Here is a 57,671-nt window from a genome sequence, read left to right as displayed (position 1 = left end):
GAGTACCGTGTTCACGAAACCAGATTCATAGTTAAACATGTTGTAAGCGATTACACTTAATAGTACAAACGAGATGAAATAAGGTAAAAACATGACCGACTGCGTAATTTTCTTAAACACTTTCCCCCGAATTTCACTGAGCAAAATTGCACAGAAGATCGCTAGCCCGTTTCCCAATATAATGAAGGCCAGATTGTACCCCACTGTGTTGGTTGTCAGCTTCAGCAGCATTCCTGATTGCCAAAGAAACTTGAAGTTCTCCAGTCCCACAAATGGGCTGCCGAACAAACCACCTTCAAAATCATAGCGGGTAAACGCATAATAGATGCCGACCATCGGAAAATACGAGTTAATCAGAAAAAAGATCAGTGTAGGCAGCAGCATCAGGAACATAATTTTATTTTTGTTCAATTCTTTGAGCATGGCTCGATCCCTCCCGAATTTCTTACGGCTCGGCGCGCAGTGGAGCTCTGTTTTTATTGTAGTTGCCCTAAGCGCTACCGGATACTGAATCATCCGGCCGGATCATGAACGATTCTGCGAAACGGAATATGAACAATATGAACGAACACTGAAATGAATGCCTGAGCGTTCACAAAAGTTGATATCGTGCATAGGTTGAACCTAGTGAACAATACAGCGAAAGTTGAACTTTAGCTAAGGAAATCGGGCATAGCAGCCGTTCTTCGTTGATGTAAACGCATACATAATATATAATTCAAGATACATCCGTGATTCACCACGCCCATATATGAAGTCTTATCCTTCGCTATGAAGTCTAACTTTGTTCATCCAAAACAGGAGGCCCACGGGAGGAAAGGTCATGCGTAAACGTTCAGAGGACAGTCAGAAGGTGTTTGCACGGATTCTCATCGGCATAATTGTTAGCACCGTTGCCACCTTGCTTGTGGCTTCTACCATTTTGTACGTCAACTATAATCGTATTGCCCTTCGCCAGGTCTACCGAACAGATATGAATAGTCTTACCCAGACCAGTCGGGAAGTCTCCAAGATGACCGAGACCGCCAAATCACTGTCTTATCAGATTTATCAGGATTACACCATCTCTGCCCTGCTGCTCTATTCGAATCCGAGTATCTATGAAATTACGTCAGCGATGGAACAACTCGACAACTATCGCATGTCCCTCCCTTTTATCGAATCCATCTATGTATATAACTCCAAAAATGATGAGTTCTTTATCAGCTCCAATGAAGTTCGCAATGGACAACAGTCCATTTCTGAAATTGACGATCAAGGGATTACAAGTATCCTCGACAGGTTCCATGACTACAAGCCTTTTGTCCCCATTCCGCGTACATACCAAGTTGGCTCGACCGAGGAAACTCAGGTCAGCAGCTATACGTACCTCTGTTATGACACGATCAATGACAATGCCACACTGAATTATGCGGTTGTCGTAAATATTAAGGACGACTGGCTCAGCCCCAATATGAACTCAGTCGATCAGCCAGGGAAAACGTTTATTATCAATGAACAGGGACAGTTATTGTCCGATTTCAGCAATCGTGCGCTGATGAAAGATTTGTCCAATGAAACGTTTATGCAGCCAATCCTGGAAAACAAGGAGCAGTCCGCCTACTTTACCGCAGAGGTTGATGGAAAAAGGTCACTTATTACCTACACCGCTCCTGACAATCTCGGGTGGCGCTATGTACGAATCACGCCTTATGACCTGATTACAGCAGATATTCGTAATATGCGAACACACACTGTTCTGTTTTGTCTTGGGCTATTAATTGCGGGAGTGCTCTTATCCTACCTCGTGTCCCGGAAGCTATATCATCCCATTGATAAAGTGCTTGTCCGTATGCGTGTGATGGAAGCGGAGCGTCGTGGCAGTCTGCATCTTTTGCGACAGGACTTTCTGCGCGGGGCTTTGCAAGGACGGGAAACGGTAACGGGAGGCATGCTGGAGGAACGAATGAAGTTCTATGGCTCTTCTGTTGATGTTCATCGTCTAACCAGACTGGTACTGCTTCGTATTGATCATTTTACCGATTTCAGCGATACCTACCGGGATGAAGTCCAACTTATAAAATATGCAATGATGAACATTTGCACGGAAACGGCTGACCTCTACTACTACACCGAAGCTGTGGATATGGGCGGCGATCTGATCACACTTATCTTTAATGATAAAATTCAAGAAGAAGCTGATTATGAGTATAGCTCCATTGAGGAGCTGTTGCGCATGATGCAGGCTGCCGTGATGACACATCTAAGATGTTCCATTTCATTTACTATCGGGCCAGCGGAAGATTCACTGGAAAACAGTATTGCTTCTTATACCCGATCAGCAGAAGCATCGCTTCATCGTTTGTTCATGGGTCCGGGCTGCCTGATTTATACCTCGGACATCATGGCGTACCATGCCAAAGAGTATGCTTTCCCTGTTGGAAAAGAGAGACAGTTGATTGATTGCCTGATGACAGGCAAGACAGGCGAAGCCAAACAGGTCTATGCAGACATCGTGAGCGAAACGGCAACATATCCATTTACCGTATTTCAACTGGCTCTATCCCATCTGACCATGACTCTAAATCATGTGAGAAACACACTCAAAAAGAACAACCAGCTTACACTTGAATCCATCTCCGACCGTTCAATGCTGCCGATCCATGATGCTGAGGATCTCAGTGAAGTTCACGCACACTTCTACCGCATGTTCGATGAGCTTGGATCCAAAGTAGAGGAAAAACGAACGCTCAAACATGAAGAACTCATTCGCAAAATTAACTGCATTATTGAACGAGATTACGCAAACACCAATCTTTGTCTGACCTCAATTGCGGATGAACTAGCCATGTCACCCATCTATGTCAGTAGACTCTATAAACAACTAACGTTAAAAGGACTAACCGATGTCATTAACGAGACCCGCATAGCCAAAGCGCAATATCTGCTCATTGAGACAGAAAACTCCGTAGCTGATATTGCCGAGCAAACCGGATTCACCAACAGTTCTTATTTCTATCGGATGTTTAAAAAATTCAACGGGGTCACTCCCAACGATTATCGGCGTAAGGAGCTTCATTCGGAGCTTTAGCAGAAATAAAACGAACGTCCACAAGTGACGTCATGAGGTTTAGTTCATCGAAAATAGCAAAAAAAGCGTGATATGAGAGTCTGGTAGCCAGATGCATATCACGCTTTTTTATAATATTACTCTTGATCTTCGCCAGACTCGTCCGCAGCTTCCCGAACTTTATACTTGTCCAAGCGGATTTGTTGATACTCGCGCAAGGCCTCTTCACCAACGATGACTTCAACCCGGTGAATGTTCATGCCTTTGCCCATGAATTTCTGCTCATACTCTGTCATAACATGCTCTTCATTCAATCCATCGCGGTGCAAGTTCAGAGACAAATTGGTCATTTGCAGACCAAAGTCGGCAATCGCATTGAGAGAGAAATCAAACAATGTCTCCGAATCTGTTTTGAAATGAATCTGTCCTTTTGTGTTAAGCAGTTCCGTATATTTCTTCAGGAAACGTGGATGTGTCAAACGACGACGTGCATGCTTGGCTTTCGGCCAAGGATCGCTGAAGTTCAGATAAATCCGTTCCAGTTCTTCCGGTTCAAATACATCTTCAATCTGTTCGATATTGGCCAGCGCCAGCTTCAGGTTGGGCGGTGTTTCCACTTCTGCCTGACTCCATGCATTGCGGGCCTTCTCACTGGCACGACGCACCAGCTCGTCGTACATATCAATACCGATAAAATTAAATTCCGGATATTTATAACTCATTTGGCTGATAAATTGACCTTTACCCATGCCAAATTCCACAAAGATCGGATGGTCATTGCCAAACAGTTCAGACCATTTTCCTTTGTACTGTTTGGGATCAAGAACAACGAGATCAACTTGTTGCTCCAGATTTTCCCGAATCCCTTTTCTGCCACGTAAACGCATCTTATTCCTCCGTTTATCCATACTTGTCTCAGAATCATTTTGCCGAAGAACTGGCTAATTGTAAAGAGCAATGAAAAAGGAATCTTCGGATCTGCCACTTTGGGGCAAATCTCAAAGATTCCCTCTTCGATTTATTTGGAATTGGGGTCCAACTACTTTAATAGTTCATAGTCTACCTTATCTTGGTGTGAAAAATCAAATGTCTTTTCGAAAGCATCGCGAACTTTTTGTCTTGCAGCCGCTTTCACTTTCGGATTGCCATTGAAACGAACACCTGTCAAAGCCAGAGCTTCTTCTGCCGTCAGTTCTACAGAAACATGATGAAGATCATTATTTTTAACTTGGGAATTCATTCATATCACCTCACGGTATAGTATGGTCCATGACGTCAACATTGATTCAAATGCTATGATGAATAGTACCCATTAGATGGTGTCTGACGCTGGTTTAAATATAACATAATGTGTAAACTATAGCAAGGATAAAACCTCGTTTCTACGGCCTATTTTTGCGACTAGATTCCCCTTTTTTTGAGTTTTTTGATACAATGGTAAAAGTTCAAAAAGAGTCGAATTCGGTAATATAATAAGCAAGCCATTAGGTAAGCCAAAGGAGTACCCTGAAGATGAATGCACCTTCATTACAACCTCCTCTTCTGTGGGGAGATAAACGATTCCATACCTGGAATTACGAAATGAGAGACGAATTTAACAATAAGGTTTTCAAAGTGATGCTGGATGCGGGTTTCACTTGCCCCAACCGAGATGGGTCTATCGCTAAAGGGGGTTGTACATTTTGCAGCGCTCGTGGATCGGGTGATTTCGCCGGTAGCAGACGGGATGATTTGGTCACCCAATTTAATACCATTCGGGATAAACAGCATCTGAAATGGCCTACAGCTCACTACATTGGCTATTTCCAAGCCTATACGAACACATACGCACCCGTTGAAGAACTGCGTGAATACTTTGAAGAAATTTTGAAGCAGCCCGGTGTCGTGGGACTGTCCATCGCCACTCGCCCTGACTGTTTACCGGATGACGTCGTTGATTACTTGGCTGAATTGAATGAACGCACCTACCTATGGGTTGAGATGGGTCTGCAAACCATTCACGAGTCCACGTCAACCCTAATTAACCGTGCGCATGATACTCATTGTTATGAGGAAGCCGTTGCGAAGCTACGCAAACGGAATATTCGGGTGTGTACACATATTATTTACGGACTGCCGCAGGAAACCCATGAAATGATGCTGGATACCGGACGGGCTGTTGCCAACATGGATGTACAGGGGATCAAAATTCATCTACTTCATCTGATGCGCAAAACGCCAATGGTGAAGCAGTATGAAGCCGGGCTTCTTCGTTTCCTGGAACAAGGCGAGTACATTAAACTGATCGTCGATACGCTGGAGATGCTGCCACCCGAAATGATTGTACACCGCCTTACAGGAGACGCCCCGCGTGATTTGCTGATTGGGCCGATGTGGTCCATGAACAAATGGAAAGTGTTGAATTCCATTGATCGTGAGCTGCGTGAACGGGATTCCTGGCAGGGAAAATACTGGAGGGGTGCTTAAGATGGGCTTTCTTTCGGTTTTAAGTTGTGCCCATCAATGGATTTCTTCCCGTCTACAGCCTGGAGATTTAGCTATTGATGCAACGGTAGGAACGGGAGCCGACACTCTGTTTCTGGCACAAAAAGTTGGTAAACGTGGTCAAGTCATTGGTTTCGATATTCAGAGCGAGGCACTTACCTTGGCACAAGCCCGTATTCGCAAACAAGAGGACAGCGCCAAATTGGGCTCCATCTCCATGCTTCAATTAAGCCATGATCGAATGGCTGAGGCCGTTCCTGAAACATGGCAGGGTAATGTCGGTGCTGTAATGTTCAACCTGGGGTACCTGCCTTCAGAAGGTGCGGACTCCACCATAATTACGGAAACAGACAGTACTATTGCTGCCCTCCAGGCTGCACTGGCATTGCTCAAGCCACGAGGCATTATTACCGTTGTGCTGTATCCAGGTCATGATGGAGGATCACAGGAAGCGGATGCGGTATTGGAGTGGTCCTCTGCTCTGCCTGTAGAGCAGGCACAAGTGGTGATTTACCGCCAATTGCAGCGTGATGCCTCCCCTTTTCTGATTGGCATTGAGAAAAAATAATTTCCTTTAATCCACAAATGCAATAAACTAGACACAATCGCAACAAAGCACTCTTTGGGTGCAATTTATGCATTTTGTGTTCTACATAAAGATGTGCAACCGTATTCACTGTTACATTCATGCCGCATACGCGGTCATGATTGATTAAAGCGATCCACCATTTCATATACTAGAGGAGAGATTAGGAATGCCTACGCCATACCCACTTCAATTTCAACCAGAGTTCAAAGAACGTGTATGGGGAGGTCGCGCGCTGGAGCAATTCGGCCTGACACCACCTGAAGGACATATAGGAGAAGGCTGGATGATTGCGGATCATCCCAATGGTACAACCAAGGTATTAAATGGACCACTTGCTGGAAAGGGCCTCGATGAAGTTCGTGAACAACTAGGCACAGCATGGCTTGGAACCAAAGGAGTTTCGGAAAAGGGCGGACGATTCCCCCTTCTGATCAAACTGCTTGACTGTAACGATGATCTGTCCGTACAAGTTCATCCAACAGATGATTACGAAGCGCTCCCTCCTGGCGAGCTTGGCAAAACGGAAATGTGGTATGTGCTGGATGCCAAACCAGGAGCACATATCATCTACGGTTTGAATGAAGGCGTTAATCGTGAAGTACTGAAGGAAGCGCTGGAGAATGGTACCGTCATGGATACCCTTCGTCAAGTACCTGTAGAGGCTGGAGATACATTCTTTATCCCTGCGGGAACGGTACACGCTCTATGCGCAGGTGTCGTTGTTGCTGAGATTCAGCAAAACTCGGATACAACATACCGGATTTACGATTATAATCGTCCAGGCCTGGATGGCAAACCACGCGAGCTGCATGTTGAAGATTCATTGAATGTAACGGCTTATGAGGGTGCTGGCGCCACGACGATGAAAACCAACAACGCAACTCCAGGTGAGTGGCTGAAGCTTGCGGAATGCCCTTATTTTGTAGTGGAAAAAGGGGTTGTTACAGAACGTTGGGAGCTCTCTACAAGTACTGAAAGCTTCACTATTCTTGTGGTCTGTGAAGGTAGCGGAACGCTGGAGTGGGATAACGCGGAATCGGATAAAATTGAATTGGAAGCTGGACAATGTTACTTACTGCCTGCCAACCTGGGCTCCTATACGCTGGATGGTAACACTACTGTTCTTCGTTCTTATTTGCCTTAATCGAGTAATCAAATATCTATTCAAGGTACTTTCCCTGAATTGAACTGGCTTTAATGTGACCTGTGAAGGAGGATTTACACGAGATGCAGGAATCTACCTTTAGCCTGATTGGCGATGAAGGTACCCGTATTCATGTGTACCGCTGGCTTCCCGATCCGGAGTGCAACATCAAAGGTGTGGTCCAGATTGCACATGGCATGAGCGAGACTGCTGCCCGATATGCTGAATTTGCCCAACATCTCACCACGCACGGCTACGCGGTCTACGCGAATGATCATCGTGGTCATGGGAAAACGGTAGAAAACTCGAATTTGTTGGGTAATGCCGGCGTCGATGCTTTCCGCTGGATGGCGAGTGACATGATGAATCTGGGCGAAGTTGCCGCCAAAGAAAACCCTGCTATGCCCCTCTTTCTGATGGGGCATAGCATGGGGTCGTTTTTGGTACAGCATCTAATGTATGCTGGCCACGAACGTTACCATGCATTTATTTTGTCCGGTACCAATGGCAAACGTGGTCTTCTTCGTATTGGAGAGAAACTGGCTTTCTTGCAGTGTGGCATTCAGGGGACTGGTCATCCAAGTATGCTGCTTAATGCGCTCGTATTTGGCGGATTCAATCGTTCTTTCCGTCCGGCAACAACGCCGTTTGATTGGCTGTCTCGGGACCCCGAGGAGGTCAAGCGGTTTATTGATGACCCTTTGTGTGGAGCCGTCTGCTCCGCAGGTTTTTTCCGTGACTTTTTCAAACTGCTGTTGGACATTCACTTGCCACGCAACATGAAACGTATTCCCAAGGATAAGTCTGTATATCTGTTCTCGGGTGAACAAGATCCAGTGGGACTTCATGGCAAAGGAGTGCTTAACCTGGTCTCCCAATATCGGGAGCTTCAGCTTGAGGATATTGAATACCGCCTCTATCCGGGGGGACGCCACGAAATGCTGCATGAGACGAATCGGACTGAGGTTGCAGGGCATGTCATGGAGTGGCTGGAGAGGCATACGCCCGACTGCAGTGCCCATCATTCCACAGTACATGTAGAAACCTCCGATTCCGTATAATGCGATACAAATTACTTATACAATGACGAAAGCCCCTGAACGGGTGCACAGCATACACTGTGCTCCGCGTTCAGGGGCTTTACTTTTTTTATTTATAAGATGGCAATTTAATGTTAAGCGTTATGGATTACCCTTCGATCAGCAAAGACTCTGGATCTTCAAGCAATTCTTTCACCGTCACGAGGAAACGTACGGCTTCGCTACCATCAATGATACGGTGATCGTAAGACAGGGCGATATACATCATCGGACGGTTCTCCATCCGCTCTGCATCAATCGCTACTGGACGAAGCTGGATTTTGTGCATACCCAGAATACCTACTTGAGGTGTATTCAAAATTGGTGTGGACAACAGGGAGCCAAACGTTCCGCCATTGGTAATGGTGAAGGTTCCTCCTTGCAGATCAGACAATGCCAGCGTGTTGGAACGCGCTTTGGACGCCAGGTCAGCAATGCTTTTCTCGATCTCAGCAAAGCCAAGACGATCTGCATCACGTACAACCGGTACGACAAGGCCTTCTTTGGCAGATACCGCAATACCGATATCATAGTACTTTTTGAGTACAACATCTTCGCCATCAATTTCCGCGTTAATGGTTGGGAACTTTTTCAGTGCGCCTACAACTGCTTTGGTGAAGAAGGACATGAACCCGAGATTGATTTCATGTTTCTCTTTGAACTTGTCCTTACGACGTTTACGAACATCCATGATTGCCGTCATATCCACTTCGTTAAACGTAGTCAACATCGCTGCAGTCTGCTGTGCTTCTACCAGGCGTTTCGCAATGGTAGCACGACGACGGGACATACGTTGACGCTCTACTGGTTTGGTATACGTGGAGCCACCTGCTGCCGGAGCACTAGGTGCTGCAGCGGGAGCTTTAGCAGGAGGCGCTGAAGGAGCGGCAGCCTGCGTGCTGTGAGTTTTCACATCATCCTGATAAACCCGGCCAATCGGATCCTTGCTCTGTACCTGATCCAGCTCAATACCACGCTCACGTGCAAGTTTACGAGCAGACGGTGAAGCTGTCTTCGAGCTGCTATCCGAAGATTCCGGTGCTGCAGCAACGGGTGCTGGCGGCGGAGTTGCGGTTTCCGGTGCAGGAGCAGCTGCTTGTTTCTGCTCCGTCGCTGCTGGTTGGGAAGCGGGCGCGCCGCTTCCCCCTCCAGTTCCTGCCGAGAGTGTTCCAATCGTTTCACCGATTTCTACAGTCTCGCCTTCCTGGCGAACAATTTTCTCAAGAACACCGCTCTCTTCAGCACTGATCTCGATATTTACTTTATCCGTTTCCAGTTCCAGAAGAACATCACCCTGATTAACGGTTTCGCCTTCTTTTACCAGCCATCTGGATACGGTTCCTTCCGTTATCGACTCACCCATTGCAGGTACTTTAATTTCACTCACAGCTGTTACCTCCCCAGTGGAATATTATTCTTCGTCGTTTGCTTCAATGCGGATGTAATGATCTGTTGCTGTTCCATGCCATGCACAAGTTGATAACCGCTGGAAGGACTCGCATGTTCCGGGCGACCTTCGTATTTAACGGTTGTTCCTTCTGGCGCGATTTCACGAAGACGAGGCTCCATGTATGTCCAGGCACCCATGTTTTTGTTTTCTTCCTGTACCCACACCAGCTCTTTCAGCTTGCTGAAACGTGCAAGTACACGCTTGATTTCTTCCGCCGGGAACGGATACAGCTGTTCGACACGAATAATGTGAAGCCAAGACCAATCTGCTTTATCTTTCTCAAAAGCATCTTCCAGATCGATAGCGATTTTACCACTGCACAAAACAATGCGCTCTACGCGATCCGGTTTTGTGCCCAATCCTGCTTGCTCAAGCACAGGCTCAAACTTGCCTTCGCTGAACTCTGTTGCAGGTGAAGCGACACGAGGATTACGAATGAGACTTTTCGGCGACATCATAACGAGCGGACGAGCATCTTCCGTTTCAGTCAACGAAGCCTGACGACGCAACAGATGGAAATATTGCGATGCACTTGTCAAATTCGCAACGGTCATATTGTCTTCTGCACAAAGCTGCAGGAAACGTTCCAGACGAGCACTTGTATGCTCAGGTCCCTGACCTTCGTTCGCATGCGGGAGCAGCATGACCAGACTGGATTTTTGTGACCATTTGGCACGGCCGGCAGATACGAATTGGTCAAAAATAACCTGTGCACAGTTGGCAAAGTCTCCGAATTGTGCTTCCCAGATTACAAGCGTATCTGGTGAATAGACGTTATATCCGTATTCGAAACCAACAACGGACTCCTCAGACAACGGACTGTTGTAGATGGCAAAAGATGCTCTTGCCTGTGGCAGATGATGCAGTGGGCAGAATTTCGCACCGTTCTCGGAGTCATGCAACACCAGGTTCCGATGGGCAAACGTTGCACGCTCTGCATCCTGTCCACTGATCCGGATTGGTTTGCCATCCGCAAGAATGGTAGCAAACGCAAGCGTCTCTGCAAGACTCCAGTCTACTTTCTCGCCTTCGTTCAGAGATGTGCTTCTGCGCTGCAAAATACGCTGCAACTTCGGATACACATTAAAATTCTCTGGCCATTTCAGCAAATCGGCGTTAATTGTCCGCAGATTTTCCAATGGTACCGCAGTTGGAATAATCGAAACGGCTTCTGGCTCGCTAATTTGACGTTGGTAATATTCATGTACTTCATTGTTCTTCATCTGCTCATATGCTTCTTTTAAGCGGCTCGTCACAGCTTCACGAATGCTGTTGATGGAGGCATCGTCGATAACCGATTCCTCTTTCAGATGATCCTGGTACAAGTGACTAACCGTTGGATGAGCTTTTACTTTGTCATACACAGTCGGCTGTGTTGTTTCTGGATCATCCGTTTCGTTATGACCATAACGACGGTAACCGATCAGGTCAATCAGGAAGTCCTTTTTGAACAGGTTACGGTATTCTGCTGCCATACGAATAGCTGCGATACATGCATCCGGATTGTCAGCATTGACATGCACAATCGGAATTTCATATCCTTTGGCAAGGTCACTCGCATAATACGTTGAGCGTGAATCGCTGCTGTCTGTTGTGAATCCAAGACGGTTGTTCACAATAATATGAATCGTTCCGCCATTTTGGTAACCAGGCAATGCTTTGAAATTGAGCGTTTCTGCTACAATACCTTCCCCAGGGAAAGCCGCATCACCATGCATCAGAATAGTTGCTGCTTTGGTTACATCCTGCTTCGGATATCCCGGATCACGGCGGTCGTCCTGTGCTGCACGTGCAAAACCCTGTACAACTGGGTTTACATATTCCAGGTGACTTGGGTTATTTGCGAGCGTAAGACGCGCTTGTACTGTTTCGCCGTCTTTTACATAACGGTTTGCACCCAGATGATATTTGACATCCCCCGTCCAACCGTAATTGATTCCTGTTGACCCTTCGGAAGGAACCAAATCCTTGTTCGGAGAATGATGGAATTCGGAGAAAATTTTGCTATACGGCTTGCCCAGTACATGAGCAAGTACGTTCAAACGACCACGGTGAGCCATCCCCATCAAAATATGGCTGGAACCTGCGTGTGCCATAATTCGGACTGCTTCATCCAGCATAGGGACAAGCACATCGTTACCTTCAATGGAAAAACGTTTTTGCCCAACAAATGTTTTGTGGAGGAAATCTTCAAATTGCTCCACTTCAACCAAACGTTCCAGCAAAGCTTTACGCTCCTCTGGATTAAGCGGTGCCGGCGAAGTACGAGATTCTGCACGGCGGTTCAGCCATTCCCGCTCATGAACTTCATGCACATGGCTGAATTCATAAGCGATAGGACCAGTATATATTTGCCGCAGGCGCTGGATGGCATCCAATCCTGTTACCGTCTGTCCATCTGCACCTTCCCAGATCAGGGAAGCTGGCAGAGCTTTCAAATCTTCTTCGTTCAATTCAAAATGCTTCGGTTCAAGCAAAGAAGTATCTGAATCTTCACTGATTCCAAGGGGATCAATATCGGCCGCAAGGTGACCATAGGTACGAATATTCATTACCAGTTTCCCTGCTGTAACCGCTTTCTGTAATAGTTGAATATCCACGCTTCCGGAAGCCTTTTGGGCGTTGCCAGAATACGAGGCTGTATGTGCATCCCTGCCAGACATCGGCGGTGCACCCCATTGTTCAAATAATTCACGATAAGCCGGTGTAACTGCACCTGGGTCTTGGGAGTATAATTCATATTGTTCCTGTACGTATCCCATATTCGGGCCATAGTAACTTTCCCAGGGTTTCTTGTTGCCTTCCTCGATCGTCATCGACGTTCCCTCCGTCTTGATTTAGTCATAAGTTTTTGACGGAAATCATTGACTAAGCCGTAATTTGCGTTCGTTCAACATTTTAAGCTAAATTTTTCATGAAGTCCAATAATCGTGCTGTTGGTGGTAGTAACGTTGTTCCGACGCTCCCGTCAAGGTTTGTCTGCGTTTTCAAAATCATAGTAAACTGATGATTGTATATACCGTCGCACAGATGTCGAATACTGTCCTGATCCGTTCGAGGGTTACACCTTCCTCAACTTTTTCAAGTGAAGTCCGTGTTCTAATATCTATTCTATAAACTTTTACGCTCAGGAGCATTTCCTATTTTTAGTTCAATTGATGCATAAATTAGATGAATCGAATAATTGGAACATTTCCGACCCACAAATGTGCTCTGATTGTATGGCGTTTTGTTGTTAATCGCTTATCCTACGATGGTTTCTGCACATTTTCAGGTTTCGCCCGATTTGCAGCCTCCTTATTTAGAATTGTGGTCCATAATGTCCAAAAACAAACCGTCAAGATAAATATTAACCATTTGGCTTGGTATTCAACAAGAAAATGGGTATTTCTTGCAATTCAATGTTATAAATCAAAAGCCGCCTGTAATGCGTAAAAGCATCCGGGCGGCTTCTTTTAGACTTAGTTTATTTAAACTGACAGACTTTTTATTTTTTTAATGTGGTACCTGAGACTGAAAATCGCTCCGGCTGGACTGATCTGCATGGTAAAAGACCACATCGCCATCCTTTAAGGGCCAAGTTCTACCTTGACTGTCTAGACTGTTGTTAAAACCTTCCATCTTCCACTGATTCATCAGTGGAGCATAAATGTATTGCAGGTGTGGAGCTTCTGTATTCCCATCTCGAAGTGTCTCGATATTAAAGTTGACCACGATATATCCGTCCTTCAGAAATACAGAAGCCTTTTCATCCAGTTGATTTTGTCTGGCAAGCGATTCGAGATTGGTTCCCTTCGCCACGGCGTATACATCTGCAGGCAGGCTGTATTCTCCGTACCAACGCTGGATCGCCGCATTCGCTCGGTCCACACTAACACCCGAAGGAATGTCTGTCTTTGGTCCAATCAGTGTACGAATGGAAGCGGGCAGAATCATCCAGTCATAGCGGCCTACCCACGTTTTCTGGTGAGAGGTTTGATCTACAAGCGTAACCATATAATCGGCGAGCGATCTCTGGTTACGTTCATCGGCTGTCAGTTCATACGTATACTGATAACGCGCTGTATCCCCCAATTCCTTACCGGGTACATTACGCAATCTCGAGTTCAGGACAACAAACCGTTTCTCCAAATCCTGCGCCGATCCTATCCTGATAAGTCGCTCTTGACCGCGGTGGTAGTAAAGATCGACTTCTTGTCTGGAAGAGCCGTCTTTGCTCACAAAGTAGAATGTTGGAGTAATTCGAACACCATCCTGTTTGCCAAACATATTGCCTTTTGTTTTCAGGTCGAACTTGATATGGTAACCCGTTTTCACCGCAATATTACTGAAACCCTGCACAGGATGACTGCCTGGGCGAACAGGTAACACGAATGGTGCCAGATTCCCTCGCGGATCACCATCAATACTATTAAGTCCTGTCCAGTAGCTCACCCCTGTCGGCTCTGAACTCCCGAGCTGATTGCGGAACACATTTTCCCAATTATAATCGGCGATATCCGTAACGTGAAAATCATACAATCGCCCAATAACCTCCACCGGAACCGTATCTGCCGCAACATGATGGGTCAGATTCGTGTTGGCATCCTGCTGTTCGGTGAATGTCGAAGGAGCATTTTCCGCAATATTGCGAAATTCAATTCGGTAATGTCCTTCATCCACCCATACTGGAAGATAGAAAACGGTATCCAGTTGGTTGACCGGAATGTCCACCCAGGTCTTAGCTGGAATGAACTGACTCCTATCGGCGTTATAGACGTCAAATGGGAAACGAATCTGCTTGATGCGAAAATACTTGGCATAGTCCCTATTGCCATAACCCGGGTAACTGGTTACGTCCAGATGCTGCCCTGAGGTCGGGATGCGCACGATAAACGGTCGTTCCAAAATAAGCGCCGAACTGGTCGGATCAGGCACTGTTTTCTGGTTATGTGGTTGATCATCAGACACCCATGCGTAGTTAACGACAGGCGTGTGCACCGTTACAGAATTGATTCCTTGAATAGAAAACTTCTGATTCTGACCGCCTTTAATGTTGCCAGGAATCAAGCCATATGCGATCTCGCCCGTTGTCGGTTGGTCCGCCTTGTTGACCAGTGTATTCTGAATAGTTAAACGATTCTGGTACAGCACGTTGTCGCCGATCATATCAGGCTGAGGGATTGTCCCAGGTCGCGGAGCAGTCTTATCCATCGAAGCAGGATCCATCACAGTGGTACCGTTAAACACTACCTTGTCATTATTTACAGTGTTCTCTTTGACCTCAGTCTCCGCTTTGGATTGGAATAATGACGTCTCATCAGGTGTAGGCGGCTCGCTGTCACCGCCTGACTTTGTTTCAGTGCCAAGATCGATTTCCTTGCAAGGTGCAGGTTTCACATGTGCGGTAACGGCATCATCATTAGCCGATTGTAAGGTCGGCGGTGTATATCCGTTTGGAGTCAGCGTTACTGTACCACCGTAGCCACCAAGTGCATAATTGGATATCGTAGCTTGATTTAGCTGGTAGACTTCCAAATTATCAATCTGCCAATAACTATATTGTCGGATGACCTGCATTGGTTTTTCCACAGGAACGTCTAGTTCCTTAGGTTGTGGAGGTGTGCCTGGATCATTCGGTCCTGTCGAGGCTCTGCCCGGAATCGTCCATGTTTTGTGATACTTCTTTTTTACGTTAACCGTATAAGTCACTGTTCCCGTCATGTTCACCCAACGGTGCTGGAACAAGTATCCTTTAGCCATGACATTTGCATAGAGATCTTCAGAAGTCGGGATGCCACGGGTAACATCAAACTTCTCAGATCCCCGATCATCAGCTTTCAGCACGCCCCGGACGGAGGGGTCCATGACAGCCGATTCGATCAACGCTCCTTTATTAGGTGGACTGATGGTCACGGGGCAACCCACAACACCACCGCCGTTACCTGGATCAGTTCCCCCGTCTCCTCCGTTGCCTGTGCAATCCTTTACATCTAACACCTGCGTTCCTTGCTCATCCAACTGCTGGGCAGTGTCTAAAAATCGTGCAGTGATGGTGGTGCTGCCGACGATACCTTTGATCGTCATTTTCCCATCTGCACCTATGGTCGCTACTGCTGGATTGGAGCTTTGCCAGGTCAATTTGGGATGAGCGGTAAGCTCATGAACAGAAAGGTCTGACTTGGTTAGGATAGCTTTAGCTTGCAGCGGTGTAGCTGTGTCTGCTTTACAGCCGTTTGGCAGGTTCACAATGAGTCCTGGTTCGGACGTTACCGTAATGTCAGCCGTATCCGAGATGAGGTATGTACCGTTGTTCCAGATTGCACGTACAAAAGCAGTACCCGGCTTTTCGGCCTTCACCATTCCGGTTTTGGGTTCAATACTCACAATACTCGGATCGGATGACCACCAGGTGGTTTCAGCTTCGCGCCGACTTACGTCGATGCCTTCACTAAATTGAGTAGCTCCATAGTTTTTCGTTTTAACTTTGGCTACCATCTGTTTGGTTTCTCCAACCGTTAGGGTGGAATCTGGGGTTACGTCGATTTGCTTTTCTTCTTCGAGATCCCCTTCCCAGATGATGTCCATTGGAGTGTAATAAACTACATTGTATTTTGGACATCCTTCCGTTGTCTCACCACCATTTAAAAAAGGTTTCTTTTCAGTCGGGGTATGGTAGCCTCCAGTAATTGTCCTTATTGCTACAATAGTAGACGGAAATGGAGGACTTGGGTCCCCTACGCCAGTATAAGAATTTTGATCTGCTCTACCTTGATAGTCAACATCATGTATTCGAACATTTTTAATATTTGTTGCATCTACTTTGTTTCCATTGTAGTCAGGCCAACTTTCTGGAGGCCATTTACTGAAATCAACATTATCAGGTATTTCTTTAGCTTCAGGATATGGACTCGAACAACTTCCTACATTTCTCGCATAGGTTGGCCCTCCCGCATGTTCAGCTTTGAATCGCCCGTCATCGACTTGGTACCAGTACACTCCTGGTGTTCCTATAGTAGGTGTTGCTAAGACCGTGACTTTATGAGGATTTTTCATTGATTTTGGCCCATACTGATCTGTTGCTGCATTAATGATATTAACGGGAAGAATGAAATTAGCTAATAATTCACTAACACACACAGCTATCAAAATGAGACTAAGGAAACGTTTATTTATTTTGTTCACCACCCGAATCAAGCTATCTTTGAATTTTAAACGCTCCTTCTGTATCAGACTTCAAAAAATAGGACCAAGACTTATTTCTTAAAGTTGATGTAATCCAAAATCTTGTTTCAGCACCCTTTTTAATCAGTTCACCGGAATTCATGGGTAACGTTGTAAAGCCATTCTGTTTTGCCAATTCCAAATCTAAGCGATTAAATTGTATAAGAGAATCGGAAAATCCCTTGTTAAATGTTAATAAATTTGATTCTTCTAAATTTGAAGTGAAAGAAACATCAGAAAATGTTTTATACGAACCAGGAACATAATTTTTCTCCAATAGTAATGAGGCATAAATACCTTTTGGTGTGCTCTTAGTGGTATCTACGACTATTAGTCGATGTATCTTCATTACACCAGATTTGTTAGTTAAGGTAATGTAACTTTTGGATAAGTCTGAAATATTAGCAGAACCCGAACTATACTTATAATTACTAATCGTCTTTAAATTCGTTCCCGTTGTACCTACCTCACGCATTTCATTCAGATCACTGTACTTTCCTGCATCCGTACCCTCGACATCCATATAACGCAGCAAAATGGCAGACACTTCAGCTCGCGTTGTTGGATCAGCAGGCTTCAAGGAACCGTCCTCAAATCCACCGACAATGCCAGTCCCGCGAACAAGTGCAAGATAAGGAATTTGTTCTGCACGAATCGTTCCCCGATTCACTTCAGGAGTAGGTAGCAGTGTATTTTTGGTATCGTCAAAAGCATCCTGAAAACTCGTTCCCGACTTGACCAGTCCGTTCGCAATCCATTTCATCATCTCGTAGCGTGTCAGCTCGGCATTGGGGTTGAATCCTTTCGGATAATCATTAGCGTTAATAAAGCCTTGGCCTACCAACTGTGTCACAGCTGATTCAGACCAGTGTCCCTTGAGATCAGCAAAAGGATTCTCGCCTTGTACCTTTTCCAAGCTGGTTGCACGGCTGAGAAGTGTGGCATACTCACCACGGGTGATTTTGGCATTGGGACGGAACGTACCGTCCTGGTAGCCAGAGATCAGATTTTTATCATAGGCTTTAACAATTGTAGCTTGCGCCCAGTGCCCTTTGATATCTTTGAACTTCGTAAGTGCAGAAGCCATTGTGCCCGCTCCATTCGTGCTTGTAGCAGCATCCACAGTAGACACCAGACCCACGGTTCCAGTAGTCAGCAGCGTTCCTGCCATCAAAGCCGTCGTCAACAAACTTACTATCAACACATTCCTTTTTGATTTCCTAACGTTTGATCTCATCTGCTTCTTCAAATCTACTCACTCTCCTATGTACCTTAGTATGGGGCAAATTTCTGCTTTTTCAGCACTCGTACTACTCTTCAAGCCAAAACCTAAATTTGTCATAATCATCAATATTCTACCATGCAAATCTAGGCTATTGGTATTATTTTTCAGCAATCCCCATCACTACAAGGCCTGCAACCTCCCCTTCCAAAGACCCAATTCACCCCTAAAAACACAAAAAAGGCCACGAATCCGCAGATTCATAGCCTTATGCTTTAAGGTGTCAGTCCTATTCATTTGAAAAAATTGTAATCTATCTATCACAGAATAAACGATTCTGTTCCATTTGACCAGTCCTAAAATTCAAATCAAGTAGGTTTGTTAATCATATACTCTGCAAATGGCGTCAACGATAACGCTCCGACCTCTTCCATAGTAAACCATTGTGCGCCCAGTGAATCTTCGCCATCCGGTTCCCTTTTGATCTCATAAGGCCGACTTTCGCTTGTCAAATATACATCGTATAGAATTCCAATATGGTGCAGCTCTTCCGGCTCGCCTTTGTACACCCACTCCAATACGTTCGATTCCGCAGAACGAATCACCAATTGTAGATTCGACAGGCCCGTCTCCTCTTCAATCTCACGATGAAGGGCGGTCTCCGGTTGCTCACCAAATTCCAACCTTCCTCCAGGCAAATCCCATTTCCCCATATAGGCTCCTCTTGCCTTACGAACTAACAGGACTTTTTGCTCCCAAGTGACTAAACCGTATACCCCCATGTGTGTGTACCGATCCACTTAAAGGTTCTTCCTCTCGTCTGAAAGATGCCTAACTTGCTCTTCCAGAGAGTTTCCCGCCTCTAGCGATAACCGGACAATCAGTTCTTCACCCTCAATCAACAATGCGGTTAGTCCTTTGTTCGAGCCAGATTGGTGATTCTCTCCGTTAGTCCAATACGCGGCTTCTCCCGACCGTACAGCTACCCGTTCGCCTGTCTCACCTTCCACCCAACCTTCCCCTTCAAGCACCAGAAACACCTGCTCACCCACTGCTGGATGCAAACCTACACTTCCTCCTGCAGACAGTTTCAGTTGTGCCACGTGGAAGGCTGTTGTGCTTCGGAGTATCGGCGTAATCTCTGCTCCCTCACTTCCATAAGCGGTAATGCTGCGACGATCCTCTGATTTGAGGCGATATATCTTCACTTCTTGTTCTCCTCTGCCACGGTATCCAGATCCAGAGCCAAACGAATCATATCGACGCAGCGAATACCATCTTCTATAATCTCTTCTTCATAATGTTTCACAAAAAAATCCCGATCGACCCCTATAATGCGAAAACCGCAGCGTTGATACAGCTTCAACTGATGAAAACTTGAGTTGCCTGTCCCAATTTCTATCGTTCGACCACCGAGCCTGCGTGCTGCTTCTATCGCTTCCTTGATCATGTGTTTGCCAACGCCCTGTCCCTGTAACTCTTCCTGTACGGCAATATTAACAATCTCTACCGTCTCTGGACGCGTCTTAAGCAAAACAAACTCTCCTACCATTTCTCCTTCATATTCAGCGATAAAACAAACACCGCGACTCAAATATTCGTCAACTATGGCTTTGGACGGATCAGCCATCAATAAAAGCTCATAAGGTTTTTCTTCTTCCCAGTCCAAAATCCGGAACGACAATTTCACACCAATCTCCACCTTTTCCTCGTACATATTCATTTACGTCCCGTTTGCAGAAGCCTATGTATGGCTAGATCACCAAATATATAACAACCTTCCGTATATAAATGTTTTGGTCTGAATTCATATTTTTCTCTTTTTATAACCTCGGGTTACTGCGGAACGATTTTTATACTTTATTTCAACCATCTAGTTCACCAAATCTATTAGCTATTCACCGCTCCAGCCTGATTTTGATAATGACGAATCACCATGCCAGATGCTTTTTGCATGCCCTGTTTCTCATAGAACTCCTGGAGTTCGTTATCGCACAAAAGATCAATCATATAGAGATCACCCAGACGATTAAACATACGCTTGATGAGATCTGTTCCGATACCTTTACCCTGATACTCCGGGAGCACTTCCAATAAGGGAATATATGCACTAAGAATTCCGTCTGAAATCGCTTGAATAAAGCCCACCACATTCCCGGTTTCTTCATCAACAGCCAGTTCGACAGCATAGGATTGCTCCAGCAACTTCAGGAAAGTAGCCGTAGAAGGAGGGTTTGGCCAACCTTCGAAAAAATCCCCTCTAAGTTGGTCGATACCTATTCCCTCCAGCGATTCACGAAATGTAATATCCATAATAGCAAGTCCTCTCCTTTTAAAAAGTAAACTTCATTATATCATAATATCTGGATATAAATATATAGAATTGGCTGATAAAATATGAGACATGCTTCAGATAGAAGCCTCATTTATTAGCTTTATTCAAGTAATCTGTTATAAAAGCAAAAAGTTCTATTCTACACGTTACTCACCCGTGCTTAAATGCTCGTGGATTAATTTCCATTCTCCGTTGATGCCTGCAACAAATACATTGGTAGCCCGACCTTTTCCACCAGCTGGCTCCCCTTGATACATTCCTTTCCAGTGATAGGTATAAATACAGACCGCCTGCTCTTCGCCAGTCGTAATCCACGTGACATCTTCTGCACGATACACCTCATCCTTGATTGTATTCCAAGCGTTTTCAAAATAAGCCCGAATTTCGTTAAGCGTAGTACAAGACGTTCCCGTAAACCAATATACGGCATCCGGTGATAACCATTTGCTTACCTCATCAAACTCATGTGTATTGGTCGCTGCAATGTATCCTTCCAGCGCATGCTGGTATCCCATAATTTCTTCCTCCTCCTGAGCGTCTTGAATTACTTAACTTCACTCTGTTCAAGAACCGAATCGCTATACACCATAAACGTCTCTTTCAGGGTACGTCCGGTTGATTTCTCCCAGATCACACTCCGCTCAAATGTACCTGCTTGAAAAAATCTCGGGAAACGTTCCGCAAACCAATCCTGCATAGGCAGTTCAAGCGCTTGACCTAAAGACACCCACAACAGTTCACCTTCAGGCGGCTCGCTCAGTAGCTCCCCCTCATAAGAAGTAGCCACGTAGTTGAATACCATATAACGCAATCCTTGCTCCGGATCACAAAATTCATCAAGACCTTTGTATGTAATCTCTTTCACCACAAGTCCAGTTTCCTCTTTAACTTCTCGCACGGCACCATCCACAATACTTTCCGGAAAATCAACTTTCCCTCCAGGAGCAATATATCCAGGAAATCCTTTTCGGTTCGGTCGATTCATTAATAGTACCTGATTATTACGTTTGTCCCATACCATACACATCGTTAAAATCTCAGTTCTAGTGTCCATGTTTATCCTCCCAGTTGCCTTATACAAAACCTAATCCCTTGCAATTCACACATATTCACTCACTCGACAGAAGAACCTTCCAATCCTTGATTCCCAGGTGTTTTTCTGTCCTCTCCGCTCTTGTGTAATTGTTGAATTAAGCTTATATACTTCGTTGTACACTAACACTTCTGGTACATAGATAGATTCTCCTGCTTCACTCTCTATTCCGCATCCCTCTTAACTTTCCAATTATCTGCAAAGTCAATTTGGATATAAACGCATACGAAAGACGGACACCGGAAATTTCGGAAGCCCGCCTCTTTATGATGTATGCAATACTTTGCTTTTGAACCGAATATTGAATATACGACACTCAGCTCATGCCTGTAATTAACACCCGGCGCTCTTTCCACTCGGCACGGCGATAAGCCTGCAGCAGACCAAATTTGCGAATACTTGCTTTCGGCACCGATTTGTAAGGCATAACGACTGTAAAGTCCTCATCAAACGGCACAAAAGACAATCCTACTTTCTCATTGGAAAGCCACTCGGCCTGAATGGGCTGCCTTGAACAGGCATCGAAAGTAGAGCCCAGTCCATCAGCAAAAAAATCATAACGTGCAGCAGGTGTTCCGGGTTCCTCCATACAGAGAAAAAGGCTGAGCTGATCACAAAAAAGCATAATTTCCACATCATGTTTCAGCCTAAGCTTCAACGCTTCACCACCACCAATCTGCTGTTCCATACGTAACTGATGCTCCCGTTCATCGTTTAGATACTCCCTGATATCTTCATCATCATTGGCGTTAGCACCCAGATTGTTTTGAAACAAATCTGTATACATCATGCTGCACAACAACCCGGCATACAGGTTTTTCTCCCGAACCTCTTCAATACCTTTACGGTAAAATACAAATCGTGGACGTAGCGGAAAATCACGAAACGAATACGGTATCTGACTATAATCATTCCAGAATGGAGCAGAATCCAACTCAATCCACCCCCGATCATGCTCTTTTGCGGCAAGAATCAGATCTTCTCGATGTGCTTCATCAGTTAATAATTTCGTTTTCCAATGGGAAGCCATTTCTCCGGCTACTAGTCCATGCTCATGCTGTGCGGTCAAAACAAAATCATGCTCTCTCTCATATACGATCATTTGCTGTCACCCTCCCGCATGGTATACGTTGACTTTAACATAATTTGGTTTACAATTTCCTATAAGTTGCTTTTCATTCAACTTTCAGGGAATATACTAAGGAGCATCAATGTAAAGGTGTTGTCAGTTCCCTGAAATTTGGTACACTAATGATTGTGCCAACATAACATTACATACAGAAAGCGGGATCTCATGAATTTATACTCTCCTTACACCGAGTTTAACCGCAAGGAATGGGCTGACTTGAAGAAATATCAGACCACTCTTCCACTAACGAAAGCGGAATTGGAACAGCTAAAGGGATTAAATGAAGAGGTATCCATTCAAGAAGTTGAGGATATTTATCTACCTCTTACCCACTTTATTGACTTATATGCAGGAGCTTCACGAGAGCTGAATCGCTTAACGGCATCTTTTCTAAAAAAAGAAGCACATCACGCTCCCTACATTATCGGTATTGGGGGCAGTGTTGCCGTGGGCAAAAGTACAACTGCCCGCCTGCTCCAGGCTATGCTTGCAAGAGGTAAAGGAAATCCCAAGGTGGATCTGGTCACTACGGATGGTTTCCTGTATCCCAATGCTGTGCTGCAAGAGAAAGGCATCATGAACCGGAAGGGATTCCCGGAAAGCTACGATATCAAGTCACTGATTCAGTTCATGGGTGATGTCAAATCAGGCAAACCCGAAGTGATGGCTCCCGTATACTCCCATCTTGCCTACGACGTCATTGCAGGTGAAGAGAATGCCATATGTCAGCCGGATATCCTCATTATTGAAGGAATTAACGTGCTCCAGGTCAAAAAGGAAACCCCACTGTTGGTCAGTGATTTTTTTGACTTCTCCATCTATATCGATGCGGAAGAGGAGCATATCCGTCACTGGTACATTGAGCGTTTCAAGCTGCTACGCAATACAGCGTTTCAGAATGAGAATTCCTTTTTCCACAGTCGTTTTGCCAATCTGGAAGAAGATGAAGCTGTTCTTACAGCAAGTCAGATCTGGAAAGATATCAATGCCAAAAATCTGCACGAAAACATCCTGCCAACTAAAGGACGAGCCAGACTGATTTTGAAAAAAGAAGCGGATCATTCGATTCAGCGCATTCAATTGCGTAAGCTGTAAGCTGTAAGCATAATAACGAGCAGAAAAATTCTGCTTAATACTATTAAAAAGGAGACAAGACCACATGCAGACCTTGATTATACTTGGAAGTATCATGATGTTTCTTGCTGTTGCCCTTGGAGCATTCGGTGCACATGCGCTCAAACGCAGATTGTCTGCTGACATGATCAAAATATACGAGACTGGCGTTCAATATCACCTTGTTCACGGAATCGGAATTATCCTGCTCGGACTGCTCGCTGATCGACTGGAGCAGCCTTCTCTTGTGTTGCTGGCTGGATGGCTGCTATTCGCCGGCATCCTATTGTTCTCGGGCAGTCTGTATGTCCTAAGTGTAACTGGCGTTCGAAAACTGGGGGCGATCACACCCCTGGGTGGAGTAGCATTTTTGGTAGGTTGGGTAATGTTATTAGTCGCCGCTTTGTAAAACCAACATCGTAAACTGAAAAGAGTGTTCTAGCCGATCTTAAAAATCGCTGGAGCACTCTCTTTATGTTTAACTTCGCCATATACGGCGAATGCAGTGTGTGACTTTATCCCCCTGCTGTTTTTCCAGGACATATACATCAGGATTAGTTAGATTTTTCCACTCATCGAATCCAAAGGATGCATCATGGCTGCGAATGAGCAGAGATAACAGATTGCCGTGTGTAATCACAGCTCCGCTATGCTCCGGCCGGCTCCACAGCTCGTCCAGCACCTCAAGGCCCCTGGCTGTCGCGAAACGAGAAGATTCACCACCTTCTTCCCTCCAGTCTTCGTCCGTGTATGTACGTTCAAGCACATCCATCCAGTTATCCAGATGAAGGGTACTAAGCACCCTTTCTTGAAGACGTTCATCCGTATGTATATGTTGCAGGACAGTTTTGCCCAGTGGGGCAGCGGTTTGAAGTGCCCTTTTCCACGGACTCGACACAAGGTATTGTATAGAGTGCTCCGCCAACATCTCAGCAAGTTCTTCTGCCTGACGAAGTCCTTCATCCGTAAGCTCGTCGTCTGGTTCTTGCCCTGTTGCTTTGGCATGACGAATGAGATAAATAGACTGCATCGCCCTTCAACTCCTGTTGATTCAAATTACATTCAATGCTTCTCCAGATATTCGAGTGCAATTCGCATGTTCTCCCGGTCTTCCGAACGGCCAGATGAACTAAGAAAAGTAACATTATCCTCTGTCCACACGCCCTTTTGTTCTCCCAACCCAAGAAGCTGCTTCAAGCGGTTAACCGTTCCCGTACTGCCATCAATAATCTGAATATGATCTGGCAGAACCGTACGAAGAATCGATGTGTAAAACGGGTAATGCGTGCAGCCAAGCACAACTGTACCGTATAAGTTCATATCAAGGTCAGCCAGTTTGAGGCGGAAATACGCCGCAATCTTCTGTGGATCAAAGTCCAACTGCTCACACCACTCCACAAGTTCAGGTAATGGAATGGAATCGACACTGTGGTGATCATCCACTCGGGATACCAATTCATGATATTTCGTTTGACTCAAGGTCAGGGCTGTAGCAAATACAAGCACTCTTTTGCCAGTTTTTCGATTCATTTCCACTGCCGGTTTCACAGCAGGCTCCATCCCGATAACGGGGATATCATACTTGGCACGTAAATCCTTCACGGTCAGACTGGTCGCTGTATTACAGGCAATCACAATCGCTTGCACATTTTCCTGAACAATAGCCTCCACACAATTGAAGATATGTCCTCTAACCTCATCGGCGGACTTGGTCCCATAAGGAACATGTAACGTATCGGCATAATACAGAAACGCTTCTTCAGGGAATTGATGCAAAGCCTTATGCAAGACGGTTAAACCACCGATTCCCGAGTCAAAAAATGCAATTTTCTTCTTCAAGGGTTTCACCTCTATAACGTATTCTTTCAGGTTCCTGGAACCTCTCATTCCTGCTCATGATGACTGGGAGGTGAGTTATGTTATTCTACCTTTATTTTATACTGTCTGAGCCAGTCTTTGCCACTTTGCCAGCGTTCCACGGGATTACGCTCTCCGAGCAGCTCAGAACTTGCCTGAGCCATAAGCCATTCCTTAAGGCCATTATCTGCACTGGACTCCAGCTGCTGAATCAGGACGTTCAGTCCCTCTTCACCCGTATCCAGATCTGAGCATACGCGTCTGTATTAGCAGCAATATAATCACCTGGATTACTGCTGGTCAGAATCTCAGGTTCGTTCACGATTTGCTGAAGATTGCTTTCAATCTTCCAGCTCACGTTCTGACTTTCCATCTGATTCGAGCATGCTACCAACATCCATGCTGCACACAGCATCACCGTGCCGCTTGCAATACGTTTGCGAATCATGGAATCACTCCTGTCCTGTTCGAGAATCTTATGCTCATCCAGTTGAGTTAGACCAATACAGCAAAAAGCCGAATGATTCCCCTCGATAATCAATACACTCGACAAAGCTATGATCATAATTATACTCATCCCGATAGATACGGATATGCGCTACAATGACTTATTGCAGGTTCTTTTGTACAAAATGCCTAATCATTGCTGCAACACCAACTTTTGATTCCAGGTTTCAACGCAGCGGATTGATGCCCTTCATTTAACATAAATGAATGCATCTTTTATGACGAAGTCTTGATGCTGAAATCCACACCAAACTGGATTAGTCCCAGCTTCCGGGCAACAGTCTGCGAAGCTATATTATCCCACGATGTACTATAGATTGGAACCCGCCCGCTCTCTTTAACATGATACTGCCAGCACTTTACCGCCTCTGCTGCATAACCCTGTCCTCTGAAATTAGGCACCGTATTGAGACTTGCCTCAGCACCCTGTTTGGATACACGGGCTGAACAACATACAGCGACAGCCGAATTCTCAATAACATAAGCGGCAACGGGCATTTTTTCATGCAGACGCTCTATTAAATCAGGAAAATGCTCTTCCAGCAAAAAAGTACGATGACTCTCTATAAGCTGAACATTTGGACGCCATTCGCGGCACTTCTCGGGAAATGCATAGGCCGGGCCCATCCATACACTCTTCACTGGCTTAAAAGTCTCCACTCTCCGAATCAGCTTCGTAATATCGAGCGGAAGCTCAGTGTCACAGCCTAACTCCTCAATCAGAGTGAACGGCAACTGCTCATGATAATAGGAGCATTGCCCAACAGAGGTTATCCCAATAAATAAGGCTGGAGCCTGCCCACCATCCGGTTCATTAATATTTAACAGACGCTTCTGATTGTCCATCGTATACAATGTATCTGCCTGAATTTCCATCATATTCATGGGTGAAAGGATTGATATGGGATTCATAAATCCGGAATGAACCTCTGCAATATTGGTTCGCCTACACTTCTTTTCCCAGCGTCATGTTGCTTCAGAAAATCAATTATTAATCCTGATATCGTATATTTGCACATGGTCTATACCCCCTCATTAATTTCCATTATACGGTATATTCCGTGCAGATACGAATCCAATGTGCACAATTGCGAATACGAAATATACGAGAGGATTTTAAAGTCTAGACAATGATCCAATATAGTTTATTTAAAACTGCAGCACGGCTTTTTTCCATGCAACACCTAATTCAGCAACTGTCGCATAGCGATTCGCTCGCTCAGGGTCTACCGCACGAATAACCACCTGGTACAACGCTTCTCCCGCATCCCATCTGGCATATGAACGATCCAACTCTCCACCCAGCAGTGAGAAAGCCATCGCTCCCATGTTGAACACATTCGTGACTCCATCCATTGGCGCACCCAACTCTAATTCCTCAGGAGACATAAACCGGGATGATCCCCACATCCGTCCCATCGTATTCGTGAAAGAGCCCTTTCGATACAAATCAATATCGCATATTTTCATCGTTTGCTTGTCAAAATCATAGATCAGACTGCCATCGTAAAAATCAACGGCCACATACCCTCTACGCTGCACTTCGATGTGGAAATCCAAAATATGCTCCATCGCCTGAATACGCGTCTTTACCGAAAGTTGGCTGAATCGAAAATAGGGGGAACGAGGGTCCTCATACTTGGCTGGTGGTGGAAAATCCCAATGGGCATGTAGACATTCTCCTTCCACCCAATCAAATACACAAGCGTAGCCATGTTCCGTTGCAAAATGGTCTTTTAAATGAATCAATGTGTCATGTGCCAAATCTTCGTATATTGAAACGGATGATTTCAAATAATTAATCGCTTCGGCAGGCGCCCCTATACTACTCGCATGTATCGTGCGTGCTCCAGCATATTTCACGAATTTTCGCTCTCCGTCCCGACCCAGAACACCAAAGGACAAATTGCCGGAATCCTGCTGATCAAACACACGAAATACGGTACCCAGGCGCGCGATCCACTCGAATGAATGAGGTTCTTTCAACTCAAAAGAAATGCCGTCAAGTTCAAGCTGAACCGTGTCCGTCATATGTCATCACCCGCTTCAACATGCTCATCGCTCACATTCAAACGCTCAGCATAAAAGTACGTCATATGCGCTTCATCGTAGGCTTTTCCCTGAACGACCAGCGCATTACGCTCAATGCCATAGGTTTCAAACCCATACCGCTCATACAATCGCCTTGCTGACTCGTTTGTGGTAACCACACTGAGATTGATTTGCTCCATGCCTTCCAGTTCCCTGCCCCGATCCAACACTTCGCGGAGCAAGCGGGAAGCAAGTCCACATCCACGATAAGACGGTGAGACATAAACTCCCCAGATGTATCCTTTGTGCCTCAGCTTTAGTCCATGTTCTCTTTTGAACCCCATTGTCCCTGTGAGGATGCCTTCTTCTGTATATGCACCCAGAATGTAATCATCGGGTTCGGTATGTATGCGTTCCTGCACTTCACTCATGGGAAGCTGAATCGACATTTCAAATGAAGCCCCGAAGGCTTCCGGATGATTTTTCAGTGCTTCCAGCCGCAAAGGCCAATATTTCTCTGCCTCATCTCTTCGTATATTGCGAAGGATGAACACATTCTCCTTCTGACCTCCATTCATGCTTCAACAACTCCCTGCATGTCATAAGGATAATCGATCTGGAGCTTCACATTATCTGCGGCTTCCTGGCCTGCAAGCAAACCTACAACATAGACCCCAAGATCAATGGACGTCGCTACCCCGCCGGCTGTAATCACATTTCCATCTTTCACAATCCGGGTTTGAATCACCTCGGCAACATATGGCTCAAGCAGTTCATACACATTGGGATGCGTTGTTGCTTTTTTACCTGTTAAAAACCCAGCCGCACCCATCAGCAGAGAGCCTGTGCACACGGATACCTTTAGTGGAACATTCTCGGCCTGTCTCAGCCAGCCCACAAAAGCCTCATCGAATCGAAGCTTACGTGTTCCCATACCACCAGGCACAAAAACGAGATCATATTCCGCCAAATCAGGCTTCACCCGGTCCACCTTCAACGTTAGGCCTGATTCGTCCGTAACCTGATCTGTCATCGCACATGTTTCCCACGTCGTGCCTTTGGTTTGTTCAAAGAAATTCAACCGATTGATCACATCATAGAATCCTGCAAAATCAAGGAAAGTCAAACCATCAAACAAAACAAAAGCGATTTTCATATAAAAGCCCTCCATTATTTTTTATTTCGACGCATCCCGCTCCATGGCTTCCTTCACCCAATCACGTTCCGGTAGTTTACTGTTGATACGGAAGAGCAGGCCAACAATTAACAGCAGTAAAATAATGACGATAATTTCGAACATAGCTCTTTACCCCCAGCATTATTAATTGAGTGCGTTTTGCTCTATTTCAATCCACGCGCAATAATCCACTCCAGCCATTTCCATGGAAGCAGCAATTTGCCGATGATAAGCAAACGTGAGCCTTTACCCAGCGCATAACGAAGCCTTGGTGCACGCATCCGTGCAATGCGAGCAATCAGATCGGCTACCTCCTGCGGATCAGGTGCAGTCTCTCCAGCATGCTGGGAATAACGAAGAACCGCGTCCAGCTTATCTTTATAGGGAGAATGATCGCTCCTGTGAATTTCACCCAAGCCTTTACTCCATATAGGTGTGCGATAAGCACCTGGCTCTACCAGCACAACCCGGACACTGAACGAAGACATCTCATGACGCAAACTTTCCGTGAAACCTTCCACAGCGAATTTGGATGCAGCATACGGCGCATAACCCGGAAAGCCAGACAATCCACTGACGCTGGACAAGTTGATGATCAATCCCTGCTTTTGCTCACGCATGAAAGGCAGGACCGCACGTGTAACGGCAATCAAGCCAAACAGATTCGTTTCCATTTGCCTACGCCAATCATCCATGGATACTTCCTCAATAAATCCACCAAGCGCAAAACCCGCATTGTTCACCAGCATATCGATCCGCCCATTGTTTTGAAGTACTGACTGAACAGCCTCCTGCACCGAATCAGCATCCGTCACATCCAGGCGTATATACTGTAACCAATCCGAGATACCCGCCTGCTCCGCCAGCCTTGCCAATTCCGCATTCCGACTCAAATCTCGCATCGTTGCTACAACACGATATCCTTGTTTAGCCAGCGTAATCGCCGTAAGCATGCCGAACCCACTCGATGTACCCGTAATTAACACCACGGGAGCGTTTGGATCGAATTCTTTCAATCTTTTCACTGTTGATCCTGTTTCGCCCTGTATATGATCATCCTCTGTTTGTATCTTCTGTTCTGTCATCTGCTTCACCTCTTCCTTCGGTGGATTTAGTAGATTTAGTGGATTTATCTTCGTTGCCACTATCATCAAAATACTTCACTCAAGTGTGCTGTCTCTCCACTCGGCGCAGCTTCGTTATTCCCGGTTCAAACGTATAAGGAACGAATCTGATATCAGGTACGATGCATTCCAGCCGCTCTCCCAGCTTCATCAGCTCCCGCTTCACACCAACTTCCACCTGCTGCATCCCTTCTCCTCCTCCGAGCCGAAGCGATACTTCCAACATCCCGTTACCTCGCTGTACGACGCGATAATGCTCAATAACTGGAGAGGTTGCAATCACCGCACGCGTAACAAAATCCGGAAATACAGGTACGGCTTCGCCCGTTTGTCGATGTGGAAAATAAAGCGTGTCATCACAGCGGCCTTCGATACGCTCAATGGCAGTGAATGTAGACCCACAGGCACAAGGAGCCGCTGCCTCGGTCAGAATGTCGTTCAGCCGATACCGGATAATCGGCTGTGAGGTTCTGGAGAAGTCCGTGATCACAGGCATGAACCTCCGGGTCGTGGGATCAATGAACTCTTTTTCAATATGAACGATATCTTCATTCAAATGCAAAGTGCCGAAGCGGCAGGTTGCGCCCAAGAACCCCTCCGTACACTGGTACACCTGATGAATCGTTTGCCCAAAAACACTCTCCAGCACCTTGCGATCCAGGGGGTCCAGCACTTCAGCAACCGAAATGATTTTGTCCGGTACAGTGGTCAATGTGCCTGACGTATAAGCGTCAGCCAACATTCTCAGCATGGAAGGCGGCGCTACCCATACGGTGGGTCGGTATGTTTCCATACGCTCAACCAAGGTATAGACACGCTCCAGCAGATCAAAATATTGAAATTGCAGCTTACTCCGCTGCACCGATTCATACAGATTACTGTTGGCCCGGAGGAAAAAGGCGATCTTGGCAGGCTTCCACAGTCCGCCAGGCAGGAGCTTAGCCAGCACAGTCCCTGTCCACGCATCCTGCTCCTGATCGCTCACCAGAAACAACCCCCGGTTGCCTGATGTGCCTGAGGACAAGCCTACCGTCACGCCCTGAACGGATGGCTTGAAATCACGCGTTTCCTCGCTTTCCCCGGCGAGAGCCATCGCTTCGTCCTTGGAAATGCCCACCGTATTGAGCCGATCGAACTGCTGCATCATGATGGTTTTGTCAATTAGCGGAAAGCTTCTCCAGTTGGCTGCATCAACATCACCCCACCACTCCCGGTAAAAAGGCGACTTTTTACGAACTCGCTCCACTTGCCGAATGATCTGGCGTTCCTGCCAGCGTTCAAGCTGCACCCGTGTTTTCCATTTTCTCAATCCTCGTGCAAGTGCATAATGGTAGACAATACGCAGTGTACTGCTCATATGTGCTCACCCTTTGAACCCCAAGCTTCCAGCACCTCGCGGCAATGACTGGGCACAATCCGAATCGCTGGAAACTGCTGATGCAACTGAACGAGTCTGTCAAAATTTCTTCGATACGCCTGACGATCCGACATAATGATTCCAGCGAGTGCGTGAGGTCTGCGTTGTTCCTGAAAAGCACGACTCGACCACACCGCGTCCGCGCACAGAAAATAGTCATGTGACTCCGTACTGAGCATAATTCCCATCATGCCTTCCGCATGACCCGATACCTCAACACCCAGCAGACTGCCATCACCGAAAATATCGTATACCTCGGGAAAAGGGAAATCCTCACCCGCTCCCACCCATCGCTCCGGCTGCTTCGTAACAGGCAATGATCGGGCATCAAAGTCCTCTGGCAGCAGCCCGGAAAGAAACCCTGCCTTTACAGCCGCAATGGGTCCAAGTGAACGCACGGCATCATAGGCTCTTGGCAGATAGATCAATTGCGCCTGTGGAAACTCTCGCACACCTGCAATATGATCCCCATGAAAGTGCGAGAGGATGATGTACCGAATATCCGAAGCTTCCAGTCCTATACGAGCCAGAAAATGTACCGCACTGTCTTCTTCACGATAGACCACAGGTGTAATATGACGGTACAGCGCGTTTGGCAAATGAACGGTTTCCTTGAAAAAACGGGAGCTATATCCCGTGTCCAGCAGAATCGGACCATGTACAGGATGAATGATGCAGGCAAAGCCGGCTGGAAAGGCCACCGGACGCAAACTTCCACCACGCAGCGTCAGAAACTCCGGATGTGTGCAGTAACCCGCTGCGCCCAAATGAAGCTTTACCGAAGTTGTTGTCAGCATGATTCAGACCTCCACCAGTCTGCAAATTGTTGTAACCCCTCATCAATGGTTAACCGAGGCTCATACCCCAGCTTCTCACGGGCATCCGTAATATCCAGCGTCTGCGGGATCGATAACGAACCAACCGTATACCGCGTCAATTGAGGTTCACCTAGCGCAGGAATCAAACGGTGTACACGTTCCAGCACTGCCGCTGCTCCGTATGCTGCTCTGTAGGGAATGTTTAGACGGCGTAAAGGCATTTCCAGCATTCCAAACAACGTGCTCACCAAATTCTGGAACGGTCGCGGATCTCCATTGGAAATATTGTAAGCACGACCCAGCGCTTCGTTCTTGGCACCCCTGCATAACAACAGCGCATCCACCACGTTATCCACACAAGTTAGGTCAATGAATGCCTGTCCGCCTCCGATCATAGGTACACCCGATTTGGCATTTGCTGCAACGATTCTGGGAAAAAGCGTCTGGTCATACGGGCCAAAAATAGCTCTTGGACGAATCATGATCGATGGAAGTCCATTGGCATGAGCTTGCAAAACCACTTGCTCAGCGAGCCGCTTGGTGGCTGCGTAATGATTGGCTGGTTTGGATGGCAAGGGGTCATTCTCATGTATGTCATATCGCGGACTGTAGTTAAAATATAAGCTCGGCGTTGATACATGAATGAAGCGCTGTACGCCACCTTTCATGCAACGATCTACCACATTCTGTGTCCCTTCCACATTGCTGCTGTAAAAATCCCGGTATTTGCCCCATGGCGACGATAACGCCGCACAGTGAAACACAACATCCTGACCCGAACAGACCTCATTCACCGCCGCCTGATCCCGTATATCTCCGTTGTAAAATCGAATGCCTGCCGCCTCAAGCTGTGCACCGTGTTTTTGCTGGCGTCCCATACCTGTAACTTCCCAGCCTTGCTCTGCAAGCCGTATCGCCAGATGCCTGCCCAGACATCCGGTTGCTCCTGTAACCAATGCTCTATTCATCGTTGTTCACCGTTCCATTCTATGTCGTGAGTCAAAGCTTCAGTCAGCGAAAACTTATGTTTCCTTGCCAGCCGCCAGGCGGAGAGTACAATCGCAAATTGCTCAAACAAAGGTTTCACATCGTGTCTCATATACACCACATCCCTCGTTCCCCGCCAGGCTGTCATCCATGTCCGCAGGCTGCCCTTCCCCCAGAGCTGCTGCAATCCACTTCCCAGCATCGGAAGCATCAACATCGCTTTGCTTCCTTGCTTGGGAATGACCACCTTTGCTGCTTTCACCAGTTCTTCAGGTGCAATTAAAGCACGTACCAAGTCATCACCAGGGTAAAACAAATGGATTCCACTGGTCGCCCTCGGATTACACTCAATGGCATACACTTGTCCGTCCTCTGTTTCGATAAAATCAAAACCAATCTGCCCGCTAAACCCTGTCGCCTGTACAAATCGCCTTACCCACTCGTAAATTCCTTCATGCTCCCCATGTTCAAAAAAAACACTGGCTCCTACGCTACCCGTTCGATAGCGACTGTCGTAGGTTGTATGTGCAACGATTTTCCCTTCATAAGCTACGCTGTATGTACATAACATTTGCCCGGCAACATAAGCCTGCGCAACCCAAGGGGAAGCCGAGGATATTTCCGTATCACCAGGAGGATCATTCTGTAAACGGTGCTGCTTCATTTTACTCCTATATATTTTCTTACCAGGTACGTCTCCATCAAAGACTGCAGTAGAGGATATCAGCATACGAACTCTGGCAGCAAAACGGGAGTATACGGGCTTCCATACCCATTCCCCTTCTATTTCCAAATCAGCCTGCGCTTCCATCCATTCCTGCCGACTGTTGATCAGACGGGTATCCGGAACCGAAAGACCAAGCGACTCTGCAATCTGGATAAAGTGATATTTATGATGCAATTCATGCAGTTGCTCTATAGGCGAAACAAGTACACTGCAGTGATCACCCAGCCGCTCTGCTCCTTGAGCAATATAAAAAACTTCTTCACACATCGGAATCAACAAGTCGATCTGCCAGGCTTGAACCAGACTCTCCATCTCTAACAAATAATTCTCTGTTTCATGACGCGGAGAAGGAACCATGAAACACTGCTCCACCGCACTGGACAATCTGCACAAATGACGCACCACGCTCTCCGCGACGTAAACCCGGTGACCCGCACGATGAAGCATACGCGCCAGATCGAGGGTTACCGGAGCCCGGCCGCCTGTGAGCAGCACATTTAAGGATTCTGATGTTTCATGTCCATTCTTCGTGAATCTAGTAGTCAAAAATGAGTCCTCCCAGTGACAATCCGGCGGCTGTTCCGATCATTAGCACCCGATCTCCCCTCTGAATGCGCTGCTGCTTGATCGCTTCATGCAGCCCCATCGGAATGGAAGCGGCAATGGTATTGCCGTGATTTCGTGTAATGTCCATAAAACGGTCCTCTTCGATTCCCAGCTTTTTGCGGATCAGCCTCATCGCCATGGCACTTCCCTGATGCGGAATCACCAATTGGAAATCCTTTATCTGATTACCGGTTGCCAGCAACATATCGTCAATAAATGCTGGCAACAATCTGGAAGCCATACGGAAGATGGCCTGTCCATCCATATGAAAAAGATAGGGCTCCGGCTGCTCTGCCGCATAATTTGAGGCATGCAGACGAGTACCTCCTCCTGCAATTTCCGAAAACCGCGCGCCGCGGCTGTACGTTTTCAGCGAGGCATGTACAATCTGCGAAGACTCTCCTTCAGCGGAGCGTTCAATAATGACAGCAGCAGCTCCATCACCGAACAGGGCAGCACTTTCCTTGTTCGACCAATTCAATCCCTTCGAAGCGATCTCCGTAGCTACAAGCAGTACCCTTTTATAACGCCCGGCATCCACCATATAGGAGATAACATCCAACCCGTTCAGAAAACTTAAGCAGGTCGCATCCATGTCAAAAGCCGGTACACCTGAATCCTGCTCCCCCATCGCCTGCTGAATGAATACCGCCGTACAGGGTAAAGGTTGTTCTTTGGTACCGCTCGTGCACACCAGGCAGTCTATATCTGCAAACGTCAATCCCGCATCCGCAAGTGCGGCTTCGGCAGCCCTCGCTCCCATGAAGGAAGAGGTCTCTGCACCGGAAGCGTAATGACGTACACCTACACCTGTTGCTTTGCTGACCCAGCCCGCAGGCACCTGCAAACGCCGATCCAACTCCTCGTCGGTGACTTCCTGTTCAGGCAAATACTTGCCTGATCCAACAATTCTCACTCTTCTAAGCTGCATATGACCTACCTCTTTCTCTTCTTCTGACTGACGATATAAGTTCAACTAATGAATATTTACACTAAAACTCCGATGATAGAACAACCTTCTGATCGCTGTTATGCTAAACGTGATGATGAAGTGCTTTAGAAAATACAGCAGAAGGGCAGATATCTCTGCCCCTCCCGTTGTGTTATCTTTTTTATTCAGTCAAGTTGATTGATTTCTTTACTTCAAAATCTCGGCTAGTGCAAGATCGAGCGTATCATATCTGAATGTAAATCCTTCTCTTTCCAGCCTCTCGGGGATCACCCAACGGCTTTTGAGAACCAGTTCTGTTTCAGTCCGGATGAATCGCGCTCCCAGTTCCAGCATCCAACGAGGTGAAGGAAGTCCAATCCGAACCCCCATCTGCCGCCTCAGACTCTCCATAAGCTGGCCGTTCGTGACAGGATGCGGAGAGGAAGCATTAAATACACCCTCCAGTTGCGGATGCTGCTGAACATAGATCACCATCCGGAACAAATCTTCTATATGAATCCAGCTAAACTGCTGGGTTCCAGGTCCTTGTGATCCACCCAGCCCAAAGCGGACCAGATTGGTCAGTGGCTCCATGACGCCACCTTCTCCCAGCACAATGGCAATCCGTAATGCAATCTGACGTGTAGACGGCAGACTGAATTCGAAAAAAGCCTTTTCCCACGCCGTGGCGACATCAACTGAGAATCCGGAGCCAATCTCGCCCTCTTTTTCCGTCATGGGACGATCTTCTGCATGTCTGTATATTGTGGCCGTGCTCGAATTAATCCATAGTTCAGGAGGGTTGCTACAGGCCAGAACAGACTCGCCCAAAATGCGGGTTGTTCGAGTTCTGGATTCCAGAATGATTTTGCGGTTCTCGTCCGTGTAACGGCAGTTTACGGATTTTCCGGCCAGGTTAATCAGCAATTCTGCACCTTCAAGTGCCTGTATGATTCCAGCCTGGTTCTCCCAGGCAATATGACCGGGCTGACGTGAGATAATGAGTACCTCATAACCAAGCTCCTTGAATCTTTGGGCAAAATCCTGACCAACAAACCCTGTTCCACCCGCCAACACAACCTTTTTCACGGTATCCCCTCATTTCCCCATACTGGGTAAAGCAAGTACGCTATATATGGACTAACACCGTCTGCGACCGTTTTGTTTGATTTTAATTTGCGCCCAATGCTGCGTATAAGCGATTGCGTTCTTCGATCGCCCATGCGTTCGCTGAGTTTTGCTCCAACTGATACATAAGCTCATCATGGAAATCATGAATCATGAACCCTTCAGGCAAATTCCCCAGCATGGCTGTAAAATTGTATTCAGGCAGTTTTCTTTGTCCTTTACCGATCTGCTTCAACCATTCCATCCATTCGGCAAGCGTCAGCACTTCTGCCTGCCATAGTTCAGCCTGTAGTCCAAGTGCATCCTGAAGCTGCTCATAAGCAGATGGCTCGGAGAAGGGACGACAAGCTTGCACAGCCAGTTCATACAACTCGATTACTGCGCGCCGTACCTCATGCTCAAGCTCGATCTCCAACCCTTCCATGAAGTCCTGAACTTGAATTGTCAGCCCGTCATCATATAGTAATGGTGCGTGTGCCAACAGACGTACAATCTCTTCCATGTCATGCGCTGAAACTTTCTTTTGCTCATAGAGAGCAGGTAACATATATGCTGTAATGATCATTCACTCCTACATCGTTCTTCTATTAATGACGTATATTATATCATGATTTGGCGGGTTATCCTTGAATCACTTTAACGATGACAAAAAGGCAACCTTACTCTTTCAGGAGAGCATAGGTTGCCTTTCGTGTTCCTAATTGAGAAGCAAACAGCAACTAGATAAACGCTTTAACCGATGCAAAATACTCCCGTATCATATTGATCGGTTTTAGATAACCCGGTGAAGGAGCGGAGATGCCGTATTCGGCAGCGTAACCGTTCTTGGCGGCCAGGTACTTGGATCTGAACATATGATAATCACTTGTGACAATCATGATCTTGGGATGCTCCAGCCCGGATGCATCAATGATTTTTTTGGAAAAAGCCATATTCTCCTGGGTGCTCGTCGATCGATCTTCCATAATGACTTGTGTAGGGCTGATGCCCTGATCAACAAGGTAGTTTTTCATGGCGAGTGCTTCTGGAATCGATTCCCCCGGCCCCTGCCCGCCGGATACAATCACTGGCGTCTGAGGATGACTTCGGATATAGTCCAGACTGGCATCCAGCCTTTGTTTCAAGGTCAATGACAATTCTGTTCCCTTGATGCCCGACCCGAGAATAATGACATAGTCCGCTTCTTCCGGATCATTCGCGCTAAGCTGAGTAAACACAAGTGCTTCGATAATAACAAATGAAACTGCAGCAATCCCGAACCCGGTAAGCAGAATGCGTTTCAGCAGGATATGCTTTTTATAATCAATCCGCCTTAACACGATAAAAGCTACAGTGATCATGGCAAAAAACTTCACCGCGAAGTTCCAGCCCCAGAAAACAAGGAAGAACACAAAACATGCAATGAAAATAAGATCTAGGATCAGGCCTTTTTCTCGTATAAACTTTTTCATAAATCCAGTAACACTCCTTCTCGGGCCTTCACTTCCGTCATATGTTCTTAATTCAGGATCTTATGATCGTAAGCTTGGGCCACTGTTGTTGCCAGCATTTCTTCTCTACACGCTGATTATAATAGTCTGCATCCGAGAAAAACGGACTTTGGCGTACGATTAACGCATACAGATCCTCCAGCCCATGCGGAGCACAGATGCCCACCAGATCCTGTTCATCCAACTGTACACCTATAGCTGTGACGATTTCTGGCCAATATCGAAGAGCATCTTCTGTGGATTGATAGGGCTCATTTCCATTGCGCCGATGCATTCTCGCTTGATTTTTCACCGACCACTTGGAATTGCCTGTCTGCTCGCGAAGCCGTTGTTCCAGCAGCAGGTCCCGCTCCTCACGCATGTCTTCCGTATCGTAGTAAACAACATCAATATCGCTGTGCAGTTCGCGAAGAGGATAGCCATGAAGCACATCCCAGATGTAATTGCGAATATACCCCGCACCTATGTAACACTGAGGCAGATGAAGACTGCGAACCCGCCGCAGATCGTGCATTAATTGTTCATTCTCCGTAATCGCCTGAATCAACTTTGCCTCATGAAGCATATAACGTCTCTCCCCGTCACTCTGTCCATTTCATTGTAGAGCTATCATTGCTCACTTTTACATTACCGACACACTGCTCCTTCCAATATATCATGTTTGAGTACCTGCGATAAAATAAACAAATCCCCTCAGGCAGTCATCCTAGGCTCATCTGAACAGATGTTCCTTAAGATTATTTACCCTGAGGGGATGAATTGAAGAGATCGAATAAAGGATTAGGCCGATGCCTTTCCCGTATACGTGATCTGCATTTTCTGCATTTTACGTGTGATTATCCATAAGCGTCAGTTGTCCGTTCTTCTCCTGCATACGGAAAATAGCGGGTCGTTCATTCGGATGATTGTTCGGAGCGTGAATGGTGAGACACAGTTGTCCTTCAAACGTGCGAAACAGCATCCCATGTCCTCCATTATTGGCGAACAACGGCTTGTCATCCTGCTTCCATGGACCTTGCGGTTTGCCGGACACCGAGCGGGCCAGCCCAAGTGTATAACCGTCTTGACCGGATGTGGACCACATCATGACGAGTTCATCATTTTGCATGCGATATAGAAACGGACCATCCGTGACATAACGGTTTTGCTGTTCTCCACCTCCGACAGACCATGGCGCTTCGGAAGCTTTGAATAACAGATCAGGCTTTCCTATCGTTCCTTTCAGATCCGGTTTCAGACGTACCGCGTACATCTCCCCATCCTCCACCTGCACCCATTCCTTGCAAAAGATCATCCACGGATCACCCTGATCGTCCACATACAATGTACCGTCCAGGCATTCCCAATCGGGAGGCGTAAGGGAGCGACACCACAATTCAAAAGGTCCTTCCGGCTGATCAGCCACCAACACACCTGTTACCCGCGGAACACCTTCCGCCTTGAAGCTGGCAAACATATAAAAGCGACCTTCCCATTCATATACTTCCGGGGCCCAATAGTGGTGATCGGACCAGAAGTCCGCAGGTGCACGGAAGCATGGGGAAGGACCGCTCCAATGGATCAGGTCTTCGCTCTCATAGACATCAAAACCGATGGCTGGGCCGTTCCACACATTTTGTCCGATAGAGCCGTATAAATAATATTTCTTGCGCGATGGTATAGCCAGTATGTAGGGATCACGAAAATGAATATCTTCCAAACGGTGCACGTTCACTGGTTCATCCTCCTCATGAAAGCGGTCCATTAACCATGAGTATACACCATATCTCCAAATACTGGAATTCCATTAACCCCACATACCAATCATCAATATGCCGCCAAAAATAACGATGGAACAGAGAATACGCTTTTTCCCCTGCTGTTCTTTCAATAACAAAATACCGAGGAAGGCCGCGAATACCGTTCCTACTTCCCGAAGCGGGCCCAGTCTAGCCATTGGCGCCTGCTGCAATGCAAACAGAAACAACAAGTACGAGCCCGGATTCAGCAGCGCTCCCAGCATAATGGTTGATCGGTTCTTCTTCCACTCCTGACGCAGTTGGCGGGAAGCGAGCAGCGCCGGAGTCAAGCCGGCAACAAAGCCAATGTTCGTCACTTCAAGTAACGACAGGGGTGAAATATGCTCTAGATTTAATTTGTCCACGAACACATAACTGGTTGTACATAACCCGACACATAAGGCCATAAGCACCGGCTTTGATCCTGTTACACTTGAGCCAGATTTGCCAACTCTACTTCCCACACCACTCAGCACCGTAAATCCTACAATCATGCAGGCAATACCGACCCAGCCGAACATGGATAACGTTTCCCCCAGAAAAGCAACACCGATCAATGGCACCAACAAGGTGCTCGTTCCCCGCATAATCGGATAAATCTGCGACAAATCGCCCAATTCATACGTCTGCGATAGCAGCCAGGAATACAAGGCTTGCAGCGCCATCGATAACACGAGTAGTGCATAGACTGGCATGGATAAAGGTTCCCGTACCAATTCCACAATAAGCACAGGCAGCAGTATTACGGTTGGAATCATCATGATGGACCATAAAAACACACTTTTGTTTAAACTGCGTTTGGTGAACATACTCCAGACAGCGTGAGCCATCCCGGAAGCGAGCACCAGAACTATAGGTAAAATCATAATCAAAACGTTCCTCTCTAATGCCTTGCTCTTCTATATTCTCTAATGTGCCGAAGTGCTCTCAGGTTGATGTTCTGGCTGTTCCTTCACGACCGATCCGTCTTCCAGACGAAGCCAGGTATCAAAGCTGCGTTGTCCCGCCTGCAATTGAATGACCCGTCCTCCGCGCAGCATGCCTTCCCTTCCATATGTGCTGTGCCCGCTCGAACGCCCGTAGCAGAGACGAATGCCATGGTAAGTCCCCTGAAAATCATTCACATGATCATGTCCGCAAAAGGTCCCCATCACATCGCCCATCTCCAGCAGTGCAGAGAACAGACCTGAGTTCACTTGGGCAGAGCAGACAGGTTCGTATTTGCTGCCGTAACAGGTCTGTGTGTCCCACATGGACTGATATTCAGGAATCGGGATATGGAAAAACGCCAAGGCTGGGAGCTTCTCCCCGCGGCTGCGGCCGGGATTGACGCGTGTGGATTCAGACATCAGCCACTGGATCTGATTGGGCTGAATCCACCCATAACCGGGAATGGACTCGAACTGGGAATAGTTCCCTGAATCGAGTAAATACAACACTGCTGCCGGACGGCCATCCGCTCCGGCAATCTCCAGTGTGTAATTGCCTAGTCCCGCAATTTCACGTGGACCAGGTTCTGTCACATTATGGGCATGCTCCTGAATCACATCCATTAATCCATCGGGGGTAATCCGATTCTCTGTATCATGGTTGCCATATACAAAAGCCCACGGAATACCACGCTCTTCCACTACAGACACAGCATCCCGGAATGCCTGCTCCGGGTGTTCACATTCCTTATTGCCAGGATCAACCGGTCCCGTGTAAATGACGTCGCCTGTAAAGACAACCAGATCGGGTTGTTCCGCTTCAATGACCGTCTTCATTAATTGCCCGGTCCGAAGATCTTCAGGTCGCCCATCCTTCCAGTGTAGATCTGTAAATTGCACGATTTTGAATGTTCCATTTTTTTGAAAACCAAGCTGACGTTTCACCCTTTTTCCTCCCTGTTGATCCATGTACTATGGACTAAAGTTTCCAATGTTGTTTGTTGTGGTTTTACGTTGTTTTATATGATCTTATCGTCACATCATATTGCTGTCAATACATATTAAAAACAGAATATATTCACTATATCCATTTCAAAATTGACAAGGTCTTCTCTCCAACATAAACTATTAAAACAACAACAATCCACACTATCTCACAACTCTAGAATAAATAGAACTTAGAATCGAAACTTCAGGAGGCACAAACATGTCTTTAACATATGAAGAACGCAGACACACCATTCTTATCCAACTTGCTACCCAGGGCAAAGTTCAGGTACAGGTTCTGGCGGATCTGTTCCAGGTATCCACGGAGACGATTCGGCGGGATCTGGACCGACTTGAAAAGGAAGGCGAATTGCGCAAAGTATATGGAGGTGCTGTACGTGTACGTTCAGGCATGATCGAAGCTCCATTTCAAAAGCGTGCGCAGCTTCAACTGAACGAAAAGCAGGCCATTGGCGTGGCAGCTGCCTCTCTGATCGAGGATGGAGAGACCGTAATGCTGGACAACGGCACAACAACGCTAGAGATCATGCGACAGTTGCGACATCGGTCTCAGGTGACCGTCATAACCAACTCCGTCCCCATTCTTACCTGTGCACTGGAGGAGTTTGCAGGCAAAATCATTTTCGCAGGAGGAGAAGTCACCCCGGTCGTACAAGCCTCTACTGGACCCATTGCTCATGAATTACTCAGTCAATTCAAAGTCAACAAGGCGTTCATCTCAGCAGGCGGCGTTTCGTTAACGGATGGAATCACAGATTATGTGCTGGAAGAGGCACTCATCTCCCGCAAAATGATGGAGCGTGCGGAGGAAGCCATTTTGGTAGCCGATCATACCAAGTTTGGACGTTCAACCTTCGCCCAGATTGCACCTATAAATCAAATATCTATGGTGATCACAGATTCTGGATGTCCCACAGAATGGATAGATGCTCTTCACCAAATGGAAATCGAAATGGTTCACAGCATTTGACAATGTGAGCCATTTTCTATATTTTAGAAGTATAATGATCGTTCTATCTTATTCTGAAAGGAGCGTATTATTTCTTATGAGCAGTAAAAAGGAAATGCTGTTGAACGTGGCTGAGGAATTATTCTACCTGCACGGCTTTCATTCTATCGGCTTGAAGCGAATCATCACAGATGCCGGGATCGCCATCATGACGTTATATAATCACTTCAACTCCAAGGATGATCTCATTGTTGAAGTACTTCGGCGGCGAGAACAGCGCTATCTGGAGCAGTTGCGGCAGTATGCCGACAACAAAGCGCAGCCCATATTCCTCAATCTGGCGGAAGGACATGCACGCTGGTTGATGGAGCATGAGTCGAGAGGATGTTTGTTTTTGCGTGCCAAGGAGGAATTTGGCGGAGATCCAGACAACGTCATTGTACAAACTGTCAACGCGCATAAGAAACATGTGATGACCTTGATCAAAAATCTTGATCCTGCCGCAAGTGATCGTGCAGTGCTGCAATTTAACCTGCTGCTGGAGGGTTCTACTGCACTCGCTGAGACAGAAAATGTAAATAGCGTATGTCGGGAACTCATTGACATGACGCAGAATAGTTTCAAGTAGTCCCACACTGGGTGAGTTAGTAGTTCAACTCACTTTTTTATTTCAAAGAAAATATAATGATCGTTCTATCTAAAAGGCGGTGGATTTGATGAAAAAAATTATTTTCCCAGGGATTGCCCTTATCGCTGTATGTTATGCATTCGGGAGATTCAGCTATGGGCTGTTTATGCCGGAGATCTCGGAAGCACTCCAACTGGACGATGCCCAATCCGGAGCAATCAATTCCGCAACCTACATTGCTTATTGCCTTTCTCTACTTAGTGCTCCACTGTTAATTAATCGCATCGGGCACTATCATGTCATTCAAATAGCGGGTGTTAGTGCTGTGCTCGGTTTATTGGGCATTGCCTTGTCTCCAAACGTGTTTGTTCTCACACTAGGCGTATTTCTTGCCGGATTAAGTACAGGCTTAGCCTCTCCTGCATTGGGTAACACCGTCTATGCTGAGCTTGCGCCTGATCAGCAAGCCAGAGGGAACAGCTGGATTAACACAGGTACCAGCTTTGGCATTATCGTATCCGGTCCGATCTACTGGCTGTTCACCGAGTATTGGCGTTTGACCTACATCTTCTTTGCTGTTCTCGGTGTTGGGGTGGTGCTGTGGAATAGACGTGTTCTTTCCCCACGCAAAACAGAGCCTTGTACCAAGTCCCTCTGGGCATGCATGAAGCCGACCAGACCCGGTGTGGCTCTGCTCATGGCTTCCCTACTGACAGGTATCAGTTCTGCGATCTATTGGACCTTTGCCCGAAACTTCCTTACGGACGAAAAGGGGGCCTCCGATTCGGAAGCCGTACTGTTCTGGATTGTAATGGGGATTATGGGGATTCTCGGCGGGTGTGCTGGCCGGATTATTGAACGCATCGGAATTGGATGGTCCTATCGGATAGGCCTTCTGCTGTTATCTGTTTCACTTGGCGTTATCCTTCTTCCATCGATGGCCGCCAGCCTGGTCTCAGCCGTTATGTTTGGCAGTACCTATATTTTCCTGACCAGTGTATTCATCGTGTGGGCGACCAGGTTATTTCGTCCAAATACGTCCATCGGAATCAGCCTTGCTTTTCTCGCGCTTGGTGCAGGGCAGTTCATAGGTTCATCGATAGCGGGTTACACCATTGAGATGTTCTCCAACACTACAGCATTTCTGGCCTTTGCTGTACTGGGTCTGTTCGGATTACTCATTCGGGTGAAATAGCCCGAGCCTTATTCTCAAACAAGCAGACCAACATACTATACATCCGCTGCGCATCTGAAGCCAATATGCCCAGTAGATGTATCAGGCGTGTTGGGAATTCTCGCCGCCACTCTATAGCGACTGCAGTAGGAACGGTGGCATAGGTAGGAACCGCCTTTTAACACCTTGCGATCTTCATGAGGAGATAATTCCGTGTCAGCAGCCGTAGCCTTCTCATGATCCGTAACGTAGTTGTCTGCGCACCACTCCCATACATTGCCTGACATATTATAAAGTCCGTATGCATTGGGAGGAAATGATTGGGATGGAGCGGTGCCTGCATAACCGTCGGCTGCATTATTTTTCGTCGGAAATACACCCTGCCAGATGTTGCAATAGTGCTGTCCATCTGGCCTTAACGTATCGCCCCAGGGATATTTTTTCTGAATCAGGCCACCACGGGCTGCGTACTCCCATTCGGCTTCTGTGGGCAGACGTTTACCCGCCCAGCGGCAATAGGCATTGGCATCATTCCATGAGATATGAAGAACCGGATGATCAGAGCGATCATTCACATGAGATTCGGGTCCTTCGGGATGAGCCCAATCCGCACCTTCAACAACCCACCACCAGGGTGTCTGTTGAACCACGTTTCGAACTTGAGTCGCCGTTTCCGGAGAAACGAACAGATGAAAAACAAAAGACCAGCCAAACCACTCCGCCTCAGTCCGATACCCCGTCTCACGAACAAACTGTGCAAATTCTGCATTGGTTACCGTACAGGCATCCAGATAAAAGGATTTCACCTGAACTTCCCTGACGGGGCCTTCCCCATCTGCTTCAAAAGCTTCGGGGTCATTCGTACCCATCAAGAAACGCCCACCTTCAATACGAATGCTTTCTTTCTTCTCTGCTCTATTGGTTAGAGCTATCGTGAAATCAGCTGTATAACTGGTATGACTGGATGGTTTGTCCTCAACAGCCTCTACCGCTGCAGCCGTTTCCTCTGGCAGACTCTTTTCCTCCAACTTACCGTCTCGGCTTGCAGCGCAGCAGCAGGAAGAGGGTTTCTTTGGCAGCCGATCATGCATCTCAAGCATCCCCTTCTATGGTTAGGTTTAAGACTCGTTCTCCCTATTGTACACGGCAGGGCGAATATTCGGATACGGTGTTGTTGTCATTTCTTCACCCAGATAAAAACGTAAGGTTGAAAGTTTGAACACGCATTTTAGTTAGGAAGAGGAAGAATTACATGGTTAGCTGAGACATTAAAGGAGGTCATATTATGTTAGGCATCAAAGTACAGCAAGTAGAGAATCAACTCATCATCCGTTGGCAGCTTTCCAAAATAGAAATTCCCATCTCAGATATTAAAGCAGTTACCCTTGATGATACATATGGTGGAAGTTAGCCTTCAGCCGTTCGAATCGGCGCAGCGTATGGCGCTTCCGAAACAATTCTAATCCGTACAACCCATCAATCCTACATCCTGTTTACTTCCAGTGAGACTTTATTTCCAAAAATCAGTGCCATACTATCCAATATTCAATAATGCAGGTTAGCTCTTTATTCAAACCTCATCCATTCACAAAAAAGACGAAACCTAAAAAAGCGTCAGCATTCGCATAATTTCTTATGCTTGCTGACGCCTTTTTTAAGTTAGTAGAAGTTCAAATGATAGCCTATCTCCAGCTCCACTTCGGTAATTGATCCAGCGTAATCACATCTTCGCTATTGTATACTTCCTTCAAATACGCTACGGCATTGTGATTACCACCCTTTAGGAATTCTCCCGTCCAGGTACAGAACCAGCTCCAATGTACACCTTGCTCTTTCATTTGCTTTGGATCAGGAATGGAGCCGTTCTCGGCTAAGGCAATGATTTTGCTGTCATTCACCAGTTCACGCAGATTCTCATGACGTTTAGCTAGTGGGCTGTGATCGCCCGCTTCTGGATACACATCCACACTCACAATATCCACCACATCGTCACCCGGATACCACTCCGGCTTTTCCGAGTTCCACACCCAGATCAGATTACCCAGCTCATACTTGTTGACCAATTGATCATACAGCAGGCGGTATAAATGTTTGGCAGGTTCAGGTCCTTTGGCTCCCCACCAGAACCAGCCTCCTTCCGCTTCATGAAGCGGCCGGAATAATACAGGCACCCCAGCATTCTTGAGTTCTTGCAGATGTACTGCAATTGCATCGATATCCCGGATCAATAAGGCATACTCTTGCGATTCAGGATGAGCCAATGCTGAAGCGAGATCGTAGGTGGTGGCATCCGTATAGAAACCGCGCCACCATTCCTTGCCTGGTTCATCCACAAGATGAGTAGGTGCATTCCAATGCCAACACAATGTCACAATTCCGCCTTGCTGGTGCCATGCAATCGCATCCCTAATCTCCTGGGAGATCGCGCCGCGTTCTGTCCTTGATGGAGAATAATCCATAAGATCGAATCCGATCACCGCCGGCTTGCGGCCTGTATTCTCATTAATCCAGTTCAAATTACCATAATCCTGCTGACCCGACAGTACCCCTTTTCCATAACGCTCCGCCAAATACTTCATCAGTTCTCTAGCCTCGGAAGTCGCATCTTTATTCACTAAATTACTGCTTATCTTTTGCTCCGTCATTGATAATCCCCCATTCCAAGGCAGCGTACATAGCGACCCAAATATCAAAAACACCCGAATTACGCATCCTATACGACTACTCCAAGCCCGGTTAACCAACAACCCCGGAGCGTTCAATACTCTCCACGAAATAGCGCTGTACAAATAAATACAAAATAATGAGCGGTGCAATCGCCAGCAGAATTCCCGTATCCACGATCATGGCAACATAATTGGGGTCTGCCTTCATACCCGAGTTCGAGCCAAAACCCATCAATTGGGGAATTAACTGGTTCGCCTGGGCAGGCAATGAAGCTACCTTCAGCGAGATAAGCGGGCTTTCACTCATGAATAGCGCGGAATAGAACGTATCGTTGCACTGCCAGACAAAAGAGAACAGAATGACCGTGATCAGCGGTGAAATGGCATTCGGTAGCATGATTTGGGCAAATGTCCGAAACCCGCCTGCTCCATCAATCAGCGCAGCTTCTTCAATTTCCTTGGGCATGCCCTTGAAGAACTGGCGGAAAATATAAATGAACAGCCCGGCTTTCAGCCCACCTGCCGTAGCCGCGGTAATCATGGACGGCCAATATGTATTCAGCAGGTTGATCCCCTCACGTCCCGTGAACAGATGAACCATACCCAGGATGTCAAAGTTGCGGAAATGCAGGTACATCGGCACCATCAGGGTGCTTGTTGGTACCAGAATGGTGAGGATCACCAATACAAACAGCACATTGCTGCCGGGAAAAGAAAAGCGGGCGAATCCGTACCCGGCTAATGCACAGGATATCGCTGTGAGCAGCGTTGTAATCGTGACGAACAACAGCGTATTCGCCAGCAAAGGCAAATAATCCATCACCTGTGCCGCAAGCTTGATATTATCCAGCGTAAAATGCTGAGGAATCATATAGATGGTCGGATTATAGATATCTTGTTTATCCTTGAACGCAACCGAGATTTTAAGAAACAACGGGTACAAAATAATAAATGAAATACCAATAACCAATGCATATCTGAATATGGAATACAGGAGGTCCGATGTCTTGTTTCGCACCCTCTGCATGCGGTAGTAGTTCTCTTTGGGAACCACCACCATGCGATCCGTTCCCGACACAGCCATAGTCTCATGCCTCCTTCTACGTTCGTTAGCTTTCAGTTGTAATGAACCCGTCGTGACAGTACCCATCCAACAACAACTAATACCAGGCCGATGACCAGCGTGTACAGCCAGGACATAGCTGAGCTCAGACCAAAGTTCTGGGTTTTAAACGCCGTCTGGTAAATGGCCTCTGTCACTGGGCTGCCTGCAAAGGAATCAATAATCGTATAGATGACATTCGTCAGGATCAATGGACTCACCATCGGAAACGTAATTTTCCAGAAGGATTCATAGGCCGTTGCACCTTCAATTTTAGCCACTTCATACATCGAGCCGGGTACCGATTGCAGCGCAGCGAGGAAGATCAGAATCTGTACACCAGAGCTGCTGACAATATCGTATATGCGCATGATGGCTTCCACGATGTAATCGACATATGCCATGGGCAACCCCACATCATTCAGCATTCGCACGATTGAAACGACATTGAAAGAAGCTCCCCCTTCGGTAGACGATTCAATCGCACTGGCGTCCCCCATCAGGTTGATCAGACCTGCGGACTCGGCTGCTGCCACCGCACTGGAAGCCAGAATGACTGGCAGGAAGAAGATCGCACGCGCCATCGTTCTGCCCTTGAATTTCTGGTTAAGTAGTGTCGCCGTAAACAGGCTAAAGAACAGAATCATCGGCACATTCAGCAGCATCGCTCCGACCGAATCCACCAAGATCCGGTTGAATGTTGCATCGACCAGGATGGCATCCTTGAAATTTTTCAATCCTACAAAATCCAGTACATATCCTCCTGGGGCAACCGACAGATTGCTCAAACTGAACCGGATCGATTGCAGCAGCGGCGTCGCGAACAGGAAGATGAAACCAATCAGCCATGGCGAAATAAATGCAAGTCCAAGCAGCGCTCTCCGTGATTTCAACGATAAACGAAGGGTTCTCATCGGTTCACTCCTTCCACTGCATAGTCCACCCCGCCAACGGTAATTCCATCAATCGTTACCGGATCAGCCGTGTAATTCACCAAAATCGTTGCACCGCCACTATATGTGACACGCACAACGCCATCCTGAACTCGTTCATGCTCGGTTATTGGCTGGTTCCTCAAACTACCTAATACGTCATTCGCTTCCTTGTATAATGCAGCTGCGTCATCTACCCAATATGCATAGTCAGTGGCATAAGCCGAATCATAATTGGTCAGCTTCAGCTTGGATGATGGTTCATACGTCCATTGAAATTGCGGAGCTGAGCCCAGCTCCAGACTGCGGAGCAGCTGTTTGCGCAGATCCTGATCCCCTGACGTATTCATTGCGGAAGCAGCGTAGTCCATATATCCATGAATGACCATTTCATAAAAAGGAACTTCCTCATCGGTAATGTTGAACTGGCTGGAGCCTGAGGGAGCATTAACAATATGCTGCGTATATCCCCACGCATACGCATTAGCGGATGATAACATCATGTCCTGATATTCCTGCTGCAGCTTGCCCAGTTGCTCCTTCACGATGTTCTTCGCAGTTTCTCGGTGGATGACACGACTATCTCGATAATCCGAGCTCAATACCTGCCCGAGATCACGCAGCGATAATGCGCTGAGTTCCAATTTATTGATTTTCCCGGCAAACTCGCTCACCACATACGGCAACTTGGCGGCCGACAACAGATAATAACTGTCTTTGCTCTGATCCATCCGGTTGAGGGCAGGACTGTATGGATACAGTTCAGCTGTCTCCTTGGTGACAAAACGCGCTGCATCGGAGGAAGGAGCAAAGTTCCAATCGTCGTGATAGATACGCTGAAACGCCACATCAGGGAATAACGCTCCACCGGACTTCTTCAGTTGTTCAGACAGATCCTGCAACTCGGAACGACTGCCCACTTCACTGTCCAGCTTAACCTGGGTGGGTGTATGGTGACTGAAACCTCCGCCAAACCATCCCTGATACCGCATCTGCACGCGGTTCACGCCTTCCTGCTGCAGCTTCGCAGCTATTTCAGCCGCTTGTTCATATGTCGTCATAGCCAATGTGGTGCGATAAGGTACACCCAGGAATGAAGCTTTTTTGTCCACTGCACCTAACACATCCACGTAAAAAGGTAAGGCCGACTCGTCTTCCAGCGATTTCAGTACGTTCTGCTCCACCAATTGCTGCTGATACAAGCGGGCCATACCTGAATAACTGGCATCCTTACCATTAAGGAAATGGTATCGCACCTGAATATCCCCGCGGAATGGTTCCTCGCTTAATAGCTGAATCTCCTGCATCTTTTGCGAGGTATACATCTCCAGCTCATCCTCACCCCGCAGGGAGAACGTGCCGTAGACGTGGTTATAGCTATTTTGCCTGCCTCCAATATCCGCAGAGATACTGGCCATGCCATCCCCTTTTTCAATCACCGCAAACCAGGCATGTTCACCGTTCTTCAAACCAAAGACAGGCATATGGACAGATTCACTGACCTGCGGGCGACTGAGTGAATTGTCATTCGGATCTGCACCGTACACACGCTGTACGTACTGCTCCTCCTTGACCTTTCCGTTATTCAGATGGATCAGACTGCCTGAACCGTCAGGTACAAACATGTAACCTTCACCTTTCGTATCCGCGGCACCAAAGTAAGCGAGCAGATCGATATTGCGAATACGGTATTGACCGCTCTCTTTCACCTGACTTAGCGGCACGGTTACAACTAGCGATCCTTGATCCAACCGATATTCCACCGGAATGACGAAGCTTGGTTTATCCGACGTGCCTCCGCCTTCGACTCCATTCTCCTCATTGTCAAAAGCAAGATCGTCAGCGGTGTAACCCGCCGTCTCAAAGGCATCCAGCATTTTGTTCAGTACAAGCTGCTTTGATATCTGTCCATCCAACCGTTCCAGCACATCCGGATTGTTCTTGGTTGGATAGTAGCGGGCAGATGTATATCTTGCGACTGTGGCATCCAATTTCGAAAGGACCTTCTCCTCCAGACGCTGTTTGCTGATCAGTTTGGGCAGAGCATCAATGCCTAGCGAGGTATCCCCAAGCGTGTATGTAACACGAATTCCCTGATCCACATTGGCAGCTGTGAACTGTTTGTTGCTGATACTGGAGCTAAAGTTCGGAAAGTTCTCCAGTGTACCAATCGCATCCCGAAATGACACGTTCAGCTGGGAGGACAGAACTTCCTTTTCATAAGCGGAAGCCAGGCCATCCTGATTACGTTCGTTCGGATTGCTGTACCAGATCTGTCCACTCGCTCCATCACGAACGGCAATTTCCGTCGTCTCCTCGTTGTAATACAGCGCCAGTCCCTGATCCTCGGCGACCAGTTGCATACCCGGCACCTCCTGTGAGGAATCGGTAAGGAATTGCAATGACTCCGTCTCGTTTGGCATAGCCTCTGTTGTTGCTTCAAGGTAAGCCGTTGCCTCCACGGCAGGTACTCCCCTGTTATTGATATACAGCAGTCCAGCCGCGATCAGGATCACAGCAGCACCACTGGCCAGCACCGTATATATTCGTTGCCTTTTGTTCACGGATGCCGCCTCCTTTAGGTCCGAAAAATCAACTCGCGGTAGATGTTGTAACCAAACTCATATAACTGCTGCAACATGCTGAACACCAATGCTCCGAGGAACACGATAATGCCCATGACAATTAACGTCAGCAGCATCGTCAGGATCGTTTTGATCACGGTGTACTGGTGTACCGTCATCGTGCCAATGAAGAGCAGCAGCAAGAACCAGAAGAAGGCGATGCTATTAAACAAATAATAAAAAGCCGTCTCTTCCTGTACCATAAACCGGCTGATGATAATCATCGGGACATAGATCAAAATAATCGGAATAAGTGAGTATCCTGTTGCTAGAAAAATCTCCCTGAACTTTCCTTCACCTTCCATCAGGGTGGTTACCGCCCAATTGGCTATGCACCAAAGAAAGAACGGCACTGCAACCGTTGCGATCTCCCCTATACTGTTGATTGTACGAGGATCGATGTAATTCACGAGAAACCCCCCGTATTGTTTTTGCAAAATCATCATGATAATGGTAAGCGCCAGTGCTCCAAAAGCAACGGTCATCCTGCCCCGCTGATCCGACTTGAGATCCCAGAATGCATCAATGGGGTGAAAAATGAGATGCAGCGGAAACTTAATGTAATCCTGCTTCACGGTCAATCTGCCTCCTCCGTCTCCATTTAACCGCCACTCGGACCAGGATCAGAATGAAAATCAATGCGATGGCAATCGTCAGAAAGGTGCCGAAATGTTCCTTCATCATCTCTCGCCGATATCTTTTGAACGCGACAGAGTAACTTTTGCGATCCATTCCCAGTTCGAAGTAACCTAGAGCTTCCTCGTTTTTCTTCTCCATCAGCAAGGACTTGCCGATACCGATATAGGCGATATCATAGTTGGCGTTCAGCTTCAGCACTTCTTTCCAGATATGAACAGCCTCTGTATCCTCGCCCTGATAATGAAGGGCAACCGCCTCATTCACGCTGGCTCCAAACCGTGTTGGCTCATAGATAACCAGATTGTTTTCCCCCCGATCCAGCACTAATTGATGATTCCCGGACTGTTCCATGGCGACTGGTGTTTTAAGCGTTCCCACCTGATTTCCTTTGCCTCCATATACGTAGAGCAGATGACCTTCATCATCGTAAGTAAACACCCGGTTCTGCGTCGCATCCAGCACACTGTACATACCGTTGCCCAGTACCTTCACATCAATCAGCTTGGACGGACCCGGGTTATTGCGGAATCTGATATCTCCTTTGACTTCAAAATAACCAAATCTCTTCAGCACATCCTCGCCGGATGGATTGAGACGTTTAATCGGTTCGCTGGAACCCGGGTCGATATTGGTCGCATATACGAACCCTTTGGAGTCGATATCCACATTGGAAAACTCGGTCGGTACAAACAAAACCATCTGCGCCCGCTGGGCTTTGGTTGAGAGCATCCGCCAAATGTATTCGCCGTAGTCGCGTTCCACCTTGTTCGTACCAACGTATCCAATGAACTGACCGTGCTCGTCAAACTGCATAATTCCTTCGTAGACACCCTGAGCCACCACATACACCCGGCCTACCCGATCCACAGTCAATTTCAGCGGTTGGAATTGAAAATTGGTCGCGAGGATATCAGACTCTGGCTTCGTAATCGTATGGACCAGCTGACCTTCTGCATCCAGGACAACTACGCGGCTGTTCCCCGTATCTGCAATGTATACTCGATCCTCTTCATCCACGAATAATCCACCTGGCGTATTAAAACTCTCCTTGCTGCCGTCCATCATAAATCCTTCGATTACCCGCAACAGCTTATACTGCGCGTCCAGGACAACAATTCGGCTGTTACCACTATCCAAAATATAAATCTGCCCGGAGGGAGAGACGTTTACATCACCGGGGTCTTTGAATTCGCCAATGCCCAGGTCGCTGCCCGAGATGGTCCGCTTGGGCAGATAGGCATCCGGTGAAGGAACGGCCTCTTTCCAGTAGTTGTAGTTATAACTCTCATACGGCGCCGGGGAGGCCGCCGCAGGCACGGCATTCACCAGCAGCAGCGATACTGCCGCCAGGAGAACAAGCCATCTTTTCACTGTGCGTGCCATATCGTTCCCCCTTATTCCTTCATGCCCGAACTCGCCATCGTCTCAATGATGCGGCTCTGAGAGAAAATAAACAGCGTGATGGGCACACTCATCAAAATAAGTGCTACCGCAGCACCTGCCCCGGCCCGGGATATTCCACCCTGAATGATCTGACCCGCCGCATAGTGCAAGGTCTTGAGCTGTTCACTGTAGATGTATCCATTGCCATCACTGCCCCACAGCATCTGGAACAACAGAATGATCAATGTGAGCCAGGCTGGCTTTACATTGGGCATGACAATGGACCAGAAAATCCGGTATTCACTCGCACCGTCAATTTTGGCTGCTTCCAGCAACGCATCCGGGATCTGCCCCATGAACTGCTTCATCAGATACAGACCCAATGAATAGGCGAATGCCGGAATAATGACGGCCCAATACGTGTCAATCCAGCCCAGCCATGACATGATCATATAGTTGGGAATGGCCGTCACGGCAGGCGTGAACATCAGGGAAAGCACAACGACCTGGAACATGAATACTTTGCCCGGAAATTTGTGCTTGGCGAGTGGGTACGCCGCTGCTGAAGCGAGCAGTACATGGCCCACGATGCCAATGCCCGTAATAAATACCGTGTTGAATATATATCGTGAAAACGGAACCCACGAGTCACTCAGCAGATTCAGCAAATCAGTGAAATTGCTGAACGTTGGATTTTTGACAAGTAGCGTTGGTGGAAAAGTAAAAATCTCATCCAGTGGTTTGAACGCATTATTGATCGCATAGATCAGCGGCAGCACCATGAAAGCACCAAATACGAGCAGAAGGGCAAACAGGGAGATGCTTCCTGATAAGGAGCGGTTCACCCGCTTTTTGCCTGTGGCAATTGCAGCCATAGCTATTCTCCTACCCTTCGAAGCAGTTTCTGTACCAGCAGATTGGTGCCCACCATAATCATGAACAGCACGGTTGCAATCGCCGAGGCGTATCCCATCTCAAACCGCGTTGTACCAAAGTCGATCAAATGGGTCACCACCGTCTCCGCCGCATAGTTCACACTCGGGAATCCGGCCAGCGCAATGGATACATCGGCCACGGCGAATGAGGTCGTGAGTTGAATGACTGCACCGAACATCAATTGCGGGCGCATCGATGGCAGGGTGATATACCAGAGCTCCTGCCATCGATTTTTGATCCCGTCTACCGCGCCTGCCTCATATAACGTCCGGTCTACGGTCTGCAAACCGGCGATAAACGCCAGAAAGCCTGTTCCAAGACTGAGCCACAATTGCACCAGAATGAGGATTGGCATAATGTAGGCTTCCGTTTTCAACCATTGGATTGGCTCCAGCAGAAATCCCCATTTGATCAGCAATCCATTGGCTATACCGTAGCGATCCCCCGAGAAAATCATTAGCCAGATAAAGTAGACATTACCCGAAATGGATGGCGCATAGAAAATCAGCGTCATGAACGCTCTCCATTTGGGCGTTAATTCATTAATGATCCAAGCAAATACGAAACAGGCAATATAACTTATGGGTCCGGTAATAATGGCAAACAGCAACGTATTTTTGATGGCAATTAGAAATACGTCATCCTCCAGAAACAGCCGGGTATAGTTCTGCCAGCCAATAAAACGCGGAAACTCCAGCATGTTGAAATAGGTGAAGCTGAGTATGATGGAGATGACCACCGGAATCACAGTGAACATGATGAATAGGATCATATAAGGAGCTAGCAGTGCATAGGAATGTTTGCTGGCCTTCATTTCCTTGAGCTTCCAGGACCACCATGATTTCATGCCCATGCCTGGTGTTTTCTCAGGAGGACTGTTTTGTCCGTCTCGGAGTGATATTTGTGACACTGTTAACCCTCCCTCTGCTTACGGAAGACCAAATTCATTACGCTTGACTCGAATCTCGTCCTGAATATACTGGGTGTAATCCATGATGGATTCCCTGGCTTCCACTTGGCCAACAACCGTCTTGTAAAATGCGTTGAACAGATGGCGTCCGGTAAAATAACCACCAGGCACTTCGGGAATTCCCTTTACCGTCTCGAATTGTGCTTTCAGATTCGCATAATCTTCAGCTGGCCACGGAAGTGAATCGAGTGCCTTGATGTTGGCCGTCGGATAACGCGCAGCCGCACCCATCAGCCCTTCCATCTCGCGGCCAAACTCAGCCTGAACCGGTGTACTGGTCCACCATTTCATGAACTCCCACGCGGCCTCCTGATCCTTGGCGCTTTCCAGCATCATGACCGCGCTGCCGCCACCCGGAACGTCCCGATTCAATGTTCCATCCGGCTGTACAGTCCCCGGAACAGGAACAAATCCCCATAAACCACGGATCTCCGGTGCAAATACGGACAGCTGGTTATACATCGTATAATCCGTCAGACCAATCGGCATCTGTCCGGTCCGGAAACGGTTGGCAAAGTCATACTCCCGCTCCAGCTTGTAATCGGTATAAAACTCTGTCCATTTCTTAAAGGTCTCAATACCGATGCGCGAATCCAGATCCGATTCCTTGTCGTCATTACGATAGAAGGAGCCTCCGTTCTGCAGCAGCATTGTGGCATACTGCGAGTTAGACGGGATATTGACCCCCTGCATGTTGGCTTGGGCCACCACCGGCATGCCAAATTCCATATGATTTTTACTCAGAATCGCCAGCAGGCTCTCGACATCATCCCACGTTTGAGGAACTTCAAGCCCCAGCTCTGCAAGCACATCTTTTCGGTAAAACAACATATTAAAGGTCTGTGTCTCCGGCAAAGCGTACACGCCTGAATCATAGGCGTACGGTACGATGGCACTGTCTCTAAACTCCTGTTCTACCGTGGTATAGTCACTGAACTGGGTGAGATCCACCGCTGAGTTCCGCATCGCAAAGTTTACCGGCAGATCATTGCCGATCTGCATCGCTACATCCGGTCCTTCACCCGATAAGGTAGCTGGCAACAGCGTACCCATGTTAACCAGCTTCAAATTGACGTTGATGCCGCTCTCCGGTGTGAATGTCTCATCAATCATCGCTTTCATCGTATTCGCCTGATCACGACCACTGCCGATCCAGACCGTCACCGTGCGCTGATCCTCCGATGTGGCTACGTTCCCGATCTGGTTATAATCAATGAAGAACGAGTGATAGAATGTCTTCGCTTCATGACCAAGCTTCGCCAG

Annotated in this window: 54 protein-coding genes and 2 pseudogenes (2 of these 56 only partly in view); 11 read left to right on the top strand and 45 right to left on the bottom strand. The window is 47.2% G+C overall.

Annotated elements, in window-relative coordinates; all coding sequences use genetic code 11:
- Window positions 1-423, bottom strand: the start of a protein-coding gene (locus AC3ITG_RS08920; protein ID WP_489253521.1) for an ABC transporter permease. The gene continues 483 nt to the left of window position 1, outside the view; 423 of the gene's 906 nt are visible here — the first part of the coding sequence; the start codon lies at window positions 421-423; its stop codon lies beyond the left edge, outside the window.
- 400 nt (window positions 424-823) lie between these two features.
- On the opposite strand from AC3ITG_RS08920, the gene AC3ITG_RS08915 reads away from it, so the two are divergent.
- Entirely contained in the window at window positions 824-3,070 is a 2,247-nt protein-coding gene (locus AC3ITG_RS08915; RefSeq protein WP_489253520.1) for an AraC family transcriptional regulator, read from the top strand.
- Window positions 3,071-3,186: 116 nt separating this feature from the next.
- Here the strand turns inward: AC3ITG_RS08915 and trmB are convergent, their stop codons facing one another.
- Together trmB and AC3ITG_RS08905 are read right to left on the bottom strand one after the other, a co-directional pair.
- Window positions 3,187-3,936 (bottom strand): tRNA (guanosine(46)-N7)-methyltransferase TrmB, encoded by a 750-nt coding sequence (gene trmB, locus AC3ITG_RS08910; RefSeq protein ID WP_489253519.1) that lies wholly within the window; start codon window positions 3,934-3,936, stop codon window positions 3,187-3,189.
- A 152-nt stretch (window positions 3,937-4,088) separates the two neighbouring features.
- Window positions 4,089-4,289, bottom strand: coding sequence for a hypothetical protein (locus tag AC3ITG_RS08905; protein WP_062320234.1), 201 nt, complete (start codon window positions 4,287-4,289; stop codon window positions 4,089-4,091).
- 272 nt (window positions 4,290-4,561) lie between these two features.
- Between AC3ITG_RS08905 and mnmL the strand changes: the two genes are divergently transcribed.
- From mnmL to AC3ITG_RS08885, 4 genes are all read left to right on the top strand, one after another.
- Complete coding sequence (mnmL, locus tag AC3ITG_RS08900) at window positions 4,562-5,515, top strand: tRNA modification radical SAM protein MnmL/YtqA (RefSeq protein WP_489253518.1); 954 nt, start codon at window positions 4,562-4,564, stop codon at window positions 5,513-5,515.
- Window position 5,516: 1 nt separating this feature from the next.
- The gene (mnmM, locus tag AC3ITG_RS08895) at window positions 5,517-6,101 is read left to right on the top strand and encodes a tRNA 5-(aminomethyl)-2-thiouridylate-methyltransferase MnmM (RefSeq protein WP_413376790.1); all 585 of its coding nucleotides are present in this window, start codon (window positions 5,517-5,519) and stop codon (window positions 6,099-6,101) included.
- 187 nt (window positions 6,102-6,288) lie between these two features.
- Window positions 6,289-7,266 carry a type I phosphomannose isomerase catalytic subunit gene (locus AC3ITG_RS08890; RefSeq protein ID WP_489253517.1) on the top strand — a complete coding sequence of 326 codons (978 nt, stop codon included), beginning with the start codon at window positions 6,289-6,291 and terminating at the stop codon, window positions 7,264-7,266.
- A gap of 83 nt (window positions 7,267-7,349) precedes the next feature.
- Window positions 7,350-8,327 carry an alpha/beta fold hydrolase gene (locus AC3ITG_RS08885; protein WP_489253516.1) on the top strand — a complete coding sequence of 326 codons (978 nt, stop codon included), beginning with the start codon at window positions 7,350-7,352 and terminating at the stop codon, window positions 8,325-8,327.
- 127 nt (window positions 8,328-8,454) lie between these two features.
- On the opposite strand, the gene odhB is transcribed toward AC3ITG_RS08885, so the two are convergent.
- The 11 genes from odhB to AC3ITG_RS08830 all read right to left on the bottom strand — a co-directional run bounded on the left by odhB (window position 8,455) and on the right by AC3ITG_RS08830 (window position 22,750).
- On the bottom strand, window positions 8,455-9,732 hold the full coding sequence (odhB, locus tag AC3ITG_RS08880; RefSeq protein WP_489253515.1) for a 2-oxoglutarate dehydrogenase complex dihydrolipoyllysine-residue succinyltransferase: 1,278 nt from the start codon (window positions 9,730-9,732) through the stop codon (window positions 8,455-8,457).
- 5 nt (window positions 9,733-9,737) lie between these two features.
- A complete protein-coding gene (locus AC3ITG_RS08875; RefSeq protein ID WP_489253514.1) occupies window positions 9,738-12,611 on the bottom strand; it encodes a 2-oxoglutarate dehydrogenase E1 component in 2,874 nt (957 codons plus the stop codon).
- A gap of 679 nt (window positions 12,612-13,290) precedes the next feature.
- Window positions 13,291-16,830, bottom strand: coding sequence for a DUF5704 domain-containing protein (locus tag AC3ITG_RS08870; protein WP_489253513.1), 3,540 nt, complete (start codon window positions 16,828-16,830; stop codon window positions 13,291-13,293).
- A 142-nt stretch (window positions 16,831-16,972) separates the two neighbouring features.
- Window positions 16,973-18,247 (bottom strand): S-layer homology domain-containing protein, encoded by a 1,275-nt coding sequence (locus tag AC3ITG_RS08865; protein ID WP_489253512.1) that lies wholly within the window; start codon window positions 18,245-18,247, stop codon window positions 16,973-16,975.
- 341 nt (window positions 18,248-18,588) lie between these two features.
- On the bottom strand, window positions 18,589-19,020 hold the full coding sequence (locus tag AC3ITG_RS08860) for an NUDIX domain-containing protein (RefSeq protein WP_489253511.1): 432 nt from the start codon (window positions 19,018-19,020) through the stop codon (window positions 18,589-18,591).
- On the bottom strand, window positions 19,021-19,428 hold the full coding sequence (locus AC3ITG_RS08855) for a cupin domain-containing protein (protein ID WP_489253510.1): 408 nt from the start codon (window positions 19,426-19,428) through the stop codon (window positions 19,021-19,023). It lies immediately after the preceding gene.
- Window positions 19,425-19,943 carry a GNAT family N-acetyltransferase gene (locus AC3ITG_RS08850; protein WP_371129116.1) on the bottom strand — a complete coding sequence of 173 codons (519 nt, stop codon included), beginning with the start codon at window positions 19,941-19,943 and terminating at the stop codon, window positions 19,425-19,427. The genes AC3ITG_RS08855 and AC3ITG_RS08850 overlap by 4 nt, the downstream gene beginning before the upstream one ends.
- Window positions 19,944-20,110: 167 nt before the next feature.
- A complete protein-coding gene (locus AC3ITG_RS08845; RefSeq protein ID WP_489253509.1) occupies window positions 20,111-20,533 on the bottom strand; it encodes a GNAT family N-acetyltransferase in 423 nt (140 codons plus the stop codon).
- A 168-nt stretch (window positions 20,534-20,701) separates the two neighbouring features.
- Window positions 20,702-21,070 carry a YybH family protein gene (locus AC3ITG_RS08840; RefSeq protein WP_489253508.1) on the bottom strand — a complete coding sequence of 123 codons (369 nt, stop codon included), beginning with the start codon at window positions 21,068-21,070 and terminating at the stop codon, window positions 20,702-20,704.
- Between the two features lie 29 nt (window positions 21,071-21,099).
- Window positions 21,100-21,609: an 8-oxo-dGTP diphosphatase gene (locus AC3ITG_RS08835; protein WP_489253507.1), complete on the bottom strand. Its 510-nt coding sequence runs from the start codon at window positions 21,607-21,609 to the stop codon at window positions 21,100-21,102.
- A gap of 355 nt (window positions 21,610-21,964) precedes the next feature.
- Entirely contained in the window at window positions 21,965-22,750 is a 786-nt protein-coding gene (locus AC3ITG_RS08830) for a DUF3891 family protein (protein ID WP_489253506.1), read from the bottom strand.
- Window positions 22,751-22,942: 192 nt separating this feature from the next.
- Here AC3ITG_RS08830 and coaA point away from each other — a divergent pair, with 192 nt between their 5' ends.
- Together coaA and AC3ITG_RS08820 are read left to right on the top strand one after the other, a co-directional pair.
- Window positions 22,943-23,872, top strand: coding sequence for a type I pantothenate kinase (gene coaA / locus AC3ITG_RS08825; protein WP_024628283.1), 930 nt, complete (start codon window positions 22,943-22,945; stop codon window positions 23,870-23,872).
- Between the two features lie 64 nt (window positions 23,873-23,936).
- Entirely contained in the window at window positions 23,937-24,299 is a 363-nt protein-coding gene (locus tag AC3ITG_RS08820; RefSeq protein WP_413376762.1) for a DUF423 domain-containing protein, read from the top strand.
- A gap of 69 nt (window positions 24,300-24,368) precedes the next feature.
- Here the strand turns inward: AC3ITG_RS08820 and AC3ITG_RS08815 are convergent, their stop codons facing one another.
- From AC3ITG_RS08815 to AC3ITG_RS08715, 21 genes are all read right to left on the bottom strand, one after another.
- Entirely contained in the window at window positions 24,369-24,920 is a 552-nt protein-coding gene (locus AC3ITG_RS08815) for a histidine phosphatase family protein (protein WP_489253505.1), read from the bottom strand.
- A gap of 32 nt (window positions 24,921-24,952) precedes the next feature.
- The gene (gene murI, locus AC3ITG_RS08810; RefSeq protein ID WP_489253504.1) at window positions 24,953-25,777 is read right to left on the bottom strand and encodes a glutamate racemase; all 825 of its coding nucleotides are present in this window, start codon (window positions 25,775-25,777) and stop codon (window positions 24,953-24,955) included.
- Window positions 25,778-25,967: 190 nt separating this feature from the next.
- Window positions 25,968-26,312 (bottom strand): hypothetical protein, encoded by a 345-nt coding sequence (locus AC3ITG_RS08805; protein WP_489253503.1) that lies wholly within the window; start codon window positions 26,310-26,312, stop codon window positions 25,968-25,970.
- A 158-nt stretch (window positions 26,313-26,470) separates the two neighbouring features.
- Complete coding sequence (locus tag AC3ITG_RS08800; protein ID WP_489253502.1) at window positions 26,471-27,166, bottom strand: GNAT family N-acetyltransferase; 696 nt, start codon at window positions 27,164-27,166, stop codon at window positions 26,471-26,473.
- Window positions 27,167-27,403: 237 nt separating this feature from the next.
- Window positions 27,404-28,285, bottom strand: a complete 882-nt coding sequence (locus tag AC3ITG_RS08795) for a serine/threonine-protein kinase (RefSeq protein ID WP_489253501.1) — start codon at window positions 28,283-28,285, stop codon at window positions 27,404-27,406.
- Window positions 28,282-28,863 carry a GNAT family N-acetyltransferase gene (locus AC3ITG_RS08790; protein WP_489253500.1) on the bottom strand — a complete coding sequence of 194 codons (582 nt, stop codon included), beginning with the start codon at window positions 28,861-28,863 and terminating at the stop codon, window positions 28,282-28,284. The genes AC3ITG_RS08795 and AC3ITG_RS08790 overlap by 4 nt, the downstream gene beginning before the upstream one ends.
- Window positions 28,860-29,441 (bottom strand): DJ-1/PfpI family protein, encoded by a 582-nt coding sequence (locus AC3ITG_RS08785; protein ID WP_376032551.1) that lies wholly within the window; start codon window positions 29,439-29,441, stop codon window positions 28,860-28,862. Before AC3ITG_RS08785 ends, AC3ITG_RS08790 begins: the two co-directional genes overlap by 4 nt.
- Window positions 29,442-29,462: 21 nt before the next feature.
- Window positions 29,463-29,585 carry a hypothetical protein gene (locus AC3ITG_RS08780; RefSeq protein WP_489253499.1) on the bottom strand — a complete coding sequence of 41 codons (123 nt, stop codon included), beginning with the start codon at window positions 29,583-29,585 and terminating at the stop codon, window positions 29,463-29,465.
- 41 nt (window positions 29,586-29,626) lie between these two features.
- Entirely contained in the window at window positions 29,627-30,547 is a 921-nt protein-coding gene (locus AC3ITG_RS08775; RefSeq protein WP_489253498.1) for an SDR family oxidoreductase, read from the bottom strand.
- Window positions 30,548-30,626: 79 nt separating this feature from the next.
- On the bottom strand, window positions 30,627-31,943 hold the full coding sequence (locus AC3ITG_RS08770; RefSeq protein WP_489253497.1) for a F390 synthetase-related protein: 1,317 nt from the start codon (window positions 31,941-31,943) through the stop codon (window positions 30,627-30,629).
- Window positions 31,940-32,800 carry an MBL fold metallo-hydrolase gene (locus AC3ITG_RS08765; RefSeq protein WP_489253496.1) on the bottom strand — a complete coding sequence of 287 codons (861 nt, stop codon included), beginning with the start codon at window positions 32,798-32,800 and terminating at the stop codon, window positions 31,940-31,942. Before AC3ITG_RS08765 ends, AC3ITG_RS08770 begins: the two co-directional genes overlap by 4 nt.
- Complete coding sequence (locus AC3ITG_RS08760; RefSeq protein ID WP_489253495.1) at window positions 32,794-33,789, bottom strand: NAD-dependent epimerase/dehydratase family protein; 996 nt, start codon at window positions 33,787-33,789, stop codon at window positions 32,794-32,796. The genes AC3ITG_RS08765 and AC3ITG_RS08760 overlap by 7 nt, the downstream gene beginning before the upstream one ends.
- Window positions 33,786-35,081 (bottom strand): ATP-grasp domain-containing protein, encoded by a 1,296-nt coding sequence (locus AC3ITG_RS08755; protein ID WP_489253494.1) that lies wholly within the window; start codon window positions 35,079-35,081, stop codon window positions 33,786-33,788. The genes AC3ITG_RS08760 and AC3ITG_RS08755 overlap by 4 nt, the downstream gene beginning before the upstream one ends.
- Complete coding sequence (locus AC3ITG_RS08750) at window positions 35,071-36,072, bottom strand: beta-ketoacyl-ACP synthase III (protein ID WP_489253493.1); 1,002 nt, start codon at window positions 36,070-36,072, stop codon at window positions 35,071-35,073. The genes AC3ITG_RS08755 and AC3ITG_RS08750 overlap by 11 nt, the downstream gene beginning before the upstream one ends.
- Window positions 36,073-36,279: 207 nt before the next feature.
- Window positions 36,280-37,161: a TIGR01777 family oxidoreductase gene (locus AC3ITG_RS08745; protein WP_489253492.1), complete on the bottom strand. Its 882-nt coding sequence runs from the start codon at window positions 37,159-37,161 to the stop codon at window positions 36,280-36,282.
- Between the two features lie 82 nt (window positions 37,162-37,243).
- On the bottom strand, window positions 37,244-37,765 hold the full coding sequence (locus tag AC3ITG_RS08740; RefSeq protein WP_489253491.1) for a hypothetical protein: 522 nt from the start codon (window positions 37,763-37,765) through the stop codon (window positions 37,244-37,246).
- Between the two features lie 154 nt (window positions 37,766-37,919).
- Window positions 37,920-38,651, bottom strand: coding sequence for a YdcF family protein (locus AC3ITG_RS08735; RefSeq protein WP_489253490.1), 732 nt, complete (start codon window positions 38,649-38,651; stop codon window positions 37,920-37,922).
- Between the two features lie 52 nt (window positions 38,652-38,703).
- A complete protein-coding gene (locus AC3ITG_RS08730) occupies window positions 38,704-39,255 on the bottom strand; it encodes a nucleotidyltransferase family protein (RefSeq protein WP_489253489.1) in 552 nt (183 codons plus the stop codon).
- Window positions 39,256-39,516: 261 nt separating this feature from the next.
- Window positions 39,517-40,404, bottom strand: coding sequence for a glycoside hydrolase family 43 protein (locus AC3ITG_RS08725; RefSeq protein ID WP_489253488.1), 888 nt, complete (start codon window positions 40,402-40,404; stop codon window positions 39,517-39,519).
- Between the two features lie 72 nt (window positions 40,405-40,476).
- Complete coding sequence (locus tag AC3ITG_RS08720; RefSeq protein ID WP_489253487.1) at window positions 40,477-41,334, bottom strand: DMT family transporter; 858 nt, start codon at window positions 41,332-41,334, stop codon at window positions 40,477-40,479.
- 42 nt (window positions 41,335-41,376) lie between these two features.
- The gene (locus AC3ITG_RS08715; RefSeq protein WP_310852417.1) at window positions 41,377-42,342 is read right to left on the bottom strand and encodes a metallophosphoesterase family protein; all 966 of its coding nucleotides are present in this window, start codon (window positions 42,340-42,342) and stop codon (window positions 41,377-41,379) included.
- A gap of 262 nt (window positions 42,343-42,604) precedes the next feature.
- Between AC3ITG_RS08715 and AC3ITG_RS08710 the strand changes: the two genes are divergently transcribed.
- The 3 genes from AC3ITG_RS08710 to AC3ITG_RS08700 all read left to right on the top strand — a co-directional run bounded on the left by AC3ITG_RS08710 (window position 42,605) and on the right by AC3ITG_RS08700 (window position 45,177).
- Window positions 42,605-43,375, top strand: coding sequence for a DeoR/GlpR family DNA-binding transcription regulator (locus tag AC3ITG_RS08710; RefSeq protein ID WP_109999488.1), 771 nt, complete (start codon window positions 42,605-42,607; stop codon window positions 43,373-43,375).
- Between the two features lie 76 nt (window positions 43,376-43,451).
- Window positions 43,452-43,982 carry a TetR/AcrR family transcriptional regulator gene (locus AC3ITG_RS08705; protein ID WP_489253486.1) on the top strand — a complete coding sequence of 177 codons (531 nt, stop codon included), beginning with the start codon at window positions 43,452-43,454 and terminating at the stop codon, window positions 43,980-43,982.
- A gap of 88 nt (window positions 43,983-44,070) precedes the next feature.
- The gene (locus AC3ITG_RS08700) at window positions 44,071-45,177 is read left to right on the top strand and encodes an MFS transporter (protein WP_452563092.1); all 1,107 of its coding nucleotides are present in this window, start codon (window positions 44,071-44,073) and stop codon (window positions 45,175-45,177) included.
- A 35-nt stretch (window positions 45,178-45,212) separates the two neighbouring features.
- Here the strand turns inward: AC3ITG_RS08700 and AC3ITG_RS08695 are convergent.
- A pseudogene (locus AC3ITG_RS08695) lies at window positions 45,213-46,040 on the bottom strand (formylglycine-generating enzyme family protein); the annotation flags it as partial.
- A gap of 401 nt (window positions 46,041-46,441) precedes the next feature.
- On the opposite strand from AC3ITG_RS08695, the pseudogene AC3ITG_RS08690 reads away from it, so the two are divergent.
- A pseudogene (locus AC3ITG_RS08690) lies at window positions 46,442-46,708 on the top strand (SunI/YnzG family protein).
- A 130-nt stretch (window positions 46,709-46,838) separates the two neighbouring features.
- Here the strand turns inward: AC3ITG_RS08690 and AC3ITG_RS08685 are convergent.
- The 9 genes from AC3ITG_RS08685 to AC3ITG_RS08645 form a co-directional block, all read right to left on the bottom strand.
- The gene (locus AC3ITG_RS08685; RefSeq protein ID WP_413376718.1) at window positions 46,839-47,801 is read right to left on the bottom strand and encodes a glycosyl hydrolase; all 963 of its coding nucleotides are present in this window, start codon (window positions 47,799-47,801) and stop codon (window positions 46,839-46,841) included.
- A gap of 91 nt (window positions 47,802-47,892) precedes the next feature.
- Entirely contained in the window at window positions 47,893-48,906 is a 1,014-nt protein-coding gene (locus AC3ITG_RS08680) for a carbohydrate ABC transporter permease (protein WP_489253485.1), read from the bottom strand.
- A 32-nt stretch (window positions 48,907-48,938) separates the two neighbouring features.
- Window positions 48,939-49,838, bottom strand: a complete 900-nt coding sequence (locus AC3ITG_RS08675) for a carbohydrate ABC transporter permease (RefSeq protein WP_413027065.1) — start codon at window positions 49,836-49,838, stop codon at window positions 48,939-48,941.
- On the bottom strand, window positions 49,835-52,420 hold the full coding sequence (locus AC3ITG_RS08670; RefSeq protein WP_489253484.1) for a DUF5696 domain-containing protein: 2,586 nt from the start codon (window positions 52,418-52,420) through the stop codon (window positions 49,835-49,837). The genes AC3ITG_RS08675 and AC3ITG_RS08670 overlap by 4 nt, the downstream gene beginning before the upstream one ends.
- 14 nt (window positions 52,421-52,434) lie before the next feature.
- Window positions 52,435-53,055, bottom strand: coding sequence for a YIP1 family protein (locus AC3ITG_RS08665; protein ID WP_489253483.1), 621 nt, complete (start codon window positions 53,053-53,055; stop codon window positions 52,435-52,437).
- Window positions 53,036-54,502 carry an NHL repeat-containing protein gene (locus tag AC3ITG_RS08660; protein ID WP_489253482.1) on the bottom strand — a complete coding sequence of 489 codons (1,467 nt, stop codon included), beginning with the start codon at window positions 54,500-54,502 and terminating at the stop codon, window positions 53,036-53,038. Before AC3ITG_RS08660 ends, AC3ITG_RS08665 begins: the two co-directional genes overlap by 20 nt.
- A gap of 11 nt (window positions 54,503-54,513) precedes the next feature.
- Window positions 54,514-55,377 (bottom strand): carbohydrate ABC transporter permease, encoded by an 864-nt coding sequence (locus AC3ITG_RS08655; protein ID WP_489253481.1) that lies wholly within the window; start codon window positions 55,375-55,377, stop codon window positions 54,514-54,516.
- 2 nt (window positions 55,378-55,379) lie between these two features.
- The gene (locus tag AC3ITG_RS08650; protein ID WP_413379533.1) at window positions 55,380-56,291 is read right to left on the bottom strand and encodes a carbohydrate ABC transporter permease; all 912 of its coding nucleotides are present in this window, start codon (window positions 56,289-56,291) and stop codon (window positions 55,380-55,382) included.
- A gap of 75 nt (window positions 56,292-56,366) precedes the next feature.
- On the bottom strand, window positions 56,367-57,671 hold the end of the coding sequence (locus tag AC3ITG_RS08645) for an extracellular solute-binding protein (protein WP_489253480.1). Its footprint extends 1,623 nt past the window's final position; only the last 1,305 of its 2,928 coding nucleotides appear in the window; its start codon lies beyond the right edge, outside the window — the gene reads right to left on this strand; the stop codon is at window positions 56,367-56,369.

This window comes from Paenibacillus sp. GL_099_B, assembly GCF_057835695.1.
The sequence above is the reverse complement of the archived record's forward strand: the minus strand, read 5'-3'. Positions and strand labels throughout refer to the sequence as shown.

Excerpts from the sequence above, each read along its gene's own strand:
- trmB (WP_489253519.1), bottom strand. The coding sequence starts at position 3,936 with ATGCGTTTACGTGGCAGAAAAGGGATTCGGGAAAATCTGGAGCAACAA.
- AC3ITG_RS08785 (WP_376032551.1), bottom strand. The coding sequence starts at position 29,441 with ATGAAAATCGCTTTTGTTTTGTTTGATGGTTTGACTTTCCTTGATTTT.
- AC3ITG_RS08815 (WP_489253505.1), bottom strand. The coding sequence starts at position 24,920 with ATGCAGTCTATTTATCTCATTCGTCATGCCAAAGCAACAGGGCAAGAA.
- AC3ITG_RS08850 (WP_371129116.1), bottom strand. The coding sequence starts at position 19,943 with ATGAATATGTACGAGGAAAAGGTGGAGATTGGTGTGAAATTGTCGTTC.
- mnmL (WP_489253518.1), top strand. The coding sequence starts at position 4,562 with ATGAATGCACCTTCATTACAACCTCCTCTTCTGTGGGGAGATAAACGA.
- AC3ITG_RS08760 (WP_489253495.1), bottom strand. The coding sequence starts at position 33,789 with ATGAATAGAGCATTGGTTACAGGAGCAACCGGATGTCTGGGCAGGCAT.
- AC3ITG_RS08705 (WP_489253486.1), top strand. The coding sequence starts at position 43,452 with ATGAGCAGTAAAAAGGAAATGCTGTTGAACGTGGCTGAGGAATTATTC.
- AC3ITG_RS08915 (WP_489253520.1), top strand. The coding sequence starts at position 824 with ATGCGTAAACGTTCAGAGGACAGTCAGAAGGTGTTTGCACGGATTCTC.
- AC3ITG_RS08905 (WP_062320234.1), bottom strand. The coding sequence starts at position 4,289 with ATGAATTCCCAAGTTAAAAATAATGATCTTCATCATGTTTCTGTAGAA.
- AC3ITG_RS08675 (WP_413027065.1), bottom strand. The coding sequence starts at position 49,838 with ATGAGAACCCTTCGTTTATCGTTGAAATCACGGAGAGCGCTGCTTGGA.
- murI (WP_489253504.1), bottom strand. The coding sequence starts at position 25,777 with ATGAGAGGTTCCAGGAACCTGAAAGAATACGTTATAGAGGTGAAACCC.
- AC3ITG_RS08840 (WP_489253508.1), bottom strand. The coding sequence starts at position 21,070 with ATGGGATACCAGCATGCGCTGGAAGGATACATTGCAGCGACCAATACA.
- AC3ITG_RS08740 (WP_489253491.1), bottom strand. The coding sequence starts at position 37,765 with ATGATCATTACAGCATATATGTTACCTGCTCTCTATGAGCAAAAGAAA.
- AC3ITG_RS08780 (WP_489253499.1), bottom strand. The coding sequence starts at position 29,585 with ATGTTCGAAATTATCGTCATTATTTTACTGCTGTTAATTGTTGGCCTG.
- AC3ITG_RS08750 (WP_489253493.1), bottom strand. The coding sequence starts at position 36,072 with ATGCAGCTTAGAAGAGTGAGAATTGTTGGATCAGGCAAGTATTTGCCT.
- AC3ITG_RS08885 (WP_489253516.1), top strand. The coding sequence starts at position 7,350 with ATGCAGGAATCTACCTTTAGCCTGATTGGCGATGAAGGTACCCGTATT.
- AC3ITG_RS08730 (WP_489253489.1), bottom strand. The coding sequence starts at position 39,255 with ATGCTTCATGAGGCAAAGTTGATTCAGGCGATTACGGAGAATGAACAA.
- AC3ITG_RS08875 (WP_489253514.1), bottom strand. The coding sequence starts at position 12,611 with ATGACGATCGAGGAAGGCAACAAGAAACCCTGGGAAAGTTACTATGGC.
- AC3ITG_RS08765 (WP_489253496.1), bottom strand. The coding sequence starts at position 32,800 with ATGCTGACAACAACTTCGGTAAAGCTTCATTTGGGCGCAGCGGGTTAC.
- AC3ITG_RS08870 (WP_489253513.1), bottom strand. The coding sequence starts at position 16,830 with ATGAAAAATCCTCATAAAGTCACGGTCTTAGCAACACCTACTATAGGA.
- AC3ITG_RS08700 (WP_452563092.1), top strand. The coding sequence starts at position 44,071 with ATGAAAAAAATTATTTTCCCAGGGATTGCCCTTATCGCTGTATGTTAT.
- AC3ITG_RS08650 (WP_413379533.1), bottom strand. The coding sequence starts at position 56,291 with ATGGGCATGAAATCATGGTGGTCCTGGAAGCTCAAGGAAATGAAGGCC.
- AC3ITG_RS08655 (WP_489253481.1), bottom strand. The coding sequence starts at position 55,377 with ATGGCTGCAATTGCCACAGGCAAAAAGCGGGTGAACCGCTCCTTATCA.
- AC3ITG_RS08890 (WP_489253517.1), top strand. The coding sequence starts at position 6,289 with ATGCCTACGCCATACCCACTTCAATTTCAACCAGAGTTCAAAGAACGT.
- AC3ITG_RS08830 (WP_489253506.1), bottom strand. The coding sequence starts at position 22,750 with ATGATCGTATATGAGAGAGAGCATGATTTTGTTTTGACCGCACAGCAT.
- AC3ITG_RS08770 (WP_489253497.1), bottom strand. The coding sequence starts at position 31,943 with ATGAGCAGTACACTGCGTATTGTCTACCATTATGCACTTGCACGAGGA.
- AC3ITG_RS08735 (WP_489253490.1), bottom strand. The coding sequence starts at position 38,651 with ATGAAAAAGTTTATACGAGAAAAAGGCCTGATCCTAGATCTTATTTTC.
- AC3ITG_RS08680 (WP_489253485.1), bottom strand. The coding sequence starts at position 48,906 with ATGGCTGTGTCGGGAACGGATCGCATGGTGGTGGTTCCCAAAGAGAAC.
- AC3ITG_RS08795 (WP_489253501.1), bottom strand. The coding sequence starts at position 28,285 with ATGACGGACACGGTTCAGCTTGAACTTGACGGCATTTCTTTTGAGTTG.
- AC3ITG_RS08845 (WP_489253509.1), bottom strand. The coding sequence starts at position 20,533 with ATGGATATTACATTTCGTGAATCGCTGGAGGGAATAGGTATCGACCAA.
- mnmM (WP_413376790.1), top strand. The coding sequence starts at position 5,517 with ATGGGCTTTCTTTCGGTTTTAAGTTGTGCCCATCAATGGATTTCTTCC.
- coaA (WP_024628283.1), top strand. The coding sequence starts at position 22,943 with ATGAATTTATACTCTCCTTACACCGAGTTTAACCGCAAGGAATGGGCT.
- AC3ITG_RS08775 (WP_489253498.1), bottom strand. The coding sequence starts at position 30,547 with ATGACAGAACAGAAGATACAAACAGAGGATGATCATATACAGGGCGAA.
- AC3ITG_RS08685 (WP_413376718.1), bottom strand. The coding sequence starts at position 47,801 with ATGACGGAGCAAAAGATAAGCAGTAATTTAGTGAATAAAGATGCGACT.
- AC3ITG_RS08835 (WP_489253507.1), bottom strand. The coding sequence starts at position 21,609 with ATGGACACTAGAACTGAGATTTTAACGATGTGTATGGTATGGGACAAA.
- AC3ITG_RS08805 (WP_489253503.1), bottom strand. The coding sequence starts at position 26,312 with ATGATCATAGCTTTGTCGAGTGTATTGATTATCGAGGGGAATCATTCG.
- AC3ITG_RS08800 (WP_489253502.1), bottom strand. The coding sequence starts at position 27,166 with ATGAATCCCATATCAATCCTTTCACCCATGAATATGATGGAAATTCAG.
- AC3ITG_RS08720 (WP_489253487.1), bottom strand. The coding sequence starts at position 41,334 with ATGATTTTACCTATAGTTCTGGTGCTCGCTTCCGGGATGGCTCACGCT.
- AC3ITG_RS08820 (WP_413376762.1), top strand. The coding sequence starts at position 23,937 with ATGCAGACCTTGATTATACTTGGAAGTATCATGATGTTTCTTGCTGTT.
- AC3ITG_RS08660 (WP_489253482.1), bottom strand. The coding sequence starts at position 54,502 with ATGGCACGCACAGTGAAAAGATGGCTTGTTCTCCTGGCGGCAGTATCG.
- AC3ITG_RS08790 (WP_489253500.1), bottom strand. The coding sequence starts at position 28,863 with ATGAATGGAGGTCAGAAGGAGAATGTGTTCATCCTTCGCAATATACGA.
- AC3ITG_RS08710 (WP_109999488.1), top strand. The coding sequence starts at position 42,605 with ATGTCTTTAACATATGAAGAACGCAGACACACCATTCTTATCCAACTT.